Genomic DNA, 57,671 nt, shown 5'->3' with positions numbered 1-57,671 from the left:
CAAACGAGACCAATACATTCTATCGAAAATAAAAAGATAAGGTTGTCGTGTATGCACAGCAAACATATAGATTAAAAAATAGATAAAGAGATATGATTTTCTAAAAATAATGAGTGGCGGGTAGATAAAAAGAATGGTTGGCTGATAATAACATGGAAACATGGAAACATGGAAACATGGAAACATGGAAAGAACTACTTGTTACATTTAAATTATCTAATAATAAGACGAGGTGTTTTTTATTTACTTCATTAAATATTCATTGTTCGATAGGTTTTTATAACGCTTTAAATATAATTTTTCTGTGTGCTTTTACATGCCATGTAATTATTTTAATAAAGTTAAATCTTAAAAAATAAATTTAAAATGTTATTATTGTTATTGTTATTGTTATTGTTATTGTTATTGTTATTTAATCGTGTTTTTGTGTTTTAAATGTGAATTTTTGAGATTTGCATTTCACTCTAAAGTTCAAGTTTAAAATAATGGTGTGAATGGTTTAAATTTAACTATTCCATGATGTTGTATCTATGCTTTAGTGTTTCTTAATTAAATAGCAAATCGTTTTTATCGCTGGTGGTTTGCTAGTGAAGCGTTATTTATCTGTATGATTAGAAAGAAATAAACCTCGAGGTCAGTTTGTTTAGTAATAGAACCCGAGAAAGCAATACCGATGCAATAAAGACGGAGAATAGTAGTGTAAATCTTAGGGTGATGTCTGATAAATTATAGGCATTAGAAATAAAATAGAATATGCCATCATGGAGAATATAAACTCCTATCATCGATGGGCTGATATAAGCTAGCGTCTTTCTTATCCACTCATATTTAGTATCAAAATTATCAAATATAACGAACAGACATAGACTCAAAATGAGTACATGGAAGTTATCAAGAAAATAGCCAGCATTAACGGTTTTATACACGTGCAGAGATATAAAACTTTCATAGTAATACATCGATATAGCAGTAGGGACGATCAGTAGTTTAGCCGCTATTCTAACTTTTATGTTTTTAGTGATTTCTCTACCCTTGGTTGAACAGAGAAAACGTCCGACCATATAGTAAAATACCCATGTCCAAAGCCTGAAATACTGGGGGAAGTCTATTAAATAAGGTCTTTCGGTAAAAGTACTGATGATATCAATTGAAATAGAAAAGATTAATAATCCACCTAAGGTAAAGAGGGTTTGTCGGCTATTTTTAAGTATTTTAGAAATTATCGGGTTTATAACATAAATAAGTGCGATGCTAAATAGCAACCAGCTTTGCAGGAAGTAACCTTTTTTAAATCCATCTTCATTTATGAAGTAAAATAAAACGTTCCAGAATATTATTATTGTTAAAATGGATTTAATTTTTCTTAATATATCCTGCCTTGTGATTTCTTCAATTGAGTCAATATAACCTATTATCATGAAAAACAGCGGTGTTGCGATAATAGATAAGAAATAGAGGACACTCATAACCTCACCGCTTAAAAAACAGCTGTCGGTACAGGTTTTACTCGCAGAGTAGAATGTGACCGCAGAAAAACAGCTAAGGCTCTTTAGCGCATGGAGGCCGACATTTCTCATAATTGAATCATCACATAAGAGGCTAGCGCAGAGGGCGAAGCGATGCCCTTTATCTGATTGGGTGCAATTTCTTTTGGCTGATTGTGTCTGATCACATACCGCAGTTTGTTCATTTTGACACCTTGGGTTTGCATCAGAAAACTCTCTATCTCATCTATTCATTTTAAGATATTTTTGCACAAAACGAAATTTCTGTCACCGTTCATAGTGTCTAACCGAAATTCATAACATCTGATAGGAATTTTGCCATCACACCCTCTTTTTTATCCTTTTTAACCAATCCGTTTATTTTTGTTGGTGTCAGAGCATTCCTACACAAAGGCGTCTCACAGTCCTATATAACCTAAAAATGCCCTGTGTTTTACTGATTGAACATAAAATCCGTCGGTAATATAGCGGCCATAAATTAAAGAATCGCTTCTACAACCATAAGGAAGTTGATTGCTTAGGTTCTCAGCAAAAAAGATCGCGTATTGGCGTGAGCTTGCCTTGAACCCGTAGTGGTGCTTTGCACGGTGATGTGGGGATAGGCAGTCCGTGGCCTGCATGAAGCCCGATATTATGGGTAAAGGCATGGATTATCTTTTTTGTTCGACTTCTTATTTTGGGATGTGAGTAAAATGATAAGTTGCATGGTGGTAGATAATGATAGATATCTGACCCTTGGAATCATATCTATGGTTAAAAAAATATTTACCGGAATGGGAAGCAAGGAAGATATTAAGTTTTATAAGCGTCCATTCCATCCAGTTGATGTTGTATTTATCGGCGTTGATGAATCCAACTTTTTTGAGGCGTTAGCCCGCCTAGAGAAAATAGCGCTGGATACTAAGGTGTTTCTGATTGCGGATTTAAGGTTGAGTAGCTTCTTTCAGGGGATCCCCGGATTCCATAATGTCACTATGATTTATCGTGAAGAAACTATAGACAGCCTGGAGTCCAAAATTACCGGCGTTATTAAACGAACATTCCGTCTCCTCACTGAAGCTGCATCCGATCGTAAAATAGATCAGCATGAAGCTGTTCAGAATGATGAGCAAAACTTTCTTACGCCAAGTGAAAATGCCGTTCTGGCCTTGTTCAATGAAGGATTTTCCGGCGGTGATATCGCCAAAATCCTTAAGAAGAGTCAAAAGACTGTTAGCGGCCAAAAACGCTCTGCCATGAGAAAATTGGGTGCAAGAACAGATGTTGAATTGATTAAGATGTTTATGTTCAAGTAAATAAGTTAGGTATACAAGCGTCAATATCTATTGTTGACTTGAGCATTGTGCACTGCATTTGCCTTTTTGACACCAATGACGCCACAGTGATTACTAATTTACCGTCAGGAGTTTAAAGGGTAATCAGTCCCCAAAGACATGGGGACTGATGGTGAAGAGGGTTAAATATTTTTCAGCTTGGCTACGGTGCTATCAATATCGATTTCGTGATCGGAGAAGGTATAAGTCACGTTTTGATGAGTAGTTACCGATAGCATTTTCAGGGGAACCGTTTTTTCCGCAATGTTTTCTTCCTGCGGGCGAATTTTATTCATCAGTAGTCCAACAGAAAGCACGGTATTAGCTTTATCCACCTCTGCCTGAGCCGGCACTTCTTTAGTGAATGTTTTGAACGATTTAATGCTGGTAAGTTTGATCCTCTCATTGGCAATAAAAATGTATTTGCTCTCAATGGCAACTTTAACTGCAAAAGCTGATAAACCTTTGCTGTTGGTTGTTGGTTCAAAAGTCACTTCCGCATTTTTCTTAATCATCTCGGGATTAGCAACTTTAATAACGTGAAAATAACGGTTATCTCCGTTTTCATCGGTGATAAAACCAAAGCCTTTATCTTCAAAAAAAGTTGTTATTCTACCGTTCATCATGCGTCTCGTTTAAGCCAGTCTATTAGTTGCCTATGATACAGGGGAATGCTTTACAGATACAGCCTGAGACCTTTGCTACGGTTATTAGCGTTGGGAATCACCATAGATTTGGTGGCAATTTAGGCAAAAATGCAAAGTATTCACACTGACAGTGTGGCAGGGGTTGGTGATTTTATCTGTTTTTCTCTTTTTTGTGATCTACATTCTGGACAAAACATCGTTCAATTGCTGTACTGTAATTGACACGGTTGTTGTGTCCAACTATTCACGTAAAGGTAAGTTTGATGTCTAAGATTAAAGGTAGCGTTAAGTGGTTCAATGAATCCAAAGGTTTCGGCTTCATTACCCCAGAAGATGGCAGTAAGGACGTTTTCGTTCATTTCTCTGCCATCGCTAGCAATGGTTTCAAAACTCTTGCTGAAGGCCAGCGTGTAGAATTTGAAATCACGAACGGTGCCAAAGGGCCATCTGCTGCTAATGTTATCGCTATCTAAGTAGCCAATATTCTTAAAAACCCGCCCCTTGGGCGGGTTTTTTTATGGCTGGAAATAGAGTCAGAGCCCGCTTTCGATGATTACAGTATGAGATTACCGTCCGATAAAACCTGAATCTTGTTGTTGATCTTCAGGCCGCGGGTGCCGGCTCATCTTAAACGGTATCTTGAAATACTAGAATAAATAAACCTTCAGAAATGCCAGCGAGATCAGTACGCATAGGCCAACCATCAGTAATTCTGTTAGTGTTTTAGGTGATCCAAACATGTTATTTATCCTGCGTTTCAGTGAATTAAGGTGAAACTGCTCTCAGGATACGGATTATCTAATTTGAAACTTAAGAAAACATTAAGGAGATAAATAGCACTCTTAAAAGCGAGGGGGCCCCGCTTTTTGTTTTTTTACTGTGCGCTCCACATGTTCACTAACATAAAGGCCAGCATTGTCATGGCTAATGAACCCGCCAGATTGAATAATATAGTCAGTCCGGCCCAAATGAATTTACTGTCTTGAAGTAAGTACACCACTTCAAGCGAAAAAGTTGAGAATGTTGTCAGCCCGCCGCAAAAACCAGTTGTTATTAGCATTTTCCAAACTGGATCAAGGTGCGTCATTCTATTGAATAAGGCTAATGTCAGGCCAATAATAAAAGCGCCAACCAGGTTAACAGTGAGAGTGCCAATAGGTACGTTAGGGGATAACCCGTTTAATTTCATGCTGATAAGCCAGCGTAGCGTACTGCCAACGCCACCACCGATAAAGACTGCCAGTAATGTGGGGAACATAAACACCTTTCTTGTTATCAGGGAGTTTGCAGAAAGGCTTAGGCGTAATTCCACGCACCTTTCTGAGAAGGTAACGTAGACATCATCAGCCTTGAGGGGCGGTTATGGAGGAATGTCATCTCCAGAGCTTTAATTGGATATTACACTGACTTTTTCTTATTTTAAACCCTGAAAGTTTGGTAGCCTATTCACGATTACACCATGATATTTAAATGACCAAGGAACAAGCGTGAAAATCCGAAAGGTGAAGCCCAATGACGAAGCTGCCATCTCTGAATTATTGATAGCATTAGATTATGCAGGAACCGATGGTTTTTTAAACCAGCGTTTACTACAGCTTATTGGGCATCCTGATAGCGGTTTGTTGGTTGCGACTATCAATGATGTTGTATGCGGCTTTATTTCATTGCATTTTATCCCGCAGATTGCGCTGGCTGGTGATTTCTGTCGAATCAGTTATTTATGTGTTAGTGAGAAGGTCAGGGGGGCAGGAATCGGTAAGCAACTTCTGAATGAAGCTGAAAAGGTGGCGCGCGAACGTGGCTGTGATCGTATGGAATTACACAGTCATTCCCGACGAGTGAAAGCTCATGCTTTTTATCTGCGGGAAGGCTATGCGGAATCACCCAAATATTTTACCAAGCGCTTAACTGAATAGGTAGTTAGCTCGCTAGCTCAATACGGTCTCTGCCATTATCTTTAGCGTGATATAAAGCGGAGTCAGCGGCTTTTAGCCACTGTTGATAATTGGTCATTTCTGGTTTGAATTCTGATACACCAGCGCTGACTTTGATCTGTAGCCCCGGCGATTGATTAAATACAATTTCAGCCAGTTTTTCCTGAATACGCCCTAATACCTCGCAGGCCTGCTCCGCCGAAGTATTAGGCAGGATAGCACCGAATTCATCCCCGCCGTAGCGACCGACGATATCTACGGCTCTTAGCCCCAATAATAGCTCCTCGGCCAGTGCTGTAATGGCATCATCACCAACAGCGTGGCCAAAAGTATCATTGATATTTTTAAATTTATCGATATCCAGTAGCACCAAGGACGCGCTGTGTTTATAGCGACGGCAGCTATCAAACTGATTATGAAGTTGATGTTCCCAGTGGCGTCGGTTATATAGCCCGGTTAATCCATCTCTCACGCTAATACGCAAAAGCTCCTCTTTATTATCTGCCAGGCGTTTGGCTGTGCGATATGTCACCCAACCCAGTAACGATGGATAAATAAAAATCATCGGCAAACAGCTATATACCTGAATTGGTGTGGTTTGCGGCTGAAATGGCAGTCGAAATATCCAGGCGACCAGTAAGCAGCCTATTATCTGTAGGCCAAGACCTTTAAGAAAAAAAGATTTTCCGCCTGATGCGATATTGTTCATGCTCATCATTGATAAGATGACCACGGAGGGCAAGGCATTAAACGACATTACTGCCACCCAGACGCCGCCTAAAATAGAATCCATGCTTAAATTCAGCATTTCCTGGCGATGCGGAGAATTGGCTCGAATGGATAATTGATAGGCTAAGTGCGGCCAAATTAACCCGTTTATGGCTAGCAGTGCCCACATCCACAGCGGAGTTTGTCGGGTGATTAGCACTGATAAGACGCATAGCATACCGATACCCAAGCCAAATATCCGGGGTAGGTAGATGCGCCGGGCAAAACTCAATCCGGCCTGGCGCGAATTTGCTCTGCTATATAAGGACAAGTGACGCCCTCCGAATAAATCTGATTTTGGGGAATGTTAAGTAATCGACATTCAGCATGAGTCAGAATTTAATTAAGCAGACTCCTGCATAAATCATAGTTCAGGAACGAAATCTGTTACATCTTACTGTTGTTTTATCCGGCATTTTATTCGTAAATAACCCACAATTAAGTTAATCCTATTTTTAGTCCTGAACGAATAAGAAGGTATGTATGGAAGGTATCAGTATTACCAAACTTTTGGTGGTAGGTATATTGATTGTGCTGCTGTTTGGCACCAGTAAACTGCGCACTTTGGGGGCTGATTTAGGTGCAGCGCTGAAAGGCTTTAAAAAAGCGATGGGCGATGATAAAGCTCCGCCAGCCGATATCGCAGAAACCAAAGTGGTGCCGCCGGTAGAGCATAAAGATTAGTTCTAGATTTAATCACTGCATGGAAATTGCAGATAGTCTGAATGAAAAACGGATATCCAGATGGAGATCCGTTTCAGGCTATTTGCGGTTTGAGTTGTAATAAATTATGTCTATTTAACGCGGTTTTTCGCAACTAAAAACAAGCCTAAATATGAATTCAGGCTTGTATGATTATTTGACTTCTTCGCCTTTGGCTTGCAAGTCCGCGTGATAAGAAGAGCGAACGAAAGGACCACAGGCTGCGTGGGTAAAGCCCATTGCCATGGCTTCGGCTTTCATTTCATCAAACTCATCCGGGCTGACGTAGCGCTGAACCGGTAAATGATGGCGGCTAGGCTGCAAATACTGGCCCAACGTCAGCATGGTCACGCCATGACGACGTAAGTCGCGCATGACTTCAACGATTTCAGCGTTGGTTTCACCTAGACCCACCATCAGGCCAGATTTGGTCGGAATATTTGGGTGCGCTTCTTTGAAACGTTCCAGCAGCTTCAATGACCATTCATAGTTCGCGCCTGGACGAACCTGACGATAGACCCGTGGCACGTTTTCCAGGTTATGGTTAAACACGTCGGGCGGCGTTGCTGTCAGAATATCTAATGCGCGATCCATACGACCACGGAAATCCGGCACTAACGTTTCGATCTTGATCGTTGGGTTTTTGGCGCGAATTGCCGCGATACAGTCAGCAAAATGCTGAGCACCACCGTCGCGTAAATCATCGCGGTCAACGGATGTGATAACCACATAGCGCAGCCCCATATCTTTAATGGTTTGCGCCAGCTTTTCTGGCTCGTTGGCGTCTGGCAGGGTTGGACGACCGTGCGCTACGTCGCAGAATGGGCAGCGACGAGTACAGATTGCGCCGAGGATCATAAAAGTCGCAGTGCCGTGATTGAAACACTCTGACAGGTTAGGGCAAGAGGCTTCTTCGCAAACCGAATGCAGGCCGTTTTTGCGCATCGCCGCTTTGATGCCTTGAATACGGCTGGAATCAGCAGGAAGCTTGATTTTCATCCACTCGGGTTTACGTAATAGCTCCTGGCGTTCAGTCACCACGGTTTTCACCGGGATTAACGCCATTTTATCTGCATCACGGTATTTTACGCCGCGTTCCATCTGAATCGGTTTACTCATAATCGTACAGGTTCCAGTTCTGAATCTCTAATATGAGATTTTTCATTAAAATCAACGAAATGAGACATTCGTTAAAAATTATTTGAAAATTGTTTAAAAATTATATCATCTTTCCCCCGATCCGTTCAGCCCCCAATTTTGTATGAGTTTGTGCTTTCAGGCAGCAGAATCCTACGGGAGAAACCTTATAAAGGATGATAATCCTCTGCCTGCCAAGGCTCAACAACGGCATCTGCGTAGCCCAATTGGCGAATAAACTCATGCACCAGAATGGGTTGCACATCGCTAAGTGTGGTTCCTGGCTGGAATGTACTCACTTGTGTCATTTCCATACCGGCGTAACCGCAAGGGTTTATGCGCTGAAACGGTGACAAATCCATATCGATGTTCAGCGCTAGTCCGTGGAACGAGCAGCCTTTACGAATACGTAAACCCAAAGAGCAGACTTTCTTTTGCCCGATATAGACGCCGGGTGCATCCGGTCGAGCGTGGGCCTCAATACCAAAATGAGTCAAAGTTTCTACCACGGTATTCTCAATCGCGGTGACCAACTGGCGGACGCCGACTTTTGCGCGTTTCAAATTGATCAGAACATACATTACCTGCTGGCCCGGGCCATGGTAGGTAACCTGTCCGCCGCGATCGCTTTGAATCACAGGGATATCTCCCGGCATCAGCAAGTGTTCGGCTTTCCCCGCTTGGCCTTGGGTAAATACCTGATGGTGTTCTACTAGCCAGATTTCATCTGGGGTAGTTTCATCGCGACCTTCAGTGAAGGCGTGCATGGCTTGAGATACAGGTGCATAGGGTTGTAGCCCTAGCTGGCGCAAAATGATCTTGTGTTGTTGCAAGCGAGACATCATCTGGTTACAGAAATGGTGGCGTCAGTATACCAGCACCACCGCAGGGAACCAGTGTTGACCGGTGAAAAAACGGAAGTGTGATAATAATTACGCATGAGTCAGGGATATACAGATAAAATAAGGCCCGAGTTAATTCGGGCCTCTATTCGTTTTTTACGCGGTGTTACAGCGTAAAAATCTATGGGTATTTATATTGAGTCAGATAGATATGGTTTAAATTACAGAACCATACGAACCAGTTCAATTTTACCCAGTTCTTCATACAGGGTTTCTACTTGGTCAATGTGTTCTGCATTGATGGTGATAGAGACGGAGTGATAGTTGCCTTTGCTGCTCGGTTTTACCTCAGGGGTATAATCGCCCGGAGCATGGCGCTGTACCACTTCAACCACCTGGTCAACCAGCTGTGGTTCAGCAATGCCCATCACCTTGTAGGTAAAGGAACAAGGGAACTCTAGCAGTTCGTTCAGTTTAGTTTTCATGTGCGCTCCTGGGTTGCGACCGGACAGTAGATAAGGCGAAATGCTAATCACTTCCGGCATTAAAAATTATAACTCCCGCCTGAGCGGGAGCTTCATAATATTTATAATATGGGGACAGTCTTCAGACTTTCAAGTCTGTGACCTTAGCCGAACCAATGATGGAACATCAGTTTGATATAATCCACCATGCGGCTGAAGAAACCACCTTCTTTCACTTCGTTCATCACCACCAGCGGGCGTTGTTCGATAGTTTTGCCGTCCAGCTGGAAGTTGATGCTGCCAACTACCTGATTTTTTGCCAAAGGTGCGTGGATTTCTGGCGTGTTCAGCACGTAACTGGCTTTAAGATCTTTCATGCGACCGCGTGGAATAGTCAGATAAACGTCTTTATCAACGCCTAGCTGTACCCGATCGGTGTCCCCGAACCAGACTGGCTCAGAAGCGAACTCTTTACCGACTTTCAACGGTGCTACGGTTTCGAAGAAGCGGAAGCCCCATGTCAGCAGTTTTTTGCTTTCGGTTTCACGGCCTTTGTAGGTGTGACCACCCAGAACCGCGGAAATCAAACGCATCTGGCCTTCGGTAGCGGAGGCAACCAGATTGTAGCCAGCGGCTTCGGTATGGCCGGTTTTGATACCGTCAACGTTCAGGCTGGTATCCCACAGTAAACCGTTACGGTTCATCTGACGGATATTATTGAAGGTGAATTCTTTTTCTTTATAAATAGCATATTCGTCTGGAACGTCGCGAATCAATGCCTGACCAATCAACGCCATATCACGAGCGGAGCTGTATTGACCTTCGGCATCCAGACCGTGAACAGTTTTGAAATGGGTATTCTTCAGGCCCAGCGCATTCACATAGTTGTTCATCAGATTCACGAAGGAATCCTGACTGCCAGCAACGTAATCAGCCATAGCCACGCAAGCATCGTTACCGGATTGCAGATTAATACCGCGAGTCAGTTTGGAAACTGGAACCTGATCCCCCGGTTTCAGGAACATCAATGATGAACCTTGGAATACCGGATTGCCGGTTGCCCAGGCGTCTTTGCCTACGGTAACCATGTCTTCAGGGCCGATTTTCCCGGATTTGATTGCCTGACCGATAACATAGCTGGTCATCATTTTGGTCAGACTGGCAGGGTTACGGCGTGCATCGGCATTCATTTCTGCCAATACTTTTCCGGAGTTGTAGTCAATCAGTACATAAGCTTCCGCGTCGATTTGTGGCACGCCGGGAATCATAGTTTTCATATTGACGTCGTCGGCGTTAGCAACAGAAGCTGCGCTCATGACGATAACGGTGCCGAGCGTTATGCTCTTGATAAAACGAGAAGTAGTTACATATTTCATGATCAGGACAACAACATCCGTGGGGTAAGTTAAGAACGTGCCACACTATAGCAGATGAGGTGTTGGCAGACATCAGGCAATCCCCATCTCTTGCGGCGTTTACACATTTTTACGTGTGGGTCGCAACCCGGCATTTTAAAGCCTAACCTTTTGTTTATATATAGGTTAGGCTCTAATTTTTCTCTAAACAGCAAAATTGCTACAAGGCGTTTCCAAAAGGATTAGATTGCCAGTTATTACGGCTAACTACGGCGCAGTGATGATAAATGACTGCTGCTGTGCTTCTGAGGATAAACGCTGTTGCAGTTCTGCGGCCTGCTGGCGGCTGCTGAACGGACCTAACTGTACCCGGTGAACGTTTCCAGCGCTGGAAACTTTACCCGGTACGCCAAAACGTTGGCTCAGGGCCTGCTGCCAGGTAGAGGCGCGCTGGGCATCGCTTAATGCGCCAACCTGCACGATATAAGCACCGGAGGCCGAAGCGGATGCTGCCGCAGGAGCCACTGAGGTTATCGGACCGGGATTACTGACCACCGGCGGTGTTACTGGCTCGGCGCTTTCCAGTACGCCGGAAGGCAACGAGGACGGCGCACGCAGGAAACCGCTACTTTGCGCGGCTACGGGCTGCGCGGCATCAGCACCGGATAAGTTGCTGTTTTCAACTGGACGAACCGGCGCATCGTTGACGGGGGCGTCCTGCTGAATGGGGTTACCCATGGCTCCAGACGTTAAATCCGGGCGGCTTGGCAGGGCATAGCTTTGCTTGGCAATAGTGGTCCCGACCATACCTGGGCCCGAAAGGGAACCGTCAGGTGAAACATGGATAAAATCAATTTTCACCTTGGTATTGTTAGAGATATTCAAGCGATCTGCCGCAGCTTTGGATAAATCAATTACACGCCCCGGAGTATACGGGCCACGGTCATTGACCCGAACCACGATTTGGCGGCCATTGCTTACGTTGGTGACCCGCACGTAGCTAGGAATCGGCAGGGTAGGGTGAGCGGCGGTTAGCGCATTGGGATCGAATATTTCGCCGGTGGCAGTGGTGTTGCCATTGGCTTCTTCACCATACCAGGCGGCCAGACCGGTCTGGCTGAAGTTTTGCGGATCTTTGATGATGCTATAGGATTTCCCGTTCACTTTGTAATCCTGATTAAAATTAGGATTAAAAGGTTCATAACGAGGCTCCGCTCCGCCGATCTCTTCAACCGGTCCGTTATAAGTTTGCTGTGTTTGCTCTATAGGTGCTTGATTTTCCGTAGTACAAGCCGATAACAGCACACTGACGACGCCGATCCAAAGCCATTCCTTACGCATTGCTCACCTCTATAAATTTTTAGATAACATTTTTCGATGAGTATGTATCGACATCACGATACCAAACCCGGCCATCAGGACTATCAGCGCCGAGCCACCGTAGCTGACCAAAGGCAAAGGTACGCCAACTACGGGTAGAATTCCACTGACCATACCAATGTTAACAAACACATACACAAACAGTATCAGCATCAGCCCACCGACCATCACTCGGCCAAAGGTGGTTTGCGCATGAGCGGCTATCACCAACCCACGCATAATAGTACAAAGATATAGACCCAGCAGAACCAATACGCCTACTAGACCTAATTCTTCTGCTAATACCGCAAAAATAAAGTCGGTATGGCGTTCTGGCAGGAATTCTAACTGGGATTGAGTACCCTGTAGCCAGCCTTTACCCACTAAACCGCCGGAGCCGATAGCGATTTTGGATTGAATAATATGGTAGCCCGCGCCCAATGGATCACTTTCCGGGTCCAGCAGCATCATGACGCGGTCCTGTTGGTAACCGTGCATCAGGAAGAACCAAAGTATCGGGATAAAGCAGGCGACCAGTACGGCGGCGATGGCAATCAAACGCCAGCTCATTCCGGCCAGGAACAGTACAAATAATCCGGACGCAGCGACCAGAATTGATGTCCCTAGGTCGGGCTGAGCAGCGACCAGCAGGGTTGGCATAAAGATCAGAATGAGTGCAATACCGGTATTTTTTAATGTTGGTGGACAAACGTCCCGGTTCATAAAGCGCGCCACCATCAGCGGGACGGCGATTTTGGCTATTTCCGACGGCTGGAAACGCACAAAGCCGAGATCCAACCAACGCTGTGCGCCTTTACTGATTTGGCCGAAGGCATCGACCAAAACCAATAAAATCACGCAAACAATGTACAGATAAGGCGCCCAGCTTTCGTAGACGCGCGGAGGAATCTGCGCCATCACGATCATTACGCACAGGCCAATGGCGATTTGGCCGAGCTTGCGCTCCATCATGCCGACATCTTGTCCGCTGGCGCTCCACATCACGAAGGCGCTGTAGGCCAGCAGGGAAAGAATGCAGATCAGAAACGGTAGATCGATATGCATTTTGGACCACAGAGATCCTTTTTGTTGGCGTTCAGTCATGATGTACCTTAATCACCTTCAGTGCCGGGAGGCGTCGGTGCCGCATCCGGTAATTCAGTATTATTATCACCTAAGAGTATGTGATCGAGGATCTGGCGGGTGATGGTACCCACAGCCGGACCTGCGCCGCCGTTTTCCAGAATAATCGCCACGGCTACCGTCGGTTTATCATAAGGGGCAAAGGCCGTCATCAGCTTGTGGTCACGTAAATGTTCGGCCACTTTGTGCGCGTTATAGGTCTCATAGCTGTATACCTGCGCAGTACCTGACTTAGCTGCCGCTTTATACGGTGTACCTTCGAAGAATTTACGCCCTGTGCCGTTCGGGCGGTTGGCTACGCCATACATACCGTCTTTCGCCAGTTCCCAAAAACCTGAGTGGATATCGCCAATCTGGATCTGTTTTTCTTGACGATAAGGCACCAACACGCCGTCTACTTTGGTATTCAGCAGTAAATGTGGATTTTTCACATCACCGTCATTGATTAATGTCATCAACGCTTTGGCCATCTGAATTGGTGTTGCCGTCCAGTAGCCTTGACCGATACCTACGGGAATAGTATCCCCTTGATACCAAGGTTTTTTATGGCGTTTTTGTTTCCATTCACGCGTTGGCATGATGCCCGCACGTTCTTCTGATAAATCAATGCCGGTATATTCACCGTAGCCGAACTTGCTCATCCATTCGGAAAGGCGGTCAATCCCCATGTCATAAGCAACCTGATAGAAGAAGGTATCCGCGGATTCTTCAATGGCTTTGGTGACATTCAGGCGCCCGTGACCCCATTTTTTCCAGTCGCGATAGCGTTTTTCTGAGCCAGGTAACTGCCACCAACCGGGATCGAACAGACTGGTATTTTTATTAATCACGCCAGCGCTTAAAGCCGAAACGGCAATATAAGGTTTTACCGTAGAAGCCGGCGGATAAACGCCTTGTGTCGCCCGGTTGATCAGCGGGCGGTTTGGGTCATTGAGCAGACCCTGATAATCTTTGTTGGAAATACCGTCAACGAACAGGTTCGGGTCATAGCTTGGGTTGGATACCAGCGCCAGAATTCCGCCGGTGCGCGGATCGGTCACTACAACCGCCGCGCGGCTACCGCTTAGCAGTTGTTCTATGTAGGTTTGCAGATGCAGATCCAGCGTCAGGTAAATATCTTTACCTGCCTGCGGCGGTTGTTCGTGTAATTGACGAATAACCCTGCCACGGTTATTCACTTCTACCTCTTCATAACCGGTTTTACCGTGTAATACCGGTTCGTAATAGCGTTCTATACCCAATTTGCCAATATCGTGGGTCGCGGCGTAGTTGGCCAGAATGCCTTCTTTATCCAATCGCTCGACGTCTTTGTCGTTTATTTTGGATACGTAGCCAATAACGTGAGTGAGTGCGGATCCGTAAGGATAAAAGCGGCGTTGGTAACCTTTGACTTCAATTCCGGGAAAACGGAATTGGTTAACCGCAAAGCGGGCGACCTGAACTTCGGTCAGCGGCGTTTTGACTGCAATAGAGGTAAAGCGTCGGGAACGTTTGCGTTCTTTTTCAAAGTTCGCAATATCTTCATCCGTCAGATCGACAATAGGACGTAATGCATCGAGAGTCGCTTTTAGATTCTCGATTTTCTCTGGCATTAATTCGAGTTGATAAATCGTGCGATTCATCGCCAAAGGAATGCCATTGCGGTCATATATCATGCCGCGACTAGGAGCAATAGGAACCAGTTTGATGCGGTTTTCATTAGAACGGGTGCGGTAATCCTCAAAGCGAACAATTTGTAAATTGTACAAATTGGCGATCAACACACCGATAAGTAAAAGAATACCTAGAAACGCCACGAGAGCGCGGCGTACAAACAGGGCTGATTCAGCCGAATAGTCGCGAAAAGGGTTACGTTCTTTTTTCATCCCGCTAAATACTTACTCTGGTCAAAGTCACCACGTTGCTCAGGCTCATCACCCGATTATTCTCGGTGGTAAGGATGATTGGTCGTAATACTCCAGGCACGATACAGGCTTTCTGCCACCAGTACGCGCACTAAAGGATGAGGTAGCGTCAGCGGAGAGAGCGACCAGCTCTGCTCTGCTGCGGCTTTACAGGTCGGAGCCAGTCCTTCCGGCCCGCCAATAAGCAGGCTGACGTTGCGGCCGTCCTGCTTCCAGCGTTCCAGCTGATGGGCTAACTGAGGAGTTTCCCAGGGCGTGCCTGGGATATCCAAAGTGACAATTCGGTTGTTTTTACCGACTGCCGCCAGCATCAGTTCGCCTTCTTTTTCCAGAATACGTTTGATATCCGCATTCTTGCCCCGTTTCCCAGCCGGTATCTCTATCAGCTCAAAAGGCATGTCTTTAGGAAAACGGTGCAGATAATCCATGAAGCCGGTCTGCACCCAGTCCGGCATCTTAGTGCCGACGGCTACCAGTTGCAGTTTCACTCTTTAGCCCCAGAGTTTTTCAAGTTCATACAGGCGACGACTTTCTTCTTGCATCACATGTACGATAACGTCGCCCAGATCGACAACGATCCAGTCAGATACGCCCTGGCCTTCGATTCCTAATGGAATCATGCCGGCTTTACGGGATTCTTGTACCAGATTATCAGCCAAAGCCATAACGTGGCGGGTAGAAGTACCGGTACAGATAATCATGCAATCGGTAATGCTGGATTTACCTTTCACGTCGATAGAAAGAATGTCTTGGCCTTTCAAGTCATCGAGCTTGTCGATAACAAATTCTTGGAGCGCTTTACCTTGCAAAGGTTCCCCCTCAGGTGATTTATGTCCATAACCTTCGCTGATTATACGTTTTGCCGGAATTTCTTCTCAGCACGCAATCTGTTACGAGCGGTTATGATGTATTTATCGGCAGGATGCCGCTGAAAGCCAGCTGTTTACTGCAATTTCTACAGGGGTTTTCAGCGAATACCTAAAATTAAGCGGCGAAGTATATCATGGGACTAAGGCTCGCGATATAAACCCTGTAACTCGATGTATCGCTGAACTGCGCGCGGTAACAGGTCATCACAGCTTAGTCCTTCACGTCGCCGTCGGCGAATCTCAGTGGCGGATATATCCAAAAGTGGAGTATCTGCCAGATAGATAAAGCCATTGGGTTGCTGGCTGAGTTTTTCTGGTTGCGTAACCTGATGTTGTTCCAGCCAGTTTTGAAGCTCGGGAGTATCCAGCTTCTCGGCATAACCGGGACGAGCGCAGACCAGTATATGGCAAACATCCAACAGCGATTGCCAGCGGTGCCATTTATGCAGTGATAATAATGAATCCTGGCCGATGATAAAAGCCAGCGCTAGATCGGGACCACGTTCTGCACGCAGCGATTCCAGCGTATCTATAGTGTAAGACGGCGTGGTGCGCTGTAGCTCGCGATCGTCAACTTGAAATAGCGGGTTTCCCTCAATGGCGAGCTTTACCATTTCCAGCCGTTGTTGCGCAGAGGCTTCCGGCTGTGGCCGATGAGGCGGAACGTGATTGGGCAGCAAAATAATCTGCTGTAATCCGACCTGCTGGGCCAAAGCTTCCACCGGACGTAAATGGCCGTAATGGATGGGATCAAAGGTGCCCCCAAACAGTGCGTGTAAGCTGCGCTCTGGTTTGGCTTTATCGGCCTGCTTATCCAGCATCAAAGAAACTCTCAGGTAAGGTTTTGCCACAGATCAGCAGGGAAAGTGACTCTAACTCAGGCCAAACGGACTGACCGTAGTCCTGCTTGAGGCGAATCTCCATTTGCGTTAGCAAATGCACACTGCGCTGTAACTGTTGCAATGTGAGACGCTGAAGCGCCTGTGTCATCAGATTACGGCGGTTTTGCCAGACTTTATGCTGATCGAATAGGGTTCTAAGCGGCGTAGTAGCCATTTGCCTTTTTAAGTTCAGCAGTAGCAACAGTTCCCTTTGGACGGTGCGTAGCAAAATAATAGGTTCGCTATCTTCCAGCCGCAGTTGCTGCAAAATATGCCAAGCCCGCTTACTTTTCCCCGCCAGCAATGCATCCAGCCAATGATAAGGCGTGAAATGCGCCGCATCATTAACAGCTTGTTCTACGCGCGGCAGGGTTAATTTGCCGTCTGGATAGAGCAGGGAGAGACGTTCCAACGCCTGAGACAACGCCAGTAAATTGCCTTCATAGCAATAACAAAGCAGTTGAATAGCCGCATCATCGACGTCGAGGTTGAGACTTTTGGCTCGAGTTTGAACCCAGCGAGGAAGCTGTGCCTGTTCTGGTGTCTGGCAGCTGATTAATGCGCATTTTGGACTCAGAGTCTTAAACCAGGCGCTGTTTTCCTGCGCTTTGGTGAGTTTGTTAGCACGCAAAATCAGAAGAATATCGGGATGTAGCAGACTTGTCAGTTTAACTAACTGTTCGCTCATGGCGGCGGTTAAACCACTATCAGGGAATACCAGTAGCAGAGTTTGGCGGCTGGAGAACAGGCTTAGTGCCTGACAAATGCTGAAGATATTGTCCCATTCGGTATGGGCATCTAACGCTACGGTGTAATGTTCGGTAAAACCTTGCTGTGACGCAGCTTGACGGATGCGATCCTGACTTTCCTGCAACAGCAGCGGTTCGTTCCCACACAGCAGATAACAAGCGCGCAGCCCCTCTTGGAGCTGCGCGGCGAGTTGTTCAGGATAAATACGAATCATTGGGCAGAGGCAACTGGAGTCACTGTTTTGGCCGTAGCCGGCTTAGCGTCTTCTGCTTGTACCTTTTTCACTTCTTCAGCGTGTACGGTCAGTAATTTCCGCACTAACTGTTGAGCGGCCTGTTCACGCATTTCCTGCGCAATGATGTCGCTTTCTGCCGTTTTTGCTAACGCGGTTAACGGGTTATCAAAGAAGGAGCGGAAAACGGTCACATTCAACGGGTAAATATCATGCCCAGGAATCAGCACCTGCGCCTGAACATTCAGTACCATTTGGTATTCTGCTGTCACGCCGTTCTGGAACACCGAAACGGTGTCCTGACTTTGCGACGATCCCAAAATACGCAGCGTCGGCAGATCCTTGCGCATCGCATCGTCAACAATGGTGACGTTGCTTAAACGCAGCTGTTGACGAATAGAACGTGTCAACGGCCCATAAGGATCGCTGCTTTGCAGCAACATTTTTTGCAGTTCCTGAGGCACCTGTGTAGTGCCCCGCAGATGAAAACCGCAGCCAGCGGTGACCAGCACCGCTAACCCCAGCAACAGCGTCAGAATACGATGTCGCACAACTCCTCCTTGTCTTAACCTACAACCAGGTTAAGCAGTTTGCCAGGGACATAGATCACTTTACGAATCGTAACCCCATCCAGATATTTTGCCACCAGACGCTCCTGACTTGCGCACTCACGTACGTATTCTTCAGTTGCATCGGCTGGCACGGTGATCTTGCCGCGAACCTTGCCGTTTACCTGTACCACGACTAACTTAGAATCTTCAACCATGGCCTGCTCATCAGCCACTGGCCACGGAGCGGTATCGATATCGCCTTCGCCGCCCAGTTCCTGCCACAGAGTGAAGCAGACGTGAGGGGTGAACGGATACAGCATACGCACCACGGCCAGCAGTGCTTCTTGCATGAAGGCACGGTCCTGCTCGGTTTCCTGTGGCGCACGACCCAGTTTGTTCATCAGCTCCATCACGGCGGCAATCGCTGTGTTGAAGGTCTGACGGCGACCAACGTCATCGGTCACTTTAGCAATGGTTTTGTGCAGATCGCGACGCAGTGATTTTTGATCTTCAGTCAGGCTGGCGATATCCAGCGGCTGTGTAGCCCCTTTGCTGGCGTGCTCAAACACCAAACGCCATACGCGTTTCAGGAAGCGGTTAGCCCCTTCAACACCAGACTCCTGCCATTCCAGCGTCATTTCTGCCGGAGAAGCGAACATCATGAACAGACGAACGGTATCCGCGCCGTATTTTTCGACCATGACTTGTGGGTCGATCCCGTTGTTCTTCGATTTCGACATTTTGCTCATACCGGCATAAACCAGTTCATGGCCTTCGCCATCAACGGCTTTAGTGATACGGCCTTTGTCATCACGTTCAACAATGGCGTCAACCGGAGATACCCAAATACGCTCGCCGTTGCTACCGGTGTAGTAGAAGGCATCGGCCAGAACCATGCCCTGACACAGGAGGCGCTTGGCGGGTTCATCCGAATCCACTAAGCCTGCATCGCGCATCAGCTTATGGAAGAAGCGGAAGTACATCAAATGCATGATGGCGTGTTCGATACCGCCCACATATTGATCGACCGGCAGCCAGTAGTTAGCCGCAGCCGGGTCCAGCATGCCTTCGTCATATTGCGGGCAAGTGTAACGCGCGTAGTACCAGGATGATTCCATAAAGGTATCAAAAGTATCGGTTTCACGCAGACCTGGCAAACCGTTAACGGTGGTTTTTGCCCACTCGGCATCGGCTTTAATTGGGCTGGTAATACCGTCCATAACCACGTCTTCAGGCAGGATCACTGGCAGTTGATCTTCTGGCGTTGGTACCACGGTACCGTCTTCCAGCGTGATCATCGGGATTGGCGCACCCCAATAGCGTTGACGGGAAACCCCCCAGTCACGCAGGCGGTAGTTCACTTTGCGTTGACCCACGCCAAGCGCTACCAGCTTATCGGCGATAGCATCGAAAGCAGCCTGATAATCCAGACCGTCGAATTCTCCTGAATTGAACAGAGTGCCTTTTTCGGTCAATGGCGCGGCGCTCAAATCAGGCGCGGTGCCTTCTGCGGTCAAAATTACCGGCTGAATTGGCAAGTTGTATTTGGTCGCAAACTCCCAGTCGCGCTGATCGTGACCCGGAACGGCCATCACTGCGCCAGTGCCGTAATCCATCAATACAAAGTTAGCGACCCAGATCGCCACTTCTTCGCCGGTCAACGGATGGATAGCAGACAGGCCGGTGGCCATGCCTTTTTTCTCCATAGTTGCCATTTCGGCTTCGGCCACTTTGGTATTACGGCATTCGTCAACGAACTCGGCCAGCGCCGGGTTGGTTTTGGCCGCTTCTAGCGCCAGCGGGTGACCGGCAGCAACGGCCACGTAGGTTACGCCAAAGAAGGTATCTGGACGGGTGGTGTAAACAGTCAGTTTTTCCGCACTGTTAGCCACGTCAAAGGTAATTTCCACCCCTTCAGAACGGCCAATCCAGTTGCGTTGCATGGTTTTTACCTGCTCTGGCCAGCTTTCCAGCTTGTCCAGATCGTTCAGCAACTGATCGGCATAATCGGTGATTTTGATAAACCACTGCGGAATTTCTTTACGTTCGACTTTGGTATCGCAGCGCCAGCAGCAGCCGTCGATAACCTGTTCGTTAGCCAGAACCGTCAGATCGTGAGGGCACCAGTTTACCGCGGAGGTCTTTTTGTAGACCATGCCTTTTTCGTACAGCTTGGTGAAGAACCATTGTTCCCAACGGTAATAGTCAGGTTTACAGGTGGCGATTTCGCGATCCCAGTCATAGCCGAAGCCCAGCAGTTTCAACTGGTTCTTCATATATTCGATGTTGTCGTAAGTCCACGGAGCTGGGGCGGTGTTATTTTTAACTGCTGCGCCTTCAGCTGGCAGACCAAATGCATCCCAGCCGATAGGCTGTAGGACGTTTTTACCCAGCATACGCTGGTAGCGCGAAATCACGTCACCAATGGTGTAGTTACGAACGTGACCCATATGTAGGCGGCCAGACGGATATGGCAGCATAGAGAGGCAGTAGTATTTCTCTTTGCTCGCGTCTTCAGTCACTTTGAAAGTTTGCTTCTTTTGCCAATGAAGCTGAACGTGCGATTCGATATCTTCCGGGCGGTATTGCTCTTGCATGGCAGCCAATGGTCCTATAGTGAAAACAGCTACACCTGTAGCATCATCTGTTTAATATCATAAAGTGAGATCCGCATAGCATAGCTGATAAGCGGCAGCCGCAACAACACTCTGCGGGTCACTGTCGCGTTTTTCTGCGCGACGGATAGCATTAATGGGCAGAGTGAGGGCGGTCACCCCCCAATGATCGCGTGACATCAGATATTTACGGCTAAAATAAATAGAGATAACTTTAACTCTCAGGCGAAAAATACGCTTTATCACCGGTTACTCGAGGAGACTGTATGAACAAGGTGGCTCAATATTACCGTGAATTAGTGGCATCGCTGACCGAGCGCTTGAAGAATGGAGAACGGGATATCGATCAACTGGTCGCCAGTGCGGAACAACGGCTGAACACGGTAGAAGATTTAACGCGCAGCGAAGTCGATCAGATTACCCAGGCCGTTCGTCGGGATTTGGAGGAGTTTGCTCGTAGTTACGAAGAAAGTAAGGACGAGTTTACTGATAGCGTTTTCATGCGGGTTATCAAAGAGAGTCTGTGGCAAGAATTAGCCGATATTACCGATAAAACCCAGCTTGAATGGCGCGAAGTGTTTAAGGATGTCAGCCACCACGGGGTTTATCACAGTGGGGAAGTGGTCGGGTTAGGCAATCTGGTTTGTGAAAAATGCCACCACCACTTAGCGTTCTATACTCCGGAAGTATTACCTCTTTGCCCAAAATGCGGTCACGATCAATTCCACCGTCGCCCATTCCAGCCATAACCTTCACTTATAGACACTCCGCCTGTGCGGAGTGTCATAAAACCGTTATTTCCCGTAGCGAGCTACGCGATCTACCAGTAAATCAATAAAACTCTGTCGATTAATATCCATCAATATTTGCGTATTGGCCGTTTTCCCCGTCAATTGATAGAAATCCGTTACCGTCATGCCTTGTGTGTATTTGCCCTGAGTTTCTATTCCAACCCAACGGTCAATACTTTGGAATAGCTCGGGAGCTAGGAGCCAGGCAATGGTACAAGGATCGTGCAATGGCGCACCTTTAAAGCCCCAGCGTTCCTGGCGATGATAAAGCATAAAGAAATCCAACAGACCGGCGACCACGTCGGCCACCGGATTACCAAGCTGACGGAAACGCTCAATATCCTCGCTCATTACCTGTGCTTTATGGGTGACATCCAACCCGGCCATGGTCAGGGGAATGCCGGATTGGAATACCCGTTCGGCGGCCTCAGGGTCGACATAAATATTAAACTCTGCCGCTGGCGTCCAGTTGCCCAACATGACCGAGCCGCCCATGATCACGATGCGTTCGATCTTGGGCGTCAGTTCGGTGTGACTGGCGAGCAATAAGGCGATATTGGTCAAAGGGCCCGTGGCGACCAGAGTGATGGGACGCGGGCTGGCGCGCAGAACTCTGGCTATCAGTTCCACCGCATTTTCCGCTTGGGGCGCAAAATCAGGTTCAGGCAGAGCCGGGCCATCCAGCCCACTTTCTCCGTGTACGTTATCGGCAATGATAAGTTCGCGAAGCAAAGGTTTTTGCGCACCACCAGCCACGGGAATATCCTGACGTTTCAGCAAGGTCAAAATACGCAGTGCGTTACGCAGCGTTTTTTCCGACGTTTGATTACCGGCGCTGGTGGTCACGGCTTCGACTTTCAGTTCGGGGGAGGCGAGAGCCAGAATCAGTGCAATGGCATCGTCATGGCCGGGATCGCAATCGATAATAATAGAGCGGGACATAGGTTTTCCTCTTGTTGTGTCTATTTATTGCCGACAATGGACAAAATAATCAAAAGAGGCAATAAACGGCAGTGAAACAGGAGAGGGAGATTCAAATCCTCCCCCGAAAGGGAGGATAATTATGGGTTAGGTGTTAGTGCAGAATCTTAGCGAGGAAATCTTTAGCTCGCTCAGATTTAGGATTGTTGAAGAAATCGTCCTTATTACTGTCTTCGACAATTTTCCCTTCATCCATAAAGATCACCCGATGCGCCACTTTGCGGGCAAAGCCCATTTCATGAGTGACGACCATCATCGTCATGCCTTCGTGAGCCAGTTTGACCATAACGTCCAACACTTCATTGATCATTTCCGGATCGAGTGCCGAAGTCGGTTCGTCAAACAGCATGGCGATAGGATCCATGCACAGCGCACGGGCGATGGCGACACGTTGTTGCTGACCGCCGGAAAGTTGAGACGGGAATTTGTCGGCATGAGTCGTTAACCCGACGCGTTCCAGCAGTTTTAGTCCTTTCTCCCGCGAGGCGGCTTTATCGCGTTTTAATACTTTTACCTGAGCCAGCGTCAGGTTTTCGATGATCGATAAATGAGGAAACAGTTCGAAATGCTGGAAAACCATGCCGACTTTGGAACGTAGCTGAGCCAGATTGGTGCCTTTATCATTCACGGCAATGTTGTTAACAAAAATACTACCTTGTTGAATAGGTTCCAGCCCGTTGACGGTTTTAATCAGGGTGGATTTGCCTGAGCCTGAAGGACCGCAGACTACCACGACCTCACCTTTTTTAACTTCGGTGGAGCAGTCGCTCAAAACCTGAAAGTGACCATACCACTTAGAAACATTTTTCAGGGAAATCATCAAACAGTCCTTTTCTTCAAATAGTTAACCAGCATCGACGCCGCAATACTGATAACAAAATAAACCAAACCGGCGAACAGAACCATTTCGACCTGAGTACCGTCACGCTCACCGATGGTAGTTGCGGTGCGGAAGAAATCGGCCAAGCTAAGCACATACACCAGCGATGTATCCTGGAATAACACGATGCCCTGAGTGAGCAAGAGCGGAACCATGGCCCTAAATGCCTGAGGTAAAATAACCAGACGCATCGATTGGCCTTGGGTCATCCCTAAAGCCAGAGCGGCGGATGATTGTCCGCGGGAAATACTCTGAATCCCCGCTCGGATAATTTCCGAGTAATAGGCCGCTTCAAACAGGGAAAAGGCTACCATGGCTGAGATCAGTCGAATATCGGTTTTTGGCGATAGCCCAAGCACATTTTGTAATAAGCTTGGAACCACTAGATAGAACCACAGCAATACCATGACTAAAGGCACTGAACGGAATAGATTGACGTAAAGGGTGGCAAACCAGCTAATCGCTTTGATCGACGACAAACGCATCACCGCCAGTATGGTGCCCCACAGAATGCCGAAAACGATAGCGATAACGGTAATTTTGGCCGTAACGACCAGCCCTTGTAGCAAATAAGGCATGCTGGGCGCGATGGAACTCCAGTCAAATTCGTACATTATTTACTCCCCAAATTGCCGGGTAACTGCACTTTCTTTTCTACCAATCGCATAATCAGCATGATAACGGCGTTGATTAAGACATAAGCCAACGTGATTGCCGTGAAGGATTCATAGGCATGCGCGGAATAATCCAGCAGCTTACCGGCCTGCGCCGCCATATCCACCAGACCTATAGTTGATGCAATCGCCGAGTTCTTTACCAGATTCAGCATTTCGGAAGTCATCGGCGGAATGATGACGCGATAGGCATTGGGCAATAATACATAGCGATAGGTTTGTGGCAGAGTCAGGCCCATCGCCAGCCCAGCGGCCTTTTGGCCTCGCGGTAGGGATTGAATACCGGCTCTAACCTGCTCACAGACACGAGCTGCGGTGAACAGCCCAAGGCATAGCATGGAAGAAAGGAAGAACTGTATATTCGGGTCTAACTCGGTTTTAAACCACATGCCGATATGGGTCGGCAGCAGTTCGGGAACCACCAGATACCAAGTAAAGAATTGCACAATGAGCGGGACGTTACGGAATAACTCCACGTAACAGGTACCGATTGACGAAAGGAGCCGATTGGGGACGGTTCGTAAAATACCGAACAGGGAACCGACGAAAAAGGCAATAACCCATGCGCTCAGTGACAGCGCAACCGTGACCTGAAAGCCAGACCAAATCCAGCCTAGGTAGGTGGTGTTACCGAATGGGGCGGGTTGAAGGAAAATCCCCCAATTCCAGTCTATAGACATAGCTAACTCCCTTAAAAGGGTGGAGAAACCACCCTGAAGACTGATGATGAATAGCCGCACCGCGCTGACCGAAAGGAAACAAAAAAATGCGGAGTGGGGAACGGCCACCCCGCATCCTGTCTACCAAACGGTCATCATCAATCACCAGGACAGCGTACTGCCCCGGATATTATTTTTAGTTCAATGCCTTGTCGTTAGGTTCTTTGAACAGCTTTTTCATGTCATCAGACAGAGAGAAATTCAGGTTCAGATTTTTCGGTGGGATAGGCTGTGTGAACCAGCGCTCGAAGGATTTAGTTGCTACGCCAGAGGTTTGCGCGTTAGCAATGGTTTCATCCATTAAAGCTTTAAACTGCGGGTCATCTTTACGCAACATACAACCGTAGGCTTCCTGAGACTGCGGCGTACCTACAATCTCCCATTCCCCGGATTTCTTGGCTTTGGCACGTTCACCGGCCAGCAGGGCGTCATCCATCATAAAGGCAACAGCGCGGCCGCTTTCCAGCGTACGGAAGGAATCCCCGTGATCTTTGGCGCTGATAATGCGCATGTTCATTTTGTTTTCTTCGTTCAGCTTATTCAGCAGCACTTCAGAAGTGGTTCCGGAAGTCACTACCACGGCTTTACCAGTCAGGTCTTTGAAATCTTTGATTCCAGAGTCTTTTTTTGTCAGTAAACGGGTACCAACCACAAAGATGGTATTGGAGAATGCGGCCTGTTTCTGGCGCTCGATGTTATTGGTGGTGGAACCACACTCAAAATCAAAGGTGCCATTTTGCAGCAATGGAATACGATTTTGTGACGTCACGGGAATCAGCTTGACCTGTAAATCCGGCAGATTCAGCTTTTTCTTCACCGCATCGACGATCAGGTTGGAGTAATCCTGTGAATAACCGACTACTTTCTGCTGATTATCGTAATAAGAGAAGGGAACGGAAGACTCACGATGGCCAACGACGATCACGCCGTTATCTTTGATTTTCTTCAGCGTGCCAGTCAGTTCTTCCGCATGGGCTACGCTACTTGCCATTCCAACTAACAGTAGCGATAACGCCAGTTTACGCATTTGCATGGTCCAACTCCTGTGATGTTGTGGTGCTGCTTGATGTTGTGATGCTGAAATCGTCTTATCTGAATTGGGTATATGACAAAAAAATCATTACCGCTTTATTAACGAGCGATCTCTTCTTTTACTTGTAACAGATTATCGCGATAAAAACGTATGTTGTTATATAAATGATATTAAAATGTTTGTCTTTTGAGACGGAAATCGCACCAAATAAAGGCAATTAAACCGACGTGCACCAAGTTCGTGCTGTTGATGCGCTAAATTTGTGCAATAAAACGGCCAGCCCTGGTTGAAAATAAGAAAACCGAGGGATAAAGACCCGAATCACAAGGAATATTGCAAGGCGTGTGCCAGTTGTGGTTCTCCCGCGGAACGCGGGAGAGAAAATGCGGGAAAAAGGCGACTATTCGTTGGGCGTGAGCTGTTGGGTAATAGCGATATGGGCTTTAAACACCTCTAGCACTGATGGGAGCTGTTCTTTTTTGACCTGTTTTTCCGGGTTCCACAGTTCGGCAAAAGTAATAGCTCGGCCACAGTGAATAAAGACCTCGGTAACCTCGATCACCAGAACGCTGCGCGCGGGCTGCCCATTTTGTGCAAAGCGGTTGCACAGTTCTGGGTCAACGCTGATTTTAGCGCGGCCATTTACTCGAAAACCTTCATTCCAGCCGGGAATCAGGAACAAAATACCGAGGAATGGGTTTTGCAGCAGATTACGGATGCCGTCCAGACGGTTATTCCCCGGGCGATCCGGAAATAATAAGGTTTTATCGTCTTCAACATGAATAAAACCGGGTTCTCCGCCCTTAGGTGAACAGTCAACGCCGCTAGCGCCAAAGGTACCTAAAATAGCGAACGGGGAAGCTGCGATCAGCTTTCGGGCATAGCTATCGAGATGACCAATCTGCTTTTGCATCACGTTTTTATTAGGCTGCGCATAGTGCTGATTCAACTGATCTTCAGTTGTCAGGATAAATTCGGGATTCAGTTGCATACAGTCTCAGTTAATAATTATGCTAATTATTCGTATTAGCGAGAACCATAACAGCCGCCATTCCAATGCGCAATATTAGCGTAATACGGGTAATAAGGCCGCAATCCGTATAAACAGCGCTATTTTGATCGAAATTTAGGAAACATCTCCACGGCGTTACTGGCGTTAACTTCATGCAACTTCAGATGGGTGAAGGGCAAATGAATCGCCGCAACGCAGAGGTGTTGCGGCGATTTTTTACGTCGAATGAACGTGAGGTGCATTCGGATCGATTAATTCTTACCTGAACGCGCGACGAAACCCAGCGTGATCACACCCAAAATCAGCGTAATAACCCAGAGTGGCCAACCGCCAAAACGGGCATAAGGCGTGAGACCGGTGGTCGGTGTCACTTTGACTTCCAGTACTTCGCGCGTGAACTGAGGGATCTGAGCCAATACGTTACCGTCAGCTCCCACCGCAGCGGTGACGCCGTTGTTGGTGCTACGCAGCAAAGGACGACCCAGCTCCAGCGCTCTCATGCGCGCCATCTGGAAATGCTGCCATGGGCCGATGGAATGGCCAAACCAAGCGTCATTGGAAATGGTTAGCAAGAAATCCGAATTCGCTTTGAAATTGTCTCTCACCTGTTGGCCCAGGATAATTTCGTAGCAAATCGCCGCCGTCATATCAAAACCGGCTACGTTGACCTGTGGTTGTACATAGCTACCGCGGCTAAATGAAGACATTGGCAGGTTGAACAAGGGGGCGAGTGGCCGCAGCAGGGCTTCCAGCGGGACATATTCACCGAAAGGTACCAGATGATGCTTGCTGTAGCGATTTACCGTCGGATATTGGTAGGGCTCTTTATCGCCGAGCACAATCAAGCTGTTAAAGAAACGGTAGCCATCCGGCGTATTGCGAGCATCAACAATACCGGTAATCAGGCTACTGTGATTGGCGCGCATCAAGCTGTCCATCATGGTCAGGAAGGCAGTTTGATCGGTTTCAATATCGGGAATAGCGGATTCAGGCCAGATAATTATTGGAGCTTTGCCCATATAAGGCTGGCTGGCATTCAAATACACTTGCAGGGTATCGATTAGCGCCTTCGGATCCCACTTCATCGATTGAGCAATATTACCTTGCACCATCGCCACATTTACTGCGCGTTCCGGTTGAGGGGTAAACCAGTGCCATTGGCGCAGCGGCCAGGGCAGCAGCAATAAAGCCGTAGCAATAACCGCTGGCAGCCAGCGTCGCTGGTGGAGCGCATAAGCCAGTAATCCACTGATGGCGACCAGCATGAAAGTAACGCCATCAACGCCTAAAATCGGTGCAATGCCCTTCAGCGGCCCGTTAATCTGGGTATAACCGAACTGCAGCCAAGGGAAACCGGTCAGCACCCAGCCGCGTAAAAACTCACTCAGTTGCCATAAGACAGGCGCGGCAATGGCTAAGCGCCACCAGGTAGGTTTTGGGCACAGGCGGGTTAATGCGCCGGCAAACAGCATGGTGTAGAGCGACAAGTAGGCCGCCAGTAACACCACCAAGAATAGGTTGACCAGCGTTGGCATACCGCCAAATTCGGCGATAGTGACATAAACCCAGTTTACGCCAGTGCCAAATAGCCCCATTCCCCAGATAAAACCGATAAAGGCAGACTGTCGAGCACTGCGATTTAGAGTCAGACTGAGTAAACCAAACAGGGATACTAGCGAGGCTGGCCAGAAATCGAAGGGGGAAAATGCCAGCGTACCGCTGGCACCAAAAAATAGCGCCAGCAGGGCGCGAACCCACTGGCGATTGAATAACGAAGCGTTAGCCATCGAGAATTTATTCTTCCAATTTCGGTTGTGGTGCATCATCCGGTATTTTAACGTGAACCTGAATAATACGTCGGCTATCAGCCATGGCAACTTTGAATAAATAACCTTCAATTTCAATGGTTTCTCCGCGCGCAGGCAGATGACCAAAGGCTTGCATGACTAAACCACCGATAGTGTCCACTTCATCATCATTAAAATGGGTATTGAACACTTCGTTAAAATCTTCGATTTGAGTCAATGCCCTGATGGTGTAGGTATGACGACTGAGCTGACGAACGTCGCGATCTTCTTCGTCATCGTACTCATCTTCAATTTCGCCAACGATCAGTTCCAGAATATCTTCAATGGTAACCAGCCCTGAAACACCGCCAAACTCATCAATGACTATCGCCATATGATAACGTTGGGAGCGGAATTCCTTTAGCATCCGGTCGACACGCTTGCTCTCCGGCACGACAACTGCCGTCCGTAACACTTTGTCGATGCTGAACGGTTCGGAATCTGTGCGCATAAACGGCAGCAAATCCTTGGCCATCAGGATGCCTTCAATGTGATCTTTATCTTCACTGATCACCGGGAAGCGGGAGTGGGCGGATTCAATAATCACATCCAAGCACTCATCCAGCGTTTGGTTACGCTTGAGTGTGACCATTTGAGAACGAGGGATCATAATATCCCGCACGCGCTGCTCGGCGATGTCCATGACGCCTTCCAGCATGTCACGGGTATCGGGATCGATCAGATCGTTCTGCTCTGAGTCACGGATAAGCTCGACCAGATCGCCACGGTTTTTAGGTTCGCCGTGGAACAATTGGTTAAGGATAAGAGTAAAGAACCCTTTCTTGGGACTGGGGCTATCATTGTTTTGTGAATGGTCGTCGCTCATGGCGTTTTAGTTAAGTTTACTCATGTTAAGTATTGTCATTATCAGCAGCGTAAATAGCACGCTGCCAACGCATTATTCGGGGTCTTTTTCTGAAAGATACGGATCGGGATAACCCAGACTCTGCATGATTTCAGTTTCAATTGACTCCATTTCTTCGGCTTCGTCATCGACGATGTGGTCATACCCTAGCAGATGAAGACTGCCGTGAACAACCATATGCGCCCAATGGGCCAATACGGCTTTATTCTGTTCAACGGCTTCCTGTTCAACCACTTGACGGCAAATGATCAAATCGCCCAACAGCGGCAATTCTATTTCAGGTGGTGCTTCGAAGGGAAAGGATAGTACGTTGGTTGACTTATCTTTACCACGATAGGTCAAATTCAGTTCATGACTTTCCGCATCATCAACCACTCGAATAGTGACCTCTGATTCTTCCTGAAACTGAGGCAAGACGGCTTCCAGCCAGCGCTGGAAGTCGGCTTCAGTTGGCAAACCCTGACTGTTTTCACAGGCAATCTGTAAATCTAATATAACCTGGCTCACTGAGCCTCCTGCTCTGACGGGGTGTGGTTTTCACGCTTGCGTTGCTCTGCGCTGGCGTCTTTACGTTTTTGTTCTGCGGCTTCCCAGGCTTCATAGGCGATAACTACCCGAGCTACCACAGGATGCCGCACTACGTCTTCACTGTGGAAGAAGTTGAAGCTGAGTTCTTCTACGTCCGACAGTACCTCTATGGCATGACGCAAACCAGATTTCTGATGGCGAGGTAAATCGATTTGGGTGATATCGCCGGTGATGACCGCTTTGGAGTTAAAACCAATTCGGGTCAGAAACATCTTCATCTGTTCGATAGTGGTGTTCTGACTTTCATCCAGAATGATAAACGCATCATTGAGCGTGCGGCCGCGCATATAGGCCAGCGGTGCAACTTCAATCACATTGCGTTCAATCAGTTTTTCTACGCGCTCGAAACCCAGCATTTCAAACAGGGCATCGTACAGCGGTCGCAGATAGGGATCGACTTTCTGGCTGAGATCGCCGGGCAGGAAGCCCAGTTTTTCTCCGGCCTCAACTGCCGGACGAGTCAGCAGAATGCGGCGCACGTTCTGTCGCTCCAACGCATCTACCGCAGCGGCAACCGCCAGATAGGTTTTACCCGTACCGGCAGGGCCGATACCAAAAGTAATATCGTGGTCGAGAATATTGGCAATGTACTGCGCCTGATTTGGCGTACGAGGCTTCACCATACCGCGCTTGGTACGGATATTTACCGCTTTACCGTAATCAGGGACGCTTTCTGCCGTTTGTTCCAGCACCCGGCTTTCTTTCACTGCCAGATGGATTTGTTCCGGATCGATATCAGGAATGACGCCGCGAATCGGAGCGGTGTCTACGTAGAGGTGGCGCAGGATTTCTGCTGCCGCATTGACGCAGATGTTCTTACCGACCAGCTTAAAACGGTTATCACGGCGATTGATTTCAATGCCCAACCGGCGTTCAAGCTGTTTGATGTTGTCATCAAAAGGGCCGCACAGGCTCAGCAAACGCTGATTGTCGGTGGGCTCAAGCAGGATTTCTTGTGTCGTTACGTGCAAACTGTTTCTCTGGGTCACTGAGTTCCTCTAGGTCACATCGGGCCGGTTGATATTGATTCACATAAGGCGAGTATTTCTTTTACGTTATGCCTGATATCAATAATACATGTCATTCGGGAATTATTCATGGTGAGCGCAGTGGACGCAAGTCCACTGCTTGTCTATCTGTGCGATGGTGCGCAGAAATCGCGTGTCCCACGGGCTGATGACCTTCAATGATTCATTTTGTGAATTTTTGAAAGAAAATCATCAAAATTCATCGGTTCAGGCTAGGGGTGGTATTGCACCACGCCAAGGTCATTTTCCTTGCGGGTCCGGGCAATCACCGACTGCGGCGATTCTACGCTGCGTAAATCCATTTGCTCTTCGGTTCGTACCACTACACCGCGCAGAGAGTTGGTGTAGACATCAACAATGTCGACATCGACGAATTTACCGATCATCTCTGGCGAGCCTTCGAAATTCACGATGCGGTTATTCTCAGTGCGGCCCGCCAGTTCCATTACGTCTTTGCGTGAGGTGCCTTCCACCAATACTCGCTGGACGGTGCCAACCATTGCTCGGCTGAAATTCATCGCCTGTTGGGTAATACGATCTTGCAAAATATGCAGCCGCTGCTTTTTCTCTTCTTCGGAAACATCATCCGGCAAATCTGCTGCCGGCGTTCCGGGACGTGACGAGTAGATAAAGCTGTAGCTCATATCAAAATTCACTTCCGCAACCAGCTTCATGGTTTGCTCGAAATCGGCCTGAGTTTCACCGGGAAAACCCACGATAAAGTCGGAGCTGATGTGAATATCCGGGCGAGCCTTGCGTAATTTCCGAATGATGGATTTGTATTCCAACGCGGTGTGGGCGCGTTTCATCATGGTTAGAATGCGATCCGAACCGCTTTGTACCGGCAAATGCAGGAAGCTAACCAATTCAGGCGTATCTTCATACACCGCGATAATATCATCGGTAAATTCGATAGGATGGCTGGTGGTGAAACGAATGCGGTCTATGCCATCAATCGCAGCTACCAGACGTAACAGTTCGGCAAAACTACAGATATCGCCGTCATAGGTAGCCCCGCGGTAGGCATTTACGTTCTGACCGAGCAGATTGACTTCCCGCACGCCCTGAGCCGCTAACTGAGCGATTTCAAACAGCACGTCATCACTTGGCCGGCTGACCTCTTCCCCACGGGTATAAGGCACTACGCAGAAAGTGCAGTACTTATTGCAGCCTTCCATGATGGACACAAAGGCGGTAGGACCTTCGGCGCGAGGTTCCGGTAGACGGTCGAATTTTTCTATTTCTGGGAAACTGATATCAACAATCGGGCTACGGGTTCCCTGAACGTGGTTCAGCATTTCCGGCAGGCGATGCAAAGTTTGCGGCCCGAAAATAACGTCTACACAAGGCGCACGTTGGCGAATATGCTCACCTTCTTGAGAGGCCACGCAGCCACCCACGCCAATGATTAACTGGGGATTTGTTTCTTTCAACTGCTTCCAACGCCCCAGCAGCGCGAAGACTTTCTCCTGCGCTTTTTCGCGAATGGAGCAGGTATTTAGCAACAGTAAATCAGCTTCTTCAGGCACATCGGTTAACTCATAACCGTGCGTGCTAGCTAGCAGGTCTGCCATTTTAGACGAATCATATTCGTTCATTTGGCAGCCCCAAGTTTTGATATGGAGTTTTTTTGTCATTGGGTTTTATTTTGCTCCGAGCGGTGTGAATAGCACAAAGACTTAGTTCTTGCAGGGTATTGTAGTCATTTGGCCGGAGTGAAACCAGTGCGGGAAGTCTGAGTTAACCTGCTGTGTAAGGAAAAATCCGGTACACTGACGTCAGACAAAATGCCCAAACTGATGGGCGGAACCTCAATTTTTGAAGCGTAGCCGAAATGAAAAAATCTCAACAAAGTTACGATGTTGTCGTGGTAGGGGGCGGGATGGTCGGTGCAGCAGCGGCCTTAGGGCTGGCGCAAAGCGGCTGGTCAGTGGCGCTACTGGAGCATGAAGCACCGCCGGCCTTTGATAGTCAAAGCGTGCCGGATCTGCGGATTTCCGCTATTGGCTGTACCTCGGTCGGCTTGCTGAAGCAGTTGGACGTCTGGCAAAGAGTGCAGGAAATGCGTTATGCCCCTTATCGTCGCCTGGAAACCTGGGAAATGCCCGGCTCTAAGGTTGTGTTCGATGCGGTATCGTTGTCACTGCCAGAACTGGGTTTTATGGTAGAAAATCGGGTTTTACAGTTGGCGCTGTGGCAACAGATCGATGAGTGCGCAAATTTAACGCTACTGTGCCCGTCACGCTTACAAAGCATGGTAAGAGTGGAGCAGCATTGGCAGCTCACGTTAGACACGCAAGAGCAGCTACAGGCGCGTTTGGTGGTGGGTGCCGATGGGGCTAACTCTCTGGTTCGCCGTTTAGCCGGTATTGGCACCAGCGGCTGGCAATATCGTCAGTCTTGTATGCTGATTACCGTAGATACCGGCGCGCCGCCGCAAGATGTAACTTGGCAGCAATTTTTCCCTTCCGGACCGCGAGCGTTTTTGCCGTTGTTTGATAACTGGGCCTCGCTGGTGTGGTACGACAGCCCGCAGCGCATCCGCCAGTTGCAAAGTATGCCCTTGGCACAGTTGAATCAGGAAATTGCTGCCGCATTTCCTGAACGTCTGGGGAGAGTGAATGCGATTGCCACCGGTTCCTTCCCGTTAACCCGTCGTCATGCGCAACGCTATGTGCAATCGGGATTAGTGCTGTTGGGGGATGCGGCTCATACCATCAATCCGCTGGCCGGACAGGGGGTTAATCTGGGCTATCGCGACGTGGATGCATTGCTGGATGTGATGAATGAGGCGCGAGAGTTGGCCGAGCCTTGGGATAGCGAAACCGTATTGCTGCGCTATCAACGCAAACGGCGTACCGACAATCTGATGATGCAAAGCGGAATGGATTTATTCTACACCGCGTTTAGCAATGATTTACCGCCGGTGAGAATGGTGCGCAATCTGGCATTGATTGCCGCCCAGCGAGCGGGGAGATTAAAAGAACATGCGTTGAAATACGCACTGGGATTATAAAAAATATCTTTCCTGGCGGCTTATCAACAACCGATGGGCCGCTGAATTCTCTCATGTTTCCCGCTAGTTTCTCTGATTTGTTCGTTCTGCGAACCATCCGGTTTGGTTGATTTCTCAAAAACAAAAAAGCAAAAAGCCCGCCGAAGCGAGCTTTTCTAAATATGGCTGGGGTACCAGGATTCGAACCTGGGATGCTGGAATCAGAATCCAGTGCCTTACCGCTTGGCGATACCCCAAAAGATGGTGGCTACGACGGGAATCGAACCTGTGACCCCAGCATTATGAGTGCTGTGCTCTAACCAGCTGAGCTACGTAGCCATCTTTAAATCTTTTAAAGCAAAAAATTGTATGGCTGGGATACCAGGATTCGAACCTGGGAATGCCAGGATCAAAACCTGGTGCCTTACCGCTTGGCGATATCCCAACTGATATACAATTCTTTTTAATTACAACTTAAGTTTGACAGTATTCCACCTCAAAGAAATGGCTGGGATACCAGGATTCGAACCTGGGAATGCCAGGATCAAAACCTGGTGCCTTACCGCTTGGCGATATCCCATCTACTGTGACAACCGATGAAAATGGTGCGGGAGGCGAGACTTGAACTCGCACACCTTGCGGCGCTAGAACCTAAATCTAGTGCGTCTACCAATTTCGCCACTCCCGCATACATGAAAAAAGATGGTGGCTACGACGGGAATCGAACCTGTGACCCCAGCATTATGAGTGCTGTGCTCTAACCAGCTGAGCTACGTAGCCATCTTTTTTCTGCACAACCTTCATCGGCGTTGCGGGGCGCATTATGCGTATATGGCCGATTTGCGTCAACTAGTTTTTTCCCGAAAAAGCGCTGAAAGGGTTCGTTTGTTTGGCTTGTGAACAGTCTGGCGATAAAATAGGCAATTATAGGGATTCATTGTTGAATTTAACGACAAAATAAAAGGTTAAAAGCGGCAGGTCTATTGACTTGCGGAGGAATTAAGTAGGGGGATTGACGGTGAAAGAAACAGGACGACCCAAAGGCCGCCCTGTTTAACGCTATTTACAAGGTTCGCGGTGCTTAATTAGGCAATAGAAACCGCAAATTATGACTTATATGCATCCTGATGCACGCCTACGGCACGGCCGGATGGGTCATCCATATTTTTAAAGGATTCATCCCACTCAATGGCTTTTGCCGACGAACAGGCTACGGATGGCCCGCCTGGCACGCATTCTGCTGCGCTTGGTAACGGGAATAACTCTTCAAAGATTACGCGATACAAATAAGCTTCTTTCGAATTTGGCGTGTTGTAAGGGAAACGGAAATGAGCGGTTTCCAGTTGTTGATCGGTAACTTGCTCCGCTGCCATTGCTTTTAACGAGTCGATCCAGCTATAGCCGACGCCGTCGGAGAATTGCTCTTTTTGGCGCCAGGCCACGCTGTGAGGCAGATCCGCAGAGAAACATTCGCGCAAAATATGTTTTTCCATTTTTCCATTTCCGCACATTTTATCCTGCGGATTAATGCGCATCGCCACGTCGAGGAAATTTTTATCCAAGAAGGGTACGCGCGCTTCTACGCCCCAGGCGGACATCGCTTTGTTGGCGCGAGCGCAGTCATACATATGTAGAGCCAGCAGTTTACGTACGGTTTCTTCGTGCAGCTCTTTGGCATTTGGCGCTTTATGGAAATAGAGATAGCCGCCGAAGACCTCATCGGAACCCTCGCCGGATAAGACCATCTTAATGCCCATTGCTTTGATTTTACGTGACATCAAATACATTGGCGTTGAGGCGCGAATGGTGGTCACGTCATAGGTTTCAATGTGATAAATCACGTCGCGAATAGCATCCAGCCCTTCCTGCACGGTGAAATGAATTTCGTGATGCACGGTGCCTAAATGGTTCGCTACTTCCTGCGCGGCTTTCAGATCCGGCGATCCCACCAGACCGACGGCGAAGGAATGCAGCTGTGGCCACCAGGCTTCGCTACGCTCATCGTCTTCTACCCGACGGGCGGCAAATTTCTTGGTAATAGCCGAAATTACGGAGGAATCTAACCCACCAGACAGCAGAACGCCGTAAGGCACATCCGACATCAGGTGAGTTTTCACTGCTTCTTCCAGCGCATTGGCCAACTGATTTTTATCCGTAACGTTGTCTTTTACATTTTCGTAATCGAACCAGTCGCGGTGGTAGTACTCGCGAATTTCGCCGTCCTGACTCCATAAATAGCTGCCGGCTGGGAATTCTTTAATTGTGCGGCATACCGGAACCAGTGCTTTCATTTCAGATGCGACGAACATATTGCCGTGCTCATCATGGCCCATATACAGCGGAATAATCCCCATATGATCGCGGCCAATCAGGTACGCATTTTTCTCTGCGTCATACAGGATAAAGGCAAACATTCCTTGCAGATCGTCAAGGAAATCAGGGCCTTTTTCCTGATACAGAGCCAGAATGACTTCGCAGTCGGAACCGGTCTGAAACTCAAAGCGATCGCCATACTGCTGACGCAGAGCCTGATGGTTATAAATCTCGCCGTTAACCGCCAGCACATGAGTACGCGCGGTGTTATACAGCGGCTGAGCTCCGGCGTTAACGTCAACAATAGATAAACGCTCATGGGCTAAAATAGCGTTATCACCGGCATAAATCCCGGACCAATCTGGCCCGCGGTGGCGCATCAATCGCGACATTTCCAATGCAGTTTTGCGTAATTCGATTGGATCGGTTTTTAGATCGAGCACCCCGAAAATAGAACACATAATTATCTCCCTAACTTCTTTAGCTTGTGGCGGTGATGATGTTGTTTGTCATTACGCTTGGGTGGAACAACCCTATCCCCTTAATTTTTCACGCTGTAATATGAAATTTTTCAGGTATGTAACGACGAGTAATAAGAAAAATATGCAAAAAACACGCCAATATAGATAGTTGTTGTTTTGTGAATTTTGGCGGCGTGGAAAATATGCATTACAAGAAAATGCGCCAAAATGGGGAGTTAATGCAAGAACTTTGGTGCAACGCACCAAAAAAGGGAATCCTCGGCATCTTTCACACCGCAGCGGCGTTGACGTCTTCCTTCCCCAGTCACTTAGCAGACTAAGCTACCAGGGATACATTCCATTCCCGCCTTGCTGCAACGCGAAATCTATTGGGTATTGGATGAATTTGAATTGTTGATAAAGCTAATGATTAAGGAGGGCGCGCCGATGCGGTCATAGTGGCGTTGACTTCCAGAGTTTCCCCTCGTTGCGGTAGGCCCAGGTATCTCGATCGCTTGCATTGTTCACTTCACCGTGGCATTGGCAGCTTTATTCTGGACTAAGCATTCAGGAATTTAGAGTGATAGGCGATTAACGGGGCTGGTTTTGAGGAAGAATGTGGCAATGAGTGGTATTTCAATAACGTATAACAGAAGTGGCGGCTACTTTGCCGCCATCATATGTAGGAATGCTTAGATGATATCGATATCTGCTACTGATGGGTAAACGTAGCTTGGACGGAAAGGCATAGCCTCAATGTCGTCCAGCGTTGAAACACCGGACAAAACCAGAATCGTGTCTAAGCCAGCTTGGAAGCCAGCCAGAATATCGGTACGCAGATTATCACCAATAATCACGGTATTTTCCGAATGACCCTGCATCTTATTCAGCGCAGCCCGAATAATCCACGGGCTAGGCTTGCCGACGTAAAACGGCTTACGGCCAGATATTTTCTCAATCGGCGCGCAAAGAGCGCCGCAGGCTGGTGCAAAGCCACGTGCGTGGGTATCCGGATTGGTCGCGATAAAACGTGCGCCGTTGGCCACGAAGAACGCCGCCTTATGCATCATTTCCCAGTTGTAGGAGCGGGTTTCGCCCACAATCACAAAGTCAGGATTAATATCTGTGATGGTAAAGCCTGCTTTGTAAAGCTCGTGAATTAATGCGCCTTCGCCCACCACATAGGCTTTTTTACCTTCCTGACGTCGCAGGAAATCTGCAGTAGCCATTGCTGAGGTATAAAACGCGCTTTCTGGCACTTCCAATCCTGCAGCCGCAAAGCGGTTAGCCAGATCCTGAGCGGTTTGCGAAGGGTAGTTAGTGAGGATCACCAGTGGCATTCCCTCATGCTGAATTCGAGCCAGAAAAGCGTCAGCACCGGGAACGGCGGTGTTGTCATGCAACAACACGCCGTCGATATCACAGATAACGTTTTTAATTGTCATTGTTTTCATTACTCATTAGCACGGCAAGGCGCCACTATAGCATGCAGGCTAAAGGAATGAGCAGGCAGATAAACGGAAACTTAATGCCGTTTAGCGGCCGAAAAATTGAGGAATCAGTTTTCGAGTAAACGCTGTAATAGAACGCCGTTCAGCATGGCGCGTTTGGCCAAGGCGAAAGCGCCGATAGCAGATCCATGGTCTAACTGGGAAGTGACCACCGGCAGATTTTTGCGGAAGTCTTTTAGCACCTGATTATTGATGCAGCTTTGAATCGCCGGTAGCAGCACTTTCTCGGCTTCGATTATCTCACCGGCAATCACCACTTTCTGCGGATTAAACAGGTTAATCACAATAGCAATGGCTTTGCCGAGGTAACGACCTACGTGCTCCAGTACCTCACAGGCCAGCAGATCACCTCGATTAGCCGCCTTACAAATAGTGCTGATATTGCAGTCTTCCAGCGTAAGTTTGCTCGCATAACCTTGAGTCAATAAGTGACGCACCCGGTTTTCGATTGCAGCGTTGGACGCCACGGTTTCCAGACAGCCAAAATTACCGCAGTAGCAGCGTTCACCTAAAGGATCGATTTGAATATGGCCGATTTCACCGACGTTACCGTTGCTGCCGAGAAAAATCTGGCTATTAACAATAATACCGGCACCGGTTCCGCGATGCAGACGCACCAATATGGAGTCTTCGCAGTCCTTGGTTGCGCCGAAATAGTGCTCCGCCAAGGCCAGACTGCGGATATCGTGACCGACAAAACTGGTCACTTTGAAACGTTCTTGTAAATTATCCACCAGCGGCCAGTTATCAACGCTGATATGCGGCATATAGCGCACTACGCCTTTATCAGGATCGACTAGACCCGGCAGAATGACCGCAATAGCAATCAGTTCACGCAGTTTGCGCTGAAATAGCTCAATAAACTGGCTGATGATATTAAACAACGCGTGTTCCAGCGTTTCTTGGGTGCGCTCCGGCAGTGGGTAATGTTCTTCGCCGAGAGATTTCCCGCTCATATCATACAAGGTGATCGTTGCGTCATGGCGCCCTAAGCGGACGGCAATAGTATGGAACTGGCGGTTTTCCGTTACGATAGAAATCGCGCGGCGACCGCCGGTGGAGGCTTGCTGATCGACTTCTTTGATCAGCCCGCGCTCCAACAGCTGGCGAGTAATTTTAGTGACGCTGGCAGGGGCGAGCTGGCTGAGATCGGCTATTTGAATGCGTGATATCGGGCCTTGTTGATCAATGAGCCGATAAACCACGGCGCCATTGAGTTGCTTCACAAGATCCACGTTGCCAATTTGTGCTTGTCCGCCGGTGCTCATCAATAAGTTTACTCGCTTTGTGTCAAACTTCGTTGCCGTTAACGATAGTTTTGGTGATTTTATAATCGCGGGTAAAGGCAGTCAGGTTGGCTACTTTGCCGATTTCAATACTCCCTAACTGCTTGTCCACGCCAATCGCGCGGGCCGCATACAGTGTTGCCATGCGCAGTGCTTCATCCAGTGAAATGCCTACATGTTCGACGCTGTTCTGCACAGCCTCAATCATCGTTAGCGCGGAGCCACTCAGAGTTCCGTTTTCATCCACGCATAGTCCATCGCGATAGTATATTGTTTTGCCCGCAAAAATGAACTCTTCAATGTCAGCACCGGCTGGCGCTGTGGCGTCGGTCACTAGCACCAACTTCTCGCCTTTCAGGCGTTTAGCGTTGCGAATACTGGCCCAGGCGACGTGATGACCATCGGCGATCACGCCGGTATAGACTTCTGGCGTATCGAAAATCGCACCCATCAGACCCGGTTCGCGCCCAGTGATATATGGCATGGCGTTATATAAATGGGTCGCAAAACTGATACCCGCGCCAAAGCCGACTCGCGCCTGCTGATAAGTGGCATTCGAGTGGCCAGCAGAAACTATAATGCCAGCATCTGCCAACTGACGGATATATTTGGCTTCCACCATTTCTGGCGCCAGCGTGACCTTAGTAATAACGTCCGCATTGGCACACAGGTAATCGACCATTGCCGCATCAGGTTTACGAATAAACGCAGGGTTATGCGTTCCTTTTTTTAACGGACTTAAATAAGGTCCTTCCAGATGTAGGCCGAGAGCCTGATTCTGATGTTTTTCCAGATAGGCACGCATCACATTGACACCGTGCTTCATATAATCGTCGCTACAGGTAATCAGCGTTGGCAGATAGCTGGTACAGCCGGACTTCTCATTGGCACGCTGCATGATTTCCAGCGTCTCTTCGGAGATAGCCTCAAGAGAATCGTTAAATTGCACGCCACCGCAACCATTCAATTGAACATCGATAAAACCGGGGGCTAGGATGGCGCCACCCAGATCGCGCTGTTCGATATCGGCAGGCAGTTCAGCCAGCGGACAAATGCGTTCAATCAAACCATCAGCCACGACTACAGCGTGATTATCCAGTATTTCATGGCCGGTATAAATGCGACCGTGAGTTAAAGCATACATCGGAGCCCCCTGAGACTATTAAAGATCTTTAACGTTTTCTGCTTCTAATTCAGTGAAGTATTTTACGGTTTTTACTTTCAATTCCATAGTAGAAGCTTCGTCGCACACCATCACGGCTTTGGCATGCAGTTGCAGGCAGCTAATGGTCCACATATGGTTGATATTGCCTTCTACCGCCGCTTGCAGCGCCAGCGCTTTAGCATGACCTGTCACTAGAATCATCACTTCTTCCGCGTCCAGCAAAGTACCCACGCCCACGGTCAGTGCGTATTTAGGCACGAGGCTTGCATCGCCACCGAAGAAGCGGGAATTCGCGATGCGAGTTTCCTGCGTCAGGGTTTTGATTCGCGTGCGTGAAGCCAGTGAAGAAGCTGGTTCGTTAAACGCGATATGGCCGTCGTTACCTACACCACCCATGAACAGGTTAATTTTACCGTAGGACTTAATTTTCTCTTCGTAACGACGACACTCTTCATCCACATCAGGGGCGTTGCCGTTAAGCAAGTTGATGTTTTCCTGTGGAATATCCACATGGTTAAAGAAATTCTGATACATGAAGGTGTGATAGCTTTCCGGATGATCGGTTGGCAAGCCTACGTATTCATCCATGTTGAAAGTCACGACATGCTTGAAACTAACTTCACCAGCTTTATGCATTGCAATCAAATGCTTGTACGCTTCCAGCGGGGTGCCGCCGGTAGGCAGACCCAGCACAAAAGGACGCTCCGCGGTCGGTTTGAACGCATTGATGCGGCTAACGATATGTCGCGCTGCCCATTTGCCGACTTCTGCGGGAGTTTTCAGTGGGATAAGTCTCATCATGCACCTCATGGTTTAGTCAAAAATGTCTATACTGTACGCGGTTTGAATCGCTGATCTAAGGGTAACTCAGATTTTGATTCGCGCTTTGGTACAATGCTATGTTGATTTTTCGGATGATAAAATAAGTTTTGTGCCGTGGCTAGCAGATTGGTGTTTTTTGACTGGTTTTTGGTGACTGTTATCACAAAAAAGGAGGTTTTAATTTGCGATACGAAATAATTTTTTTACACTCCGCAATGAGTAATACGTGCCATGCGTTTTTTCTAAAAGGTAGTGAACAAAACAAATAAACTACTTAAAGGGTCCGATATCGGACGAATAGGGGGAAAGGTGAATATTCTTAGTTACTTGCAAAAAGTGGGGCGGGCTTTGATGGTCCCTGTGGCCACACTGCCTGCAGCCGCGATACTCATGGGTGTGGGTTACTGGATTGACCCAGTAGGCTGGGGTGGAGATAACGCATTAGCGGCGTTATTTATCAAATCCGGTTCTGCGATCATCGATAACATGTCCGTACTGTTCGCCATTGGTGTGGCTTACGGTATGTCTAAAGACAAAGACGGTGCTGCTGCGCTGACCGGTTTTGTCGGCTTCCTGGTTCTGACAACTCTGTGTTCCCCGGCCGCCGTGTCGATGATTCAAAAAATTCCAGTGGATCAGGTTCCGGCTGCGTTCGGCAAAATCAACAACCAGTTCGTGGGTATCCTCGTGGGTATCATCTCGGCTGAGTTGTACAACCGCTTCAGCCACGTAGAACTGCCAAAAGCGTTGTCCTTCTTCAGCGGTCGTCGTCTGGTGCCAATCCTGACCTCCTTCCTGATGATTGCCGTAGCCTTTGTTCTGATGTATCTCTGGCCGTTGATTTACAACGCGTTGGTGACTTTTGGTGAATACATCAAAGATATGGGTTCCGTTGGCGCTGGTATCTATGCCTTCTTCAACCGTTTACTGATTCCGGTCGGTTTGCATCACGCCCTGAACTCCGTGTTCTGGTTTGACGTTGCCGGTATTAACGATATTCCTAATTTCCTGGGTGGCCAACAGTCTATCGACGCGGGTAAAGCGGTTGTAGGTATCACAGGTCGTTATCAGGCGGGCTTCTTCCCTATCATGATGTTTGGTTTACCTGGCGCGGCGTTGGCGATTTATCACTGCGCACGTCCGGAAAACAAAGCCAAAGTGGCGGGTATCATGATGGCGGGTGCCTTTGCCGCCTTCTTTACCGGTATCACCGAACCTCTTGAATTCTCCTTCATGTTCGTTGCTCCAGTGCTGTACTTCATTCACGCCGTGCTGACCGGTATTTCCGTGTTCATCGCTGCCAGCATGCATTGGATTGCTGGCTTCGGTTTCAGCGCCGGTCTGGTGGATATGGTGCTGTCTTCACGTAACCCGTTGGCTACTCACTGGTATATGTTGATTCCACAGGGCTTGGTGTTCTTCGCCATCTACTATGTGGTATTCCGTTTCACTATCAACAAATTCAACCTGCTGACTCCGGGTCGTGAGCTGGCGACGGCCGGTGACGAAACCGACGGCTACGATGTTGACGTGGATAACGCTAATCCAAATAACGAGAGCGAAATCAACTCATTGGCTCGCCGTTATGTGGGTGCTATCGGTGGTTCAGATAACCTGACCAACATTGATGCTTGTATTACTCGTCTGCGTTTGAACGTGAAAGATTCTGCGTTGGTTAACGATAGTCTGGCTAAACGCTTGGGCGCGTCGGGTATTATTCGCCTGAATAAACAAAGCGTACAAATTATCGTTGGTACGCGTGCTGAACTGATCGCTGGCGCAATGCGTACCGTACTGGCCAGTGGCCCGATTCCTGCGGCTAGCGCTTTAGCTGCGGCAGAAATTAAGCCTCAGGCGGTGATCAATACGCCTAAAGCGCCATCTTTGGTGCTGGTGGCGCCGGTCACCGGTGAAGTGGTTGCGTTGGAGCAGGTCCCGGACGAAGCCTTTGCCAGCAAAGCGGTCGGTGATGGCGTAGCTATTCGCCCAACGGATAAAACCGTGGTTTCGCCTGCTAGCGGCACTATTGTTAAGATCTTTAATACTGACCATGCTTTCTGTCTGGAAACCGACACTGGCGCTGAAATCGTTGTCCATATGGGCATAGATACGGTGAAACTGAACGGTCAGGGCTTTGCTCGTCTGGTGGAAGAGGGGGCAGTGGTAGAAGCGGGTCAACCGATTCTGGAACTGGATCTGGCTTACCTGAACGCCAACGCACGCTCCATGATTAGTCCAGTAGTTGTTAGTAATATCGACGATTACGCCGGTATCACTCTGCTGGCTGGCGATACCGTGGTGGCAGGTCAGACTAAACTGTTTGAAATTCGCGGTAAATAAGGCGTTAACGCGCTAATTATCTGTTCCGAATAGCAAACATATCAACGGGAAGGGAGCGATCTCTTCCCGTTTTTTTATGCCAAAACACCAATCCCCCCTTTTTACTGTAACAAACGGTTGTTTCCGGGCCGGGCTTGTTGGATTATAGGCGGTTATGTGTTTGCGCTTTGCATTGAGGAATAAAGCAATGAGTGAGGCAGAAGCCCGCCCAAGTAATTTTATCCGTCAAATTATCGACGAAGATTTAGCCACCGGTAAGCATACATCGGTACATACTCGTTTCCCGCCTGAGCCAAATGGTTATTTGCACATTGGCCACGCGAAGTCTATTTGCTTGAATTTTGGTATTGCACAAGATTATCAGGGCCAGTGTAACCTGCGCTTTGATGACACCAATCCGGTAAAAGAAGACGTGGAATTTGTTGAGTCAATCAAGCAAGACGTTGAGTGGCTGGGCTTCGAATGGAGCGGTAAAATCCGCTATTCATCCGATTACTTCGATCAACTGCATCAGTATGCGATTGAGCTGATTAACAAAGGCTTGGCTTATGTTGATGAGTTGAGCGCAGAGCAGATGCGTGAATATCGTGGCACCCTGACAACTCCGGGTAAAAACAGCCCGTATCGCGATCGCAGCGTGGAAGAAAATCTGGCGCTGTTTGAAAAAATGCGTGCCGGTGAATTTGCCGAAGGCGCTGCCTGCCTGCGTGCCAAAATCGATATGGCTTCGCCATTTATCGTGATGCGCGATCCGGTGTTGTACCGCATTAAATTTGCGGAACATCATCAGTCTGGCAACAAGTGGTGCATCTACCCGATGTATGACTTTACCCACTGCATTTCCGATGCGTTGGAAGGGATTACCCATTCACTGTGTACTTTGGAGTTCCAGGATAACCGCCGTCTGTACGATTGGGTGCTGGATAACATTTCTATCGATTGTCATCCGCGTCAGTACGAGTTCTCTCGTCTGAATCTTGAGTACGCCATCATGTCTAAGCGCAAGCTGAACCTGTTGGTGACCGAGAAGCTGGTGGAAGGGTGGGATGATCCACGTATGCCGACTATCTCCGGCCTGCGTCGTCGTGGCTATACTGCGGCGTCTATCCGCGAGTTTTGCCGCCGTATCGGCGTAACCAAGCAGGATAACAACGTCGAAATGATGTCGCTGGAATCCTGTATCCGTGATGATTTGAATGAAAATGCACCGCGCGCTATGGCCGTGCTGGACCCCATCAAGATCATTATTGAGAACCGCGAAACGGGTGAAGAATGGCTGACAATGCCAAATCATCCGAATAAGCCGGAAATGGGAACTCGTCAGGTGCCGTTCGATAGCGAAATTTATATCGATCGCGCTGATTTCCGCGAAGAAGCTAATAAGCAGTACAAACGTTTGGTATTGGGCAAAGAAGTTCGCCTGCGTAATGCCTACGTGATTAAAGCCGAGCGTGTTGAAAAAGACGCCGAAGGTAATGTCACTACGGTTTACTGTAGCTATGACGCGGAAACTCTGAACAAAGATCCGGCCGATGGTCGTAAAGTGAAAGGCGTTATCCACTGGGTTTCAGTTGCCCATGCGTTGCCTGCGGAAATTCGTTTGTACGATCGCTTGTTTAGCGTACCAAACCCAGCGGCGGCGGAAGACTTCTTGTCAACGGTAAACCCAGAATCTCTGGTTATCCGCCAGGGCTTTGTTGAGCCAAGCCTGATTGACGCTAAGCCGGAAAAAACCTACCAGTTCGAACGCGAAGGGTATTTCTGCGCTGATAGCCGTTACTCTAGCGCCGAGCATTTGGTCTTTAACCGTACCGTTGGCCTGCGTGATACTTGGGCTGCTAAAGCCACTGCCTGATTAGGCTAGTGATCAACCGTATTGAAAAGCGTAGCTTCGGCTGCGCTTTTTTTTTGTCCGTTTTCTCTGTTGCTCTAAATATTCGTTACTACCGTTCATCCGTTCAACTATTTGTCGCTCAATTAATATGGTCAGCTCGGCGGTTTAATTTATTAAACCTGAGCACAGCTTGATCCAAATGATGATGTCCCATTTTTTTGCTTCTATGGCTGTAAAGTTAACGGTCGAACTAATACTGAACTTTGCGTGGGATAACGACATCAAGAATATTCGCAATGCGAATTAATGGTGTTAAAAAATGTTCATGAGAACAGATTTTTAATAGTTTGATTCGTCGCTGAAACCTTTCAATCATCCCACGTTGACTTTTTATCGTTGTATTAATTGGGTTTTTAACCAGAAATTCAGCTTTTGTGAAGTCAGTAATATTTTTTCATAGTTATGTGCACATTGTCATATTTTGGCGAAATACCTGTTTTTTCAATTGATAATTCGCGTCGCGAAAAATAGTCTGTGTTTAGCAAATAATGCTAACGAGGATTATCCCTCACTATTTTTTACCCAGATGGGTTTATTTCAGCGGAACCTGTGAGCAGTGGTGAACACAAGGCAACGCTATTTACTTGTGATGTCAAAGAGGAATTTTTTCATATGGTTACGCACTGTGCTAAACGTAAAACGTTAGCGCTCGCAGTAGCGGGCGCGGTGTTAGGGACTGGGTTCATGATGGCGCCGGAGGCGCAAGCTGAAGGTTTTATCGATGATTCATCACTTACCGGTGGTGTTTACTATTGGCAGCGCCAGCGTGATCGTAAGGACCTAACGCCGGACAGTGCGGACTACGGCAAATATGTCGCCAACCTGCATCACTCGACTTTTAACGCCAATCTGGATTTCTCTTCTGGCTACGCCGCTGACATGTTCGGTATCGATTTGGCGGCCTTCGGTGCCGTAGAGATGACCAATAGCGGCCCGGCGGCGCCAAACGAAATCGGTTTCAGTGATGCGAAAAGCCGTTGGGATGAAAAATGGACCGGCGACACCAGCGGTGTGAGCCTGTACAAAGCCGCCGCTAAATTCAAGTTTGGCGATTACTGGGCGCAGGGCGGTTACATTCAGCCAAAAGGTCAAAGTTTGCTGGCTCCGCACTGGAGCTTTATGCCGGGCACCTACCGTGGTGCTGAAGGCGGCGCTAAGTTTGATTTCGACACCGCCGGTGCGCTCTCCATGTCTTACATGTGGACCGACGAATACAAAGCGCCTTGGTATCGCAATATGTACAACTTCCGTCAGGCTGATGGCTTGACCGGCGTGAGCTACCTACACTCCTTCGGTGCCAAATACGACTTTAAAAACAAACTGGTTATGGAGGCAGCGTTTGGTCAAGCAAAAGACTACATGGATCAGTATTTTGCTAAAGCCTCCTATGCCTTCCCGGTCGCAGGTAATGATCTGCGAACGTCTTATCAGTTCTACGGTGCTAAAGACAAAGTTGACGGCGGCGCAAGCAATCCTAACGACGTTTATGACGGTCTGGCATGGTTGCAGGCGCTGACCTTCGGTTATACCACGGGGCCATTTGACCTGCGTCTGGAAGGTACTTGGGCCAAGGCTGAAGGCAATCAAGGCTACTTCCTGCAACGTATGACTCCGGGCTACGCCAGCTCCAATGGTCGTTTGGACGTGTGGTGGGATTCCCGCTCCGACTTTAACGCCAACGGCGAAAAAGCCGTATTTGCTGGCGTCATGTATGACTTGGTTAACTGGAATATGGCTGGTTGGTCTGTTGGTACCTCCTATGCTTACGGCTGGGATGCAAAACCAAGCTCTAACCCAGTGTTCGACCAGAATACGCGTTTGAAAGAGTCCGCATGGAACTTCGACGTGCTGTACACCCTGCAGGAAGGCCGTGCCAAAGGGACATTATTCAAACTGCATTACACCATGTATGACAACCACACCAATATTCCGAGCTACGGCGGCGGTTTTGGCAACATCTTCCAAGATGAGAAAGACATTAAATTCATCGTGATTGCGCCGTTCACCATCTTCTAACTGTCGGCCCCGGCGAAGTCGTCGGGGCGCATAACGGAGTCTGTGTCATGAAAAAACTGATAGGTGTGGTTGCCGTTGTTCTGGGATTGAGCGCCTGTGTTCAGCAGCCAGTACAGCCGGAAGATTCGAAACTGAAACAAGCTTACAGCGCGTGTATCAATGCCAGTGAAGGTTCGCCAGAAAGGCTGATTCCTTGCAAAGCGGTGTTAAACGTATTGAAGCAGGAAAAAGCCCACCAGGCCTTTGCTGAGAAAGAAAACGTTCGCGTATTGGATTACCAACGTTGTCTGGATGCTGAACCGACAGGCAACGGTCAGGCTTATGCCGCTCAGTGCGGAAAACTCTGGCAGGAAATACGCAACAATAATTAAGGATGGATGAGGTTAGTCATGAATAAATTCAAACTGAGTGCTTTGGCTGCGTTAACAGCAACTTTTGGTTTGATGGGGGCGGCACATGCCAGCCCCGCCGACCAGCAGGTTGTTGACCAACTGAGCCAGCTTAAGGTTAATTTTAAACTACAAGATAACCGAGCTGCAGATAATGGAACGGATTGTGCCGCGTTGGGAGCTGACTGGGCCTCTTGTAACAAAACGCTAATTACTCTGACCAACACCGGGGATGAGATTCAGGGTAAAGATTGGGCGCTGTATTTCCACAATGTGCGTCAGGTCCTGGCAGTGGGTAACGATCAGTTCAAAGTGACCCATTTGACTGGCGATCTGCATAAAATCGAGCCAACCGAGAAGTTTAACGGTTTTCCAGCCAATAAAGCAGTGGAAATCCCGATCACTGGGGAATACTGGCAGCTATTCGAAACCGACTTTATGCCGCGCTGGTACGCGACTTCTGGCGATGCGCAGCCAAAAGTTTTGGCTAGCACTGACACTGAAGATATCGATCAATTCCTGACGCGCTTCACTGGGGATCAATGGAAGCGTACCAAGGACGATAATAACGTTCTGATGACGCCTGAATCCCGTTTTGTTAAGAACGAAAGTCTGAAAACCCTGCCGGCAGAAAGCCTGCGCGGGCAGATTATTCCAACGCCGATGAGCGTCAAAGTTCATAATGCTGATGTCGATCTGAGCAAAGGCGTGGCGCTGGAACTGAGTGCTTTACCAAAACCTGCGGCAGACGCAGCGCAACAACGCTTTGAAATGTTGGGGGTGAATGTTAATGCGGCGGGCTACCCGATAACGACTAAGATTCAGCCGAGTGATTTTAAAGGCGATCTGGCCGTTGCTGGTGCTTATGAACTGAAGATTGGCGAGCAGGGCGCGCAGGTGATTGGTTTCGATCAAACCGGCGTGTTCTACGGTTTACAGTCAATCCTGTCGCTGATTCCGTCCGATGGCAGTAAGAAAATTGCTACTCTGGATGCCAAAGATGCACCGCGCTTTGAGTATCGCGCGCTGTTCCTTGACGTCGGGCGTAACTTTAAAACCAAGGAAGCGGTGCTGCGTTTGTTGGACCAAATGTCCGCTTACAAGTTAAACAAATTCCACTTCCATCTTAGCGATGATGAAGGCTGGCGCATAGAAATTCCGGGTTTACCGGAGTTGACCGAGGTGGGAAGCAAGCGTTGCCATGATCTCAGTGAAAATGCCTGTTTATTGCCACAGTTAGGCTCTGGCCCAGATAGCAATAATCTGGGAAGCGGGCACTTTAGCCGTCAGGATTACATCGATATCCTGAAATATGCTAAAGCGCGCCAGATTGAAGTGATTCCCGAGATTGATATGCCGGCTCACGCCCGTGCTGCGGTCGTTTCGATGGAAGCTCGCTATAACAATCTGATGAAGCAGGGTAAAGAAGCGGAAGCCAATGAATTCCGCCTGCTGGACCCAACGGATGACTCCAATACTACTTCAGTCCAGTTCTATGAGCGTAAAAGCTACCTGAATCCATGCCTGGATTCCTCCAAACGCTTTGTGGATAAAGTGATTGGCGAAATGGCGCAGATGCATAAAGAAGCGGGTATGCCGCTAAAAACCTGGCACTTTGGCGGAGATGAGGCGAAAAATATCCGTTTGGGTGCGGGTTTCCAAGATAAAAACGGCAAGATTGAACCGGGCAAGGGCATTATCGATCAGAGTATCGAAGATAAGCCTTGGGCGAAGTCTCAGGTTTGTCAGGACATGGTTAAGCAAGGGAAAATTGAGGACGTGGAACACCTCGCTAGCCACTTTGCGATAGAAGTGAGCAAGTTGGTTAATGCGCACGGCATTGAGAAAATGCAAGCCTGGCAGGATGGTCTGAAAAATGCCAAGGATGCCAAAGCGTTCGCTACCAAACGCGTAGGAGTGAACTTCTGGGATACCCTGTACTGGGGCGGAGCCGATTCGGTGAACGATTGGGCGAATAAAGGTTATGAAGTCATCGCTTCTAACCCTGACTATGTTTACTTCGATATGCCTTATGAAGTGAACCCGCGCGAGCGTGGCTATTACTGGGCAACTCGTTTTACCGATGAAGCGAAAGTATTCAGCTTTGCGCCAAATAACATGCCGCAGAATGCTGAAACTTCCGTTGACCGCGATGGTAACCATTTCAGCGCCAAGAGTGATAAACCTTGGCCGGGTGTTCACGGTATTTCAGGCCAGTCGTGGAATGAAACTGTACGTACCGATGATCAGATGGAATACATGATGTTCCCACGCGCGCTGCCTCTGGCAGAACGTGCGTGGCATCGCGCACCTTGGGAGCAGGATTATAAAGCGGGCCGCGAGTATAAAGGTGGAGAAACCCATCACGTTGATACTCAGGCGTTAAGCTCTGATTGGCAGCGTTTTGCCAATATTATGGGTCAGCGCGAGTTGGCGAAACTGGATAAGGCCGGTATCTCATATCGCCTACCGGTGCCGGGAGCGCGTGTTCAGGGCGGCTTATTGGAGGCTAACGTAAGCCTGCCGGGGCTAACCATCGAATACTCCGTTGACGGTGGGCAGCAATGGCAGAAATACGATATCAAAAACCAGCCGAAGGTCAGTGGCAAAGTGATGATTCGTTCTGCCAGTCCGGATGGTCAGCGCAACAGTCGTGCTGAAGTCGTTAGCGCAACCTTGTAATTATCCGTCTAGTTGCAGTATCGGCCCTGAGGAATTGGGGCCAAATTGTTCTCTTGTTAAACCAAGTTTTTGTGAAATCGAGTGTTATTAAGCTGTGTCTAGTTATCTCCTGTTTAAGTTGAGTTGATGGTAATTTCCCCGGTACTCCCGGGGTTTTTTTTGCCTGTTATTTAGTGTAATTATTTGCGGACGTTTTTGGTCGTTGAGCCTTATTTTAGATAATGATGACTTAGGCTTAAAATAATTGAGATTTAATCTGTTTATTTGAATGTTAAATAACATTAGGGAGAGAGGAAAAATAGATTTATGAGGAGCAAAAAAAAGACCACGCAATTTCCAAGTGTATTTAACGACTTAGAGAAGGGTGGTCTGATACTCAGATCTGATTAATCAAATCTTATTTTTTGTCGTGCAGAGTCTCATCTTCACGGCAATCGCCGCCTTCACAGTGACCGTATAAATACAGGCTGTGATTCGTCAGCTTGATACCGTGCTGAGTTGCGATTTCACGTTGGCGGACTTCAATGGATTCATCGCTGAACTCGATCACTTTGCCACAATCCAGGCAAATCAGGTGGTCGTGATGATGCTGTTGGGTCAGTTCAAAGACAGACTTGCCGCCTTCGAAATTATGGCGGGTGACAATCCCGGCGTCGTCAAACTGGTTGAGTACGCGGTAAACCGTGGCCAGACCAATCTCTTCACCCATATCGATCAGCTTTTTGTAAAGATCTTCCGCACTGACGTGATGGCAATCTGGCTTTTGCAGCACTTCCAAAATCTTCAGGCGCGGAAGCGTTACCTTAAGGCCAGCGTTCTTTAATGCTCTGTTGTTGTCAGTCATGCGGATTCAGTCCTGTTACTTTGTTATTCAAATTGAGGCTGTTCAGCCTATGACATCGGTAGGCACAAAAATATAATTGCGTCTCATTATAGAACCGGTAGCTCAAAATGAAAACCGTAGGTTATTAACAAAGATATAATTGCACACTTTGCAAGATTAATCATGCAGCGTATTGATGAACGGGGAGAACAGATAGCCCTAGTGTACAGTGATGGCGACGGAAGTTACAAATTTAAAACTGTTTAGTTTCGTTAGCGCCTTATTATCATCTGTCTTTGTCGGGTTTTTACCGCACATTTACGCATCAGAATGGAGAACCATGCCCCGATCGCAAATCGGGCAATTCAGGGCATGTTAGGCAGATTAACCCACGATATCTGACAGACTCAGTTCTTCACTGATTTGTTTTACCCAAGCTTCAACACGTTCGTTGGTCAGCTCTGGTTGACGGTCTTCATCGATAGCCAAGCCGATAAAGTGTTCGTCATCCGCCAGACCTTTTGACGCTTCAAAATGGTAGCCTGCGGTTGGCCAATGGCCGACAATGGCCGCGCCACGCGGTTCGATGATGTCACGAACTGTGCCCATGGCATCACAGAAATATTCTGCATAGTCTTCCTGATCGCCACAGCCAAACAGGGCAACCAGCTTGCCATTGAAATCGATCTCTTCCAGCGTTGGGAAGAAATCATCCCAATCACACTGCGCTTCCCCGTAGTACCAAGTTGGGATGCCGATCAGCAAAATATCGAATTGCTCTAAATCTTCTTTGCTGCTTTTGGCAATGTCGTGAACCTCTGCAACGTCTTTGCCCAGTAGCTTTTGGATCATCTTGGCAATGTTTTCGGTATTGCCTGTGTCGCTGCCAAAGAAAATGCCTACAGTTGCCATATAAAATTTATACCTTTGAATTCAATTGGTTACGTTGATTGTGGGGCCTGCTGCCCCACAATATAACACATTTTTCAGCGTGCTTGTGGAAAGAGCTTTTTTGCTGAGGCTGACTCATCTGATTTTATTAACCGGCTGATTGCTAAGCCATTGTTTCAAAAAAGAGTCATCAAGAACTACGCAGGCGACTAAATCCTTAATAGAAATAAGGCATTAAGTCCTCAGACTGACTATTTCCAATAGACCGTCATCATGCCAGAAAACGCCTCTCTGCTTATATCAAGTTTATGCGATATAAAATTTTCATCTACCGCTCAACCTTAGCAGACGATTGCCGATAACCGATTTGTAACCTGCTGGTTTCGATTGCGGTGCCAAGGAGGGCCTTGTCAAATCGATTTTGATGAGGAAGGAGAAGTCGTTGGCTGTATGGAACGTCCTAAATCGCTTTTCGGTCATCAAACTCCACCAGAATTTTGTGGCAACAATCCGACAATAAATAGAAAAGGAACGAACATGCAGTTTTTGAAAAATATCACCATCAGGGTGGCACTACTTTGGGTTCTCGGGGCATTTAGCTTGCTCTGGGGCGGAGTTTCAGCCTACACATTATTATCACTCAATGAGTTAACTCAAGCCTCAAACGCGAATAGCGTTTTGGTCGATAACATCAGCTTGGTCAATCAGGGAACCGATCAGTATTTCCGTATGGTGACCCGATTGGGCCGTTCAGTGGATTATCGTCTGGCAGGGAATAGCGCAGATGCCGATCGTGAGCTGAAATCCTCCAATCTCGCCTTGGATAGCCTGAAAAAGAATCTGGCACAGTTTAAATCCATCGATCATGCGCAACTTAGCCCGGTATTGGTTGAGGATGTCATTTCTAACTGGAACGCCCTGATTGCCCAAGGGGTAGAACCGCTGTATCAGGCGGCGATGACCGGTGATAATGCCGCTTACCAGTTGTTGTCCAAGCAAACGGTACCCGCTTTAAGCCGCCAGTATGGCGCCTCATCCGAGGCATTCAGTAAAACGGCATCGGAAGAAATCGGCGTGGTGAAAGAGCAATTTGCTCATCTCACCAAGGTCAGCAGCGTTACGCTGGTTTCGGCGCTGGTAATAGGTCTGTTGATTTTACTGGCGACGGATCGTTTTTTGGTGGCAAATCTGGTGCGTCCACTCAATATGATGCGCGACCATTTCAAAGTGATTGCTTCCGGTCAGTTGGGACAACCCATTGTCGATTTTGGGCGCAACTGTGTCGGCCAGTTATTCCCATTATTACGGGATGTGCAGACCAGTTTGGCTAATACCGTTAGCGCAATCCGCGACAGTACCGACAGTATTTATCACGGTGCTTCCGAGATTTCTGCAGGTAATACCGATTTGTCTTCCCGTACGGAACAGCAGGCTGCGGCATTAGAAGAAACCGCAGCCAGCATGGAGCAGCTTACGGCGACGGTGAAACACAACGCGGATAATGCCCATCACGCTAGCCAATTGGCGGCGACGGCATCATCTACGGCGAAAAAGGGAGGCTCGCTGGTTTCTGACGTAGTGCATACTATGGCCGATATTTCTGCTAGTTCGAAGAAGATTGCCGAAATTACTACTGTGATTAACAGCATTGCTTTTCAAACCAATATTCTGGCGCTGAATGCGGCGGTTGAAGCGGCCAGAGCCGGTGAGCAAGGGCGCGGCTTTGCCGTAGTGGCTAGCGAAGTGCGCAATCTGGCACAGCGCAGTGCTCAGGCGGCGAAAGAAATCGAAGGGTTAATCACCGAATCGGTCAATCGTGTCACCAGCGGATCTGCGCAGGTTGAAAGCGCTGGCAATACCATGGACGAAATTGTGCGCTCCATTACTAACGTTACGGATCTGATGGGCGAAATTGCGTCAGCTTCTGATGAGCAAAGTAAAGGAATCAGCCAGGTCGGTCAGGCAGTGGCCGAAATGGATAGCGTGACACAACAAAACGCCGCGTTGGTGCAGGAAGCATCACGGGCTGCCGCTTCATTGGAAGATCAGGCTGCTAAGTTGAATCAGGCGGTGGCGGTATTTAAATTGAAGGATGACAAGGTAACACCGGCGGCTAAAACCAGGGTAAACCCGGTGAAAGCGCCGACGACCCAGCGCGTGGACAATAACGCGAATTGGGAAACCTTTTAACTAACCAGTGCCATAAAATTGAAAGAGTAAATATGGAGTGGCGTAATGTAACACGCCACTCCAGCGTAGTAACCGACGGCATTATAGTCCTGCCTGATCCTTAGCCAACTGGGCGAGCAGCATTTGCTCAATCAGTTCGCTACGGCTGATGTTACGTTGCTCTGCAAGGCTATTAAGAGCATCGACCGCATCTGCATTAATCTTCAGTTCCACGCGCCGTAAGCCACGTACTTTATCGCGCCGTAGTTGATTTCGCTTATTAATTCTAAGCTGTTCATCACGGGATAATGGGTTTGTTTTCGGGCGCCCCGGACGGCGTTCATCTGCGAACAGATCCAGCGTCGTGCGATCCGTTTGTTCTTTTGCCATAGGTAGCGGTACTACAAGGGATTCACATCAGAAAGCGGTTTAGCCTTTCCAGATGATTTGGTTAACACGTTTCAGACCAAAATAACCGGACTGAATTTGCATTTGTCCCCCGGCACGGCCTGAGTATTACGGCTGAACGCGGCGGCAAAATTATAGCGCGCCATAATACCCTAGCCAATGAAGTGCCGACAATGGCTAACTGCAATTAGATCAGGCTAATTCGTTATTTTTTGCACAATTTTTCCACAGGAAATACATTTCTTTTCCCCAGGGTACAAATTTTAAACAATCGAATTAGCCTCACACTTTATTCTGTGTCGAGAAAACGGTGAATAGCACGTAATACCGCCTGCGGTTTTTCCGCATGTACCCAATGGCCGCAGCCGGAAATAACATGAGCGCGAGCCTGTGGGAACTGACGGGCAATTTCATCTCGATAACTGTCCTGAATATAAGGCGACAATTCGCCGCGAATAAACAGAATAGGATGCGACCAAGGGGGAACCGGCTGCCAGCCGATAATATTTTCATATTGATTCCACAGCGCCTGTACGTCAAAACGCCATTCTCCAGCCTGAAAGGATTTCAGCAGGAATTGAATCACACCTTCTTCTTTTATGATTTCCCGCATGATTTTTGCCGCATCCTGACGTTGGGTAACGCCGGCTTCGGTAACGGCGTTGAGCGCGGCGAAAATCTGATCGTGGCGTCGGGTTTGATAATCGATCGGTGCAATATCAATGGCGACCAGTTTATCAATGCGATCCGGCGCAAGAGCCGTTAGCGCCATTGCCACTTTTCCGCCCATGGAATGGCCGATAATAATGGCTTTTTCTATGGTTAAATGATCGAGTAATTCCAGAACGTCCTGCGCCATTGCCGGGTAGTTCATTTGCGGGGAACGAGGAGATAAACCGTGATCTCGCAGATCGATTTGCACGACGGTATGGGTCTGTTGCAGGTCGCGAGCCAGCACGCCGAGGTTATCAAGGTTGCCAAACAATCCGTGGATCAGCAGGATAGGGAGATTATTAGTCGGAGAATGTGCGCTTTGTAAGCGAAAGTTCAATTTCATGGCGAAGTTCATACAGAGAGATATTGTGGTTAGGGTATCATGACTGGATGATGGTGTGCTGCTCCGGAATGACGCGGATTATTAGAACAAAGTTGAATAACGATCTATTCAGGCTTTTCATTGCCAGATCCGTTATGGCGCTATTCGCCAGCCAGCTTTGACTTTATAATCCTTGGATATGAATAAAGAAAGTAGAAAAACAGTACTGGATAAAGATGAAAACTATTGAAGTCGACGAAGAGCTTTATCGTTATATTGCCAGCCATACGCAGCATATCGGCGAGAGTGCGTCCGATATTTTACGGCGCATGTTGAAATTTACCGCTGGGCAACCGGTACGTACTGTTCCTGCGGGTGAAGTTGCCAAGACGCCAGCGGCGGTAGTGCCTGGTCCGCGAGATCGTGTGCGCGCGCTGCGTGAACTGCTGCTTTCCGATGAATATGCTGAGCAAAACAAAGCGGTTAACCGTTTTATGCTGGTGTTATCTACACTTTATACGTTGGATGCAGCGGAGTTTGCGGCGGCAACGGAGTCACTCCACGGCCGAACCCGCATCTATTTTGCCGGGGATCAACAAACGCTGCTGCAAAATGGCACTCATACCAAGCCCAAACACGTTCCCGGAACGCCATATTGGGTGATTACTAATACCAATACCGAGCGTAAGCGCAGCATGGTTCAGCATATTATGCTGGCGATGCAGTTCCCGCCGGATTTGACTGAAAAAGTGTGTGGGACTATCTAATTCACATCTATTGCCCCTTTTCGCTGGCTACAGTCTGCTCGAAAGGGGTTTTTTAGCTAATTAGGAGTAGTGACAGTGGCTTATCATCCTCGTGCCGGGCAACCTACCCGCCAAAGCGATTTGATTAACGTTGCTCAACTGACGTCGCAATATTATGTACTGCGCCCAGATGCTGAAAATCCGGCTCACGGAGTAAAATTTGGCACCTCTGGGCACCGTGGTAGCTCCCTGCGTCACAGTTTCAATGAAGACCATATTCTGGCTATTGCTCAGGCGATTGCTGAAGTGCGCCATCAACACGGCATTACCGGCCC

52 protein-coding genes, 6 tRNA genes and 1 riboswitch (1 of these 59 running past the window's edge) are annotated in these 57,671 nt (G+C 48.2%); of the genes, 14 read left to right on the top strand and 44 right to left on the bottom strand.

Features of this window, described 5'->3' with window-relative positions; all coding sequences use genetic code 11:
- Nucleotides 1–611 precede the first annotated feature (611 nt).
- Nucleotides 612–1,577 (bottom strand): acyltransferase family protein, encoded by a 966-nt coding sequence (locus AD970_RS02850; RefSeq protein WP_049596801.1) that lies wholly within the window; start codon nt 1,575–1,577, stop codon nt 612–614.
- A 632-nt stretch (nt 1,578–2,209) separates the two neighbouring features.
- Between AD970_RS02850 and AD970_RS02845 the strand changes: the two genes are divergently transcribed.
- The gene (locus AD970_RS02845; protein ID WP_049596800.1) at nt 2,210–2,800 is read left to right on the top strand and encodes a helix-turn-helix transcriptional regulator; all 591 of its coding nucleotides are present in this window, start codon (nt 2,210–2,212) and stop codon (nt 2,798–2,800) included.
- A gap of 161 nt (nt 2,801–2,961) precedes the next feature.
- Here AD970_RS02845 and AD970_RS02840 read toward each other — a convergent pair whose 3' ends face one another.
- Nucleotides 2,962–3,441, bottom strand: coding sequence for a cold-shock protein (locus AD970_RS02840; RefSeq protein ID WP_049596799.1), 480 nt, complete (start codon nt 3,439–3,441; stop codon nt 2,962–2,964).
- Nucleotides 3,442–3,728: 287 nt separating this feature from the next.
- Between AD970_RS02840 and cspE the strand changes: the two genes are divergently transcribed.
- The gene (gene cspE, locus AD970_RS02835) at nt 3,729–3,938 is read left to right on the top strand and encodes a transcription antiterminator/RNA stability regulator CspE (protein ID WP_002210315.1); all 210 of its coding nucleotides are present in this window, start codon (nt 3,729–3,731) and stop codon (nt 3,936–3,938) included.
- 401 nt (nt 3,939–4,339) lie between these two features.
- On the opposite strand, the gene crcB is transcribed toward cspE, so the two are convergent.
- Complete coding sequence (gene crcB, locus AD970_RS02830; protein WP_049596798.1) at nt 4,340–4,723, bottom strand: fluoride efflux transporter CrcB; 384 nt, start codon at nt 4,721–4,723, stop codon at nt 4,340–4,342.
- A gap of 69 nt (nt 4,724–4,792) precedes the next feature.
- Nucleotides 4,793–4,855: riboswitch (Fluoride riboswitch) on the bottom strand.
- A gap of 97 nt (nt 4,856–4,952) precedes the next feature.
- Between crcB and AD970_RS02825 the strand changes: the two genes are divergently transcribed.
- Nucleotides 4,953–5,381, top strand: coding sequence for a GNAT family N-acetyltransferase (locus tag AD970_RS02825; RefSeq protein WP_049596797.1), 429 nt, complete (start codon nt 4,953–4,955; stop codon nt 5,379–5,381).
- Between the two features lie 4 nt (nt 5,382–5,385).
- Here the strand turns inward: AD970_RS02825 and AD970_RS02820 are convergent, their stop codons facing one another.
- On the bottom strand, nt 5,386–6,399 hold the full coding sequence (locus AD970_RS02820; protein ID WP_268872133.1) for a diguanylate cyclase: 1,014 nt from the start codon (nt 6,397–6,399) through the stop codon (nt 5,386–5,388).
- Between the two features lie 251 nt (nt 6,400–6,650).
- On the opposite strand from AD970_RS02820, the gene tatA reads away from it, so the two are divergent.
- Nucleotides 6,651–6,851 (top strand): Sec-independent protein translocase subunit TatA, encoded by a 201-nt coding sequence (gene tatA / locus AD970_RS02815; protein ID WP_049596796.1) that lies wholly within the window; start codon nt 6,651–6,653, stop codon nt 6,849–6,851.
- Nucleotides 6,852–7,022: 171 nt separating this feature from the next.
- On the opposite strand, the gene lipA is transcribed toward tatA, so the two are convergent.
- The 14 genes from lipA to AD970_RS02745 form a co-directional block, all read right to left on the bottom strand.
- The gene (gene lipA, locus AD970_RS02810) at nt 7,023–7,988 is read right to left on the bottom strand and encodes a lipoyl synthase (RefSeq protein WP_049596795.1); all 966 of its coding nucleotides are present in this window, start codon (nt 7,986–7,988) and stop codon (nt 7,023–7,025) included.
- Between the two features lie 185 nt (nt 7,989–8,173).
- Nucleotides 8,174–8,851 carry a lipoyl(octanoyl) transferase LipB gene (gene lipB / locus AD970_RS02805; protein WP_049596794.1) on the bottom strand — a complete coding sequence of 226 codons (678 nt, stop codon included), beginning with the start codon at nt 8,849–8,851 and terminating at the stop codon, nt 8,174–8,176.
- A 218-nt stretch (nt 8,852–9,069) separates the two neighbouring features.
- A complete protein-coding gene (gene ybeD / locus AD970_RS02800; RefSeq protein WP_049596843.1) occupies nt 9,070–9,333 on the bottom strand; it encodes a DUF493 family protein YbeD in 264 nt (87 codons plus the stop codon).
- Nucleotides 9,334–9,476: 143 nt separating this feature from the next.
- Entirely contained in the window at nt 9,477–10,688 is a 1,212-nt protein-coding gene (gene dacA / locus AD970_RS02795; RefSeq protein WP_049596793.1) for a D-alanyl-D-alanine carboxypeptidase DacA, read from the bottom strand.
- Nucleotides 10,689–10,934: 246 nt separating this feature from the next.
- Nucleotides 10,935–12,008, bottom strand: a complete 1,074-nt coding sequence (rlpA, locus tag AD970_RS02790; RefSeq protein WP_049596792.1) for an endolytic peptidoglycan transglycosylase RlpA — start codon at nt 12,006–12,008, stop codon at nt 10,935–10,937.
- A gap of 9 nt (nt 12,009–12,017) precedes the next feature.
- A complete protein-coding gene (gene mrdB / locus AD970_RS02785) occupies nt 12,018–13,130 on the bottom strand; it encodes a peptidoglycan glycosyltransferase MrdB (protein ID WP_049596791.1) in 1,113 nt (370 codons plus the stop codon).
- Nucleotides 13,131–13,138: 8 nt separating this feature from the next.
- A complete protein-coding gene (gene mrdA / locus AD970_RS02780) occupies nt 13,139–15,034 on the bottom strand; it encodes a peptidoglycan DD-transpeptidase MrdA (RefSeq protein ID WP_049596790.1) in 1,896 nt (631 codons plus the stop codon).
- A 56-nt stretch (nt 15,035–15,090) separates the two neighbouring features.
- Complete coding sequence (rlmH, locus tag AD970_RS02775) at nt 15,091–15,561, bottom strand: 23S rRNA (pseudouridine(1915)-N(3))-methyltransferase RlmH (protein WP_049596789.1); 471 nt, start codon at nt 15,559–15,561, stop codon at nt 15,091–15,093.
- Between the two features lie 3 nt (nt 15,562–15,564).
- Nucleotides 15,565–15,882: a ribosome silencing factor gene (gene rsfS / locus AD970_RS02770; RefSeq protein ID WP_049596788.1), complete on the bottom strand. Its 318-nt coding sequence runs from the start codon at nt 15,880–15,882 to the stop codon at nt 15,565–15,567.
- 200 nt (nt 15,883–16,082) lie between these two features.
- Nucleotides 16,083–16,763 carry a nicotinate-nucleotide adenylyltransferase gene (nadD, locus tag AD970_RS02765; protein ID WP_049596787.1) on the bottom strand — a complete coding sequence of 227 codons (681 nt, stop codon included), beginning with the start codon at nt 16,761–16,763 and terminating at the stop codon, nt 16,083–16,085.
- Nucleotides 16,753–17,787 (bottom strand): DNA polymerase III subunit delta, encoded by a 1,035-nt coding sequence (gene holA / locus AD970_RS02760; protein WP_049596786.1) that lies wholly within the window; start codon nt 17,785–17,787, stop codon nt 16,753–16,755. The genes nadD and holA overlap by 11 nt, the downstream gene beginning before the upstream one ends.
- Nucleotides 17,784–18,356 carry an LPS assembly lipoprotein LptE gene (gene lptE / locus AD970_RS02755; RefSeq protein WP_049596785.1) on the bottom strand — a complete coding sequence of 191 codons (573 nt, stop codon included), beginning with the start codon at nt 18,354–18,356 and terminating at the stop codon, nt 17,784–17,786. Before lptE ends, holA begins: the two co-directional genes overlap by 4 nt.
- A gap of 14 nt (nt 18,357–18,370) precedes the next feature.
- Complete coding sequence (leuS, locus tag AD970_RS02750; protein WP_049596784.1) at nt 18,371–20,953, bottom strand: leucine--tRNA ligase; 2,583 nt, start codon at nt 20,951–20,953, stop codon at nt 18,371–18,373.
- A gap of 57 nt (nt 20,954–21,010) precedes the next feature.
- Nucleotides 21,011–21,217: a hypothetical protein gene (locus AD970_RS02745; protein WP_049596783.1), complete on the bottom strand. Its 207-nt coding sequence runs from the start codon at nt 21,215–21,217 to the stop codon at nt 21,011–21,013.
- Nucleotides 21,218–21,237: 20 nt separating this feature from the next.
- Here AD970_RS02745 and AD970_RS02740 point away from each other — a divergent pair, with 20 nt between their 5' ends.
- Nucleotides 21,238–21,720, top strand: a complete 483-nt coding sequence (locus AD970_RS02740; RefSeq protein WP_049596782.1) for a zinc ribbon-containing protein — start codon at nt 21,238–21,240, stop codon at nt 21,718–21,720.
- A gap of 45 nt (nt 21,721–21,765) precedes the next feature.
- On the opposite strand, the gene rihA is transcribed toward AD970_RS02740, so the two are convergent.
- The 11 genes from rihA to miaB all read right to left on the bottom strand — a co-directional run bounded on the left by rihA (nt 21,766) and on the right by miaB (nt 33,026).
- Nucleotides 21,766–22,704, bottom strand: a complete 939-nt coding sequence (gene rihA / locus AD970_RS02735) for a pyrimidine-specific ribonucleoside hydrolase RihA (RefSeq protein ID WP_049596781.1) — start codon at nt 22,702–22,704, stop codon at nt 21,766–21,768.
- A 133-nt stretch (nt 22,705–22,837) separates the two neighbouring features.
- Nucleotides 22,838–23,563 (bottom strand): amino acid ABC transporter ATP-binding protein, encoded by a 726-nt coding sequence (locus AD970_RS02730; protein ID WP_049596780.1) that lies wholly within the window; start codon nt 23,561–23,563, stop codon nt 22,838–22,840.
- Nucleotides 23,563–24,237, bottom strand: a complete 675-nt coding sequence (gltK, locus tag AD970_RS02725; RefSeq protein ID WP_049596779.1) for a glutamate/aspartate ABC transporter permease GltK — start codon at nt 24,235–24,237, stop codon at nt 23,563–23,565. The genes AD970_RS02730 and gltK overlap by 1 nt, the downstream gene beginning before the upstream one ends.
- On the bottom strand, nt 24,237–24,977 hold the full coding sequence (locus AD970_RS02720) for an amino acid ABC transporter permease (RefSeq protein WP_049596778.1): 741 nt from the start codon (nt 24,975–24,977) through the stop codon (nt 24,237–24,239). The genes gltK and AD970_RS02720 overlap by 1 nt, the downstream gene beginning before the upstream one ends.
- 175 nt (nt 24,978–25,152) lie before the next feature.
- Nucleotides 25,153–26,049, bottom strand: coding sequence for an amino acid ABC transporter substrate-binding protein (locus AD970_RS02715; protein ID WP_049596777.1), 897 nt, complete (start codon nt 26,047–26,049; stop codon nt 25,153–25,155).
- A 400-nt stretch (nt 26,050–26,449) separates the two neighbouring features.
- Nucleotides 26,450–27,040 carry an MSMEG_1061 family FMN-dependent PPOX-type flavoprotein gene (locus tag AD970_RS02710; RefSeq protein WP_049596776.1) on the bottom strand — a complete coding sequence of 197 codons (591 nt, stop codon included), beginning with the start codon at nt 27,038–27,040 and terminating at the stop codon, nt 26,450–26,452.
- Nucleotides 27,041–27,312: 272 nt separating this feature from the next.
- Nucleotides 27,313–28,848 carry an apolipoprotein N-acyltransferase gene (gene lnt, locus AD970_RS02705; protein ID WP_049596775.1) on the bottom strand — a complete coding sequence of 512 codons (1,536 nt, stop codon included), beginning with the start codon at nt 28,846–28,848 and terminating at the stop codon, nt 27,313–27,315.
- A 7-nt stretch (nt 28,849–28,855) separates the two neighbouring features.
- Nucleotides 28,856–29,734, bottom strand: a complete 879-nt coding sequence (corC, locus tag AD970_RS02700) for a CNNM family magnesium/cobalt transport protein CorC (RefSeq protein WP_049596774.1) — start codon at nt 29,732–29,734, stop codon at nt 28,856–28,858.
- Between the two features lie 72 nt (nt 29,735–29,806).
- Nucleotides 29,807–30,280, bottom strand: coding sequence for an rRNA maturation RNase YbeY (gene ybeY, locus AD970_RS02695; RefSeq protein WP_049596773.1), 474 nt, complete (start codon nt 30,278–30,280; stop codon nt 29,807–29,809).
- Nucleotides 30,277–31,350: a PhoH family protein gene (locus AD970_RS02690; RefSeq protein WP_209429056.1), complete on the bottom strand. Its 1,074-nt coding sequence runs from the start codon at nt 31,348–31,350 to the stop codon at nt 30,277–30,279. Before AD970_RS02690 ends, ybeY begins: the two co-directional genes overlap by 4 nt.
- Before the next feature lie 251 nt (nt 31,351–31,601).
- Entirely contained in the window at nt 31,602–33,026 is a 1,425-nt protein-coding gene (gene miaB, locus AD970_RS02685; RefSeq protein WP_049596772.1) for a tRNA (N6-isopentenyl adenosine(37)-C2)-methylthiotransferase MiaB, read from the bottom strand.
- 197 nt (nt 33,027–33,223) lie between these two features.
- Between miaB and ubiF the strand changes: the two genes are divergently transcribed.
- The gene (gene ubiF, locus AD970_RS02680) at nt 33,224–34,405 is read left to right on the top strand and encodes a 3-demethoxyubiquinol 3-hydroxylase (protein ID WP_049596771.1); all 1,182 of its coding nucleotides are present in this window, start codon (nt 33,224–33,226) and stop codon (nt 34,403–34,405) included.
- A 162-nt stretch (nt 34,406–34,567) separates the two neighbouring features.
- On the opposite strand, the gene AD970_RS02675 is transcribed toward ubiF, so the two are convergent.
- The 11 genes from AD970_RS02675 to nagB all read right to left on the bottom strand — a co-directional run bounded on the left by AD970_RS02675 (nt 34,568) and on the right by nagB (nt 41,918).
- Nucleotides 34,568–34,641, bottom strand: a tRNA-Gln gene (locus AD970_RS02675).
- A 5-nt stretch (nt 34,642–34,646) separates the two neighbouring features.
- Nucleotides 34,647–34,723: transfer RNA gene (locus tag AD970_RS02670), tRNA-Met, on the bottom strand.
- A gap of 31 nt (nt 34,724–34,754) precedes the next feature.
- Nucleotides 34,755–34,829, bottom strand: a tRNA-Gln gene (locus AD970_RS02665).
- A 60-nt stretch (nt 34,830–34,889) separates the two neighbouring features.
- Nucleotides 34,890–34,964: transfer RNA gene (locus AD970_RS02660), tRNA-Gln, on the bottom strand.
- 23 nt (nt 34,965–34,987) lie between these two features.
- A tRNA-Leu gene (locus tag AD970_RS02655) sits at nt 34,988–35,072 on the bottom strand.
- A gap of 15 nt (nt 35,073–35,087) precedes the next feature.
- A tRNA-Met gene (locus AD970_RS02650) sits at nt 35,088–35,164 on the bottom strand.
- A gap of 326 nt (nt 35,165–35,490) precedes the next feature.
- Nucleotides 35,491–37,158 carry an asparagine synthase B gene (gene asnB, locus AD970_RS02645; RefSeq protein WP_049596770.1) on the bottom strand — a complete coding sequence of 556 codons (1,668 nt, stop codon included), beginning with the start codon at nt 37,156–37,158 and terminating at the stop codon, nt 35,491–35,493.
- Nucleotides 37,159–37,850: 692 nt separating this feature from the next.
- On the bottom strand, nt 37,851–38,603 hold the full coding sequence (locus AD970_RS02640) for an HAD-IIA family hydrolase (RefSeq protein WP_049596769.1): 753 nt from the start codon (nt 38,601–38,603) through the stop codon (nt 37,851–37,853).
- Between the two features lie 113 nt (nt 38,604–38,716).
- Complete coding sequence (gene nagC / locus AD970_RS02635) at nt 38,717–39,937, bottom strand: DNA-binding transcriptional regulator NagC (protein WP_049596768.1); 1,221 nt, start codon at nt 39,935–39,937, stop codon at nt 38,717–38,719.
- 22 nt (nt 39,938–39,959) lie between these two features.
- A complete protein-coding gene (gene nagA / locus AD970_RS02630) occupies nt 39,960–41,099 on the bottom strand; it encodes an N-acetylglucosamine-6-phosphate deacetylase (protein WP_049596767.1) in 1,140 nt (379 codons plus the stop codon).
- Between the two features lie 18 nt (nt 41,100–41,117).
- Nucleotides 41,118–41,918 (bottom strand): glucosamine-6-phosphate deaminase, encoded by an 801-nt coding sequence (gene nagB / locus AD970_RS02625; RefSeq protein ID WP_049596766.1) that lies wholly within the window; start codon nt 41,916–41,918, stop codon nt 41,118–41,120.
- A 333-nt stretch (nt 41,919–42,251) separates the two neighbouring features.
- Here nagB and nagE point away from each other — a divergent pair, with 333 nt between their 5' ends.
- The 5 genes from nagE (at nt 42,252) to AD970_RS02600 (ending at nt 51,263) form a co-directional block, all read left to right on the top strand.
- Complete coding sequence (nagE, locus tag AD970_RS02620; RefSeq protein ID WP_049596765.1) at nt 42,252–44,282, top strand: N-acetylglucosamine-specific PTS transporter subunit IIBC; 2,031 nt, start codon at nt 42,252–42,254, stop codon at nt 44,280–44,282.
- Between the two features lie 187 nt (nt 44,283–44,469).
- Nucleotides 44,470–46,137, top strand: coding sequence for a glutamine--tRNA ligase (gene glnS / locus AD970_RS02615; protein WP_049596764.1), 1,668 nt, complete (start codon nt 44,470–44,472; stop codon nt 46,135–46,137).
- A 651-nt stretch (nt 46,138–46,788) separates the two neighbouring features.
- Nucleotides 46,789–48,192: a chitoporin ChiP gene (gene chiP, locus AD970_RS02610; RefSeq protein ID WP_049596763.1), complete on the top strand. Its 1,404-nt coding sequence runs from the start codon at nt 46,789–46,791 to the stop codon at nt 48,190–48,192.
- 47 nt (nt 48,193–48,239) lie between these two features.
- Nucleotides 48,240–48,563, top strand: a complete 324-nt coding sequence (gene chiQ, locus AD970_RS02605; protein ID WP_049596762.1) for a ChiQ/YbfN family lipoprotein — start codon at nt 48,240–48,242, stop codon at nt 48,561–48,563.
- A gap of 18 nt (nt 48,564–48,581) precedes the next feature.
- Nucleotides 48,582–51,263, top strand: a complete 2,682-nt coding sequence (locus AD970_RS02600; protein ID WP_049596761.1) for a beta-N-acetylhexosaminidase — start codon at nt 48,582–48,584, stop codon at nt 51,261–51,263.
- 397 nt (nt 51,264–51,660) lie between these two features.
- On the opposite strand, the gene fur is transcribed toward AD970_RS02600, so the two are convergent.
- The gene (gene fur, locus AD970_RS02595) at nt 51,661–52,107 is read right to left on the bottom strand and encodes a ferric iron uptake transcriptional regulator (protein ID WP_049596760.1); all 447 of its coding nucleotides are present in this window, start codon (nt 52,105–52,107) and stop codon (nt 51,661–51,663) included.
- A 363-nt stretch (nt 52,108–52,470) separates the two neighbouring features.
- Entirely contained in the window at nt 52,471–52,998 is a 528-nt protein-coding gene (gene fldA / locus AD970_RS02590) for a flavodoxin FldA (RefSeq protein ID WP_049596759.1), read from the bottom strand.
- Nucleotides 52,999–53,514: 516 nt separating this feature from the next.
- On the opposite strand from fldA, the gene AD970_RS02585 reads away from it, so the two are divergent.
- Nucleotides 53,515–55,167: a methyl-accepting chemotaxis protein gene (locus AD970_RS02585; RefSeq protein ID WP_049596758.1), complete on the top strand. Its 1,653-nt coding sequence runs from the start codon at nt 53,515–53,517 to the stop codon at nt 55,165–55,167.
- Nucleotides 55,168–55,248: 81 nt separating this feature from the next.
- Here AD970_RS02585 and ybfE read toward each other — a convergent pair whose 3' ends face one another.
- Both ybfE and ybfF read right to left on the bottom strand, forming a co-directional pair.
- On the bottom strand, nt 55,249–55,536 hold the full coding sequence (gene ybfE, locus AD970_RS02580; RefSeq protein WP_049596757.1) for a LexA regulated protein: 288 nt from the start codon (nt 55,534–55,536) through the stop codon (nt 55,249–55,251).
- A 307-nt stretch (nt 55,537–55,843) separates the two neighbouring features.
- The gene (gene ybfF, locus AD970_RS02575) at nt 55,844–56,611 is read right to left on the bottom strand and encodes an esterase (protein ID WP_049596756.1); all 768 of its coding nucleotides are present in this window, start codon (nt 56,609–56,611) and stop codon (nt 55,844–55,846) included.
- A 215-nt stretch (nt 56,612–56,826) separates the two neighbouring features.
- Here ybfF and seqA point away from each other — a divergent pair, with 215 nt between their 5' ends.
- A complete protein-coding gene (seqA, locus tag AD970_RS02570) occupies nt 56,827–57,357 on the top strand; it encodes a replication initiation negative regulator SeqA (protein WP_049596755.1) in 531 nt (176 codons plus the stop codon).
- 75 nt (nt 57,358–57,432) lie between these two features.
- Nucleotides 57,433–57,671: the 5' portion of a phosphoglucomutase (alpha-D-glucose-1,6-bisphosphate-dependent) gene (gene pgm, locus AD970_RS02565; RefSeq protein ID WP_049596754.1), read on the top strand. Its footprint extends 1,408 nt past the window's final position; 239 of the gene's 1,647 nt are visible here — the first part of the coding sequence; its start codon is at nt 57,433–57,435; the stop codon falls past the right edge of the window.

It is taken from the genome of Yersinia nurmii (genome assembly GCF_001112925.1).
Classification (GTDB): domain Bacteria; phylum Pseudomonadota; class Gammaproteobacteria; order Enterobacterales; family Enterobacteriaceae; genus Yersinia; species Yersinia nurmii.
This window is presented reverse-complemented; position numbering and strand designations above follow the sequence as displayed.

What these genes read in the sequence shown, in the direction of transcription:
- seqA (WP_049596755.1), top strand. Translation starts at nt 56,827, where the DNA reads ATGAAAACTATTGAAGTCGACGAAGAGCTTTATCGTTATATTGCCAGC.
- rlpA (WP_049596792.1), bottom strand. Translation starts at nt 12,008, where the DNA reads ATGCGTAAGGAATGGCTTTGGATCGGCGTCGTCAGTGTGCTGTTATCG.
- cspE (WP_002210315.1), top strand. Translation starts at nt 3,729, where the DNA reads ATGTCTAAGATTAAAGGTAGCGTTAAGTGGTTCAATGAATCCAAAGGT.
- nagB (WP_049596766.1), bottom strand. Translation starts at nt 41,918, where the DNA reads ATGAGACTTATCCCACTGAAAACTCCCGCAGAAGTCGGCAAATGGGCA.
- nadD (WP_049596787.1), bottom strand. Translation starts at nt 16,763, where the DNA reads ATGCTGGATAAGCAGGCCGATAAAGCCAAACCAGAGCGCAGCTTACAC.
- AD970_RS02720 (WP_049596778.1), bottom strand. Translation starts at nt 24,977, where the DNA reads ATGTCTATAGACTGGAATTGGGGGATTTTCCTTCAACCCGCCCCATTC.
- lnt (WP_049596775.1), bottom strand. Translation starts at nt 28,848, where the DNA reads ATGGCTAACGCTTCGTTATTCAATCGCCAGTGGGTTCGCGCCCTGCTG.
- ybfF (WP_049596756.1), bottom strand. Translation starts at nt 56,611, where the DNA reads ATGAAATTGAACTTTCGCTTACAAAGCGCACATTCTCCGACTAATAAT.
- rihA (WP_049596781.1), bottom strand. Translation starts at nt 22,704, where the DNA reads ATGTCCCGCTCTATTATTATCGATTGCGATCCCGGCCATGACGATGCC.
- AD970_RS02845 (WP_049596800.1), top strand. Translation starts at nt 2,210, where the DNA reads ATGGTGGTAGATAATGATAGATATCTGACCCTTGGAATCATATCTATG.
- AD970_RS02585 (WP_049596758.1), top strand. Translation starts at nt 53,515, where the DNA reads ATGCAGTTTTTGAAAAATATCACCATCAGGGTGGCACTACTTTGGGTT.
- AD970_RS02710 (WP_049596776.1), bottom strand. Translation starts at nt 27,040, where the DNA reads ATGCAACTGAATCCCGAATTTATCCTGACAACTGAAGATCAGTTGAAT.
- glnS (WP_049596764.1), top strand. Translation starts at nt 44,470, where the DNA reads ATGAGTGAGGCAGAAGCCCGCCCAAGTAATTTTATCCGTCAAATTATC.
- dacA (WP_049596793.1), bottom strand. Translation starts at nt 10,688, where the DNA reads ATGAAATATGTAACTACTTCTCGTTTTATCAAGAGCATAACGCTCGGC.
- leuS (WP_049596784.1), bottom strand. Translation starts at nt 20,953, where the DNA reads ATGCAAGAGCAATACCGCCCGGAAGATATCGAATCGCACGTTCAGCTT.
- lipB (WP_049596794.1), bottom strand. Translation starts at nt 8,851, where the DNA reads ATGATGTCTCGCTTGCAACAACACAAGATCATTTTGCGCCAGCTAGGG.
- chiQ (WP_049596762.1), top strand. Translation starts at nt 48,240, where the DNA reads ATGAAAAAACTGATAGGTGTGGTTGCCGTTGTTCTGGGATTGAGCGCC.
- mrdB (WP_049596791.1), bottom strand. Translation starts at nt 13,130, where the DNA reads ATGACTGAACGCCAACAAAAAGGATCTCTGTGGTCCAAAATGCATATC.
- gltK (WP_049596779.1), bottom strand. Translation starts at nt 24,237, where the DNA reads ATGTACGAATTTGACTGGAGTTCCATCGCGCCCAGCATGCCTTATTTG.
- AD970_RS02840 (WP_049596799.1), bottom strand. Translation starts at nt 3,441, where the DNA reads ATGAACGGTAGAATAACAACTTTTTTTGAAGATAAAGGCTTTGGTTTT.
- mrdA (WP_049596790.1), bottom strand. Translation starts at nt 15,034, where the DNA reads ATGAAAAAAGAACGTAACCCTTTTCGCGACTATTCGGCTGAATCAGCC.
- lipA (WP_049596795.1), bottom strand. Translation starts at nt 7,988, where the DNA reads ATGAGTAAACCGATTCAGATGGAACGCGGCGTAAAATACCGTGATGCA.
- AD970_RS02715 (WP_049596777.1), bottom strand. Translation starts at nt 26,049, where the DNA reads ATGCAAATGCGTAAACTGGCGTTATCGCTACTGTTAGTTGGAATGGCA.
- miaB (WP_049596772.1), bottom strand. Translation starts at nt 33,026, where the DNA reads ATGACAAAAAAACTCCATATCAAAACTTGGGGCTGCCAAATGAACGAA.
- ybeD (WP_049596843.1), bottom strand. Translation starts at nt 9,333, where the DNA reads ATGAAAACTAAACTGAACGAACTGCTAGAGTTCCCTTGTTCCTTTACC.
- corC (WP_049596774.1), bottom strand. Translation starts at nt 29,734, where the DNA reads ATGAGCGACGACCATTCACAAAACAATGATAGCCCCAGTCCCAAGAAA.
- crcB (WP_049596798.1), bottom strand. Translation starts at nt 4,723, where the DNA reads ATGTTCCCCACATTACTGGCAGTCTTTATCGGTGGTGGCGTTGGCAGT.
- asnB (WP_049596770.1), bottom strand. Translation starts at nt 37,158, where the DNA reads ATGTGTTCTATTTTCGGGGTGCTCGATCTAAAAACCGATCCAATCGAA.
- nagA (WP_049596767.1), bottom strand. Translation starts at nt 41,099, where the DNA reads ATGTATGCTTTAACTCACGGTCGCATTTATACCGGCCATGAAATACTG.
- nagC (WP_049596768.1), bottom strand. Translation starts at nt 39,937, where the DNA reads ATGAGCACCGGCGGACAAGCACAAATTGGCAACGTGGATCTTGTGAAG.
- chiP (WP_049596763.1), top strand. Translation starts at nt 46,789, where the DNA reads ATGGTTACGCACTGTGCTAAACGTAAAACGTTAGCGCTCGCAGTAGCG.
- tatA (WP_049596796.1), top strand. Translation starts at nt 6,651, where the DNA reads ATGGAAGGTATCAGTATTACCAAACTTTTGGTGGTAGGTATATTGATT.
- AD970_RS02640 (WP_049596769.1), bottom strand. Translation starts at nt 38,603, where the DNA reads ATGACAATTAAAAACGTTATCTGTGATATCGACGGCGTGTTGTTGCAT.
- AD970_RS02600 (WP_049596761.1), top strand. Translation starts at nt 48,582, where the DNA reads ATGAATAAATTCAAACTGAGTGCTTTGGCTGCGTTAACAGCAACTTTT.
- AD970_RS02850 (WP_049596801.1), bottom strand. Translation starts at nt 1,577, where the DNA reads ATGAGAAATGTCGGCCTCCATGCGCTAAAGAGCCTTAGCTGTTTTTCT.
- AD970_RS02740 (WP_049596782.1), top strand. Translation starts at nt 21,238, where the DNA reads ATGAACAAGGTGGCTCAATATTACCGTGAATTAGTGGCATCGCTGACC.
- ubiF (WP_049596771.1), top strand. Translation starts at nt 33,224, where the DNA reads ATGAAAAAATCTCAACAAAGTTACGATGTTGTCGTGGTAGGGGGCGGG.
- ybfE (WP_049596757.1), bottom strand. Translation starts at nt 55,536, where the DNA reads ATGGCAAAAGAACAAACGGATCGCACGACGCTGGATCTGTTCGCAGAT.
- fur (WP_049596760.1), bottom strand. Translation starts at nt 52,107, where the DNA reads ATGACTGACAACAACAGAGCATTAAAGAACGCTGGCCTTAAGGTAACG.
- fldA (WP_049596759.1), bottom strand. Translation starts at nt 52,998, where the DNA reads ATGGCAACTGTAGGCATTTTCTTTGGCAGCGACACAGGCAATACCGAA.
- AD970_RS02730 (WP_049596780.1), bottom strand. Translation starts at nt 23,563, where the DNA reads ATGATTTCCCTGAAAAATGTTTCTAAGTGGTATGGTCACTTTCAGGTT.
- holA (WP_049596786.1), bottom strand. Translation starts at nt 17,787, where the DNA reads ATGATTCGTATTTATCCTGAACAACTCGCCGCGCAGCTCCAAGAGGGG.